We start from the raw sequence: 57,671 nt of genomic DNA, 5'->3' as shown, positions 1-57,671 counted from the left end.
TTTACGCTCAGCGGAGATTATATTTGCTGAAAAAGGCTTTAGTGGAGCCTCTATGGAGCGTATCGCTGAACGGGCAAATATATCCAAGCAGAATTTGATTTATTACTTTGCAAACAAAGACTTACTCTATAAGCGGGTATTGCAAGAAACCCTTGGTGCTTGGATCGATAAACTGCAACTTCTGGAGCTTTCAGAGGCGGACCCCGAGACATCGATTCGCCATTATGTGAAGGCGAAAATGCAACTTTCCAGAGATTACCCCTACGGCTCTAAAGTCTTTGCCCATGAGATTATTGGTGGCGCACCGGTGCTCAGACCTTATTTGGTTTCCGATTTAAAACCGCAATTTGAACGTGATATAAAAGTTGTTAACTCTTGGATTAATAAGGGTTTTATTAACAAAATAGACCCTGCATATTTTTTCTTTATGATTTGGGCGACTACTCAGTCATATGCTGATTTTTCCACTCAAATGGAGATTTTAATGGGGCAGTCGCAACTGCAAGAGGAAAGTTACTCTCGGGCGGAGCGAGCAGTAACTGAGTTGATTTTGCACGCTCTTGGTGCTAGTAAAAAATAATTTTTTCTTTTTACCGTTTGTAAAAACAATTCTTTTTCTAACGACTGTCAAATATGATAAAAAAAGAAAGCACTTAACATTATGTTTTTAAAGAGTTTTTTATAGATAGTTAATAATTTAGTTAACCTAGATTAAATATGCTAGAGCCAAAGTAGTGCGCCATCTGCACTAAAAAAAACGTGTTTACCGACCAAATTTCTTTGTGATATTTATGTTTTATACCAAATGGTAAAACATTTAAATTCACGGAAATTTGGTGGTTCATCATGATCCATATTGCTGACGCTAATCGATACAAAAACGCTACAGGCCCAGACCTATATGCACTGTGCGAGCAGGCATCAGCTGTTCGTGATGCGCAGTGGGGTAAACAGGTTACTTATTCGCCTAAAGTGTTCCTGCCTTTAACTAATATGTGCCGTGATACCTGCGGCTATTGCACCTTTGTTCAAAACCCTGATAGCCCAACCGCCAACTATATGACACCAGAACAGGTGTTAGCAGTGGCTAAACAAGGTGAAGCTGCAGGCTGTACTGAAGCCCTGTTTAGCCTGGGTGAAAAGCCCGAGCAACGCCACCTTAAAGCCCGGGAGTGGCTTGAGCATCTCGGTTACGCCAGCACTTTGGACTATCTGCAAAGCCAGTGCGACCAGGTGCTGGAGCACACACAACTTCTGCCTCATATTAATGCTGGGGCGCTGACAAAAAGCGAACTGGCCAGCTTAAAGCCCTATGCCGCCAGCATGGGCATGATGCTGGAAAACAGCTCAATCAACTTAATGAAGTCGGGACAGGCTCATTATGGTTGCCCCGATAAAACCCCAAAGCGTCGAACCGCAACTCTGGAAGCCGCTGGTGAATTGGGTATCGCCTTTACCACCGGTCTTTTGATCGGTATCGGTGAAAGCTGGGAGGATCGGGTCGAAAGCCTGGTGCTGATTCGTGATATCCATCAAACCTATGGTCATATTCAGGAAGTGATTATTCAGAACTTCCGTGCTAAGCCGGGTACCGCAATGGCCGGATGTGCAGAACCCGATCTTGATGAGATGAAGCGCACCCTGGCGATAGCACGCTTAATACTCCCGCCAGAGATTAGCCTGCAGGCACCACCGAATCTTGAACAAGAGTACGGGGCTTATCTTTCTGCGGGTATTAATGACTGGGGCGGTATCTCTCCTGTCACCCGGGACTTTATTAACCCGGAACGTGCCTGGCCGCAAATTCAAAGTTTAGATGCCGCCTGTCGTGGCCGTGGTTATCAGCTCTCTGAACGTCTGACGATTTATCCTGAATTTCAATCCACAGAGCAACACTTTCTAGTGCCAGCCCTGCAGCAACGTGTGCATGGGCTAAATCAAACGAATCTTCTATCAAGAGGGCTTGTCGCATGAACGCACCTGTCACCGTATTTGTACCATCACCATCACCATCACCATCACCATCACCATCACCATCACCATCACCGGCCATACGCAAGGGCTATCAGGCGGTATTACAGAAGGCTCAGGCGGGAGAAGAGTTATCTGTAGATGACGCTATTTTACTTTTTGATGGACAAGGGGCAGAAACCGATGCTCTGTGCCATACCGCTAATCTTGTCCGTCAGAAAAGAAAAGGGCTGCAGGCCAGCTTCGTCATTACCCGAAATATCAACTTTACCAATGTCTGCTATATGGGGTGTCGTTTTTGTAACTTTGCCAAGCACAAAGGTGATGAAGGGTCGGAGTTCTTAAGTCTGGAGCAGGTTGCAGACAGAGCCGAAGAGGCGTGGCAGCGAGGGGCAACGGAGGTGTGTATTCAGGGCGGCCTACATCCTGATCTGGATGCGGACTACTACCGCGGCATTATTACCCATGTGAAAGCCCGTGTGCCGGAGATACATATTCATGCATTTTCACCTTTTGAAATCTGGTACGGCAGTAAAAAAGCCCGTATGACACCTAAAGCTTTTTTGGCAGAGCTAAAAGAACTGGGTCTGGGTTCCATGCCGGGTACCGCTGCTGAAATTCTGGATGTAGAGGTACGCAAGCAACTCACCAAAAATAAGCTGACCACGGAAGAGTGGGTCAACATCATTAAAGCGGCCCACGGCGTGGGTTTGCCCACAACCGCTACGATTATGTACGGCCATGTGGATACTCCAAAGCACTGGGCTGAGCATATGGCTCTGTTACGGACCATTCAGAAAGAAACCGGCGGTTTTACCGAATTTGTACCTCTTGGTTTTATCCACTACGAAACCGCACTGTATAACGATAACCCGGATCAGGTTCGTACCGGCCCGACAGATGATGAGCATCTGAAAATGCACGCGGTGGCACGGCTTATGCTGCAGGGGCAGATCGATAATATCCAGTCTTCATGGGTGAAAATGGGGCCGGAGCTGGCGGCCTCATTATTGAAATCCGGTGTTAATGATCTGGGCGGTACACTAATGAATGAAAGTATCTCCCGAGCCGCCGGTGGTAGTCACGGTCAGGAGGTATTGCCCAGCGATATGGTTGCCAATATTCAGGCGAATGGCTTAACACCTGTGCAGCGCGGGACTCTCTATCAAACCTTAAAAACCTTTCCATCACCGATTCTGACAGCGGTTGATATGTCTCCGGCATTGGCTTCCTCTGATGCTTTACCGGTATCCGCAGGAGGTCAGGGATGACAGCGCCTGTGGTCACTCTGCTGGCTGGAGGTGTCGGTGGTGCAAAGGCGGCAGAAGGACTGCAAGCCTCCCGATATGCCGATCACGCCGCCGTGATTGGCAATATTGGCGATGATGATATTTTTCACGGTTTAACGGTTTGCCCTGATATAGACACGCTGATCTATTCCTTGTCCGGGCAGATTGATCGGGAGAAAGGCTGGGGGTTACGGGATGAAAGCTATCAGACCCTTGAGGGATTAAAAGCCTTTGGCCATGAGACCTGGATGACACTCGGGGATAAAGATTTTGCCACCCATATCTATCGAACCTGTGCCCTTAATTCCGGTGCGACCCTGACCGAGGTGACCCAGGGTATCGCCCAACGCTTTGGTCTGAAACTGCCGATTATGCCGCCCAGCAATGACAGGGTGCCGACGCAGATTCACTTTGATGGTCAGTGGCACAGTTTCCAGCGCTACTTTGTCCAGCACCAATGCCAGCCTGAGATTGACGGGATTCGTTATCAGGGGGCAGAGCAGGCTACTGCTACCCCTGAGGTGCTTAAGCAGCTCAGGGGTAGCGATATTATTTTGCTGGCGCCCAGTAATCCTTTGGTCAGTATCGGTGCGATTTTAGCCATCCCCCAGATCAGGCAAGCCATTCAAAACAGCAACGCCTTTGTGCTGGCGATCTCTCCCTTTATTGGTGGACAAACCGTGAAAGGCCCTGCGGATCGTATGATGCGCGCTCTGGGTAAGGCCGCTAACAATATCGCTTTAGCGGAGCATTATTCCGGTTTGATTCAGGGCCTGGTGATTGATCATCAGGATAAAGAGGACCAGGCGGCGATAGAAGCTCTAGGCATCAAGACCTATTGCCTGCCCACCTTAATGCAAAGCCTTGAGGATAAAGCGCAAGTGGTTAGCGCCAGTCTTGAGTGGGCGATTAAGCAATCAACGACAAGTTCCGTAATGGAAGAGGCGCTCCTATGAACCCCCATGATTCTTTAGCCGATAGATCCATCAGAACGTCCAGAGCGAACAGGTCTTCTGAAGCCCTTGATAAAACAGCATCCCTTTGCATTGTGGTGCCGGTTAAATCACCGGAACTTGCCAAGCAACGTCTGTCACCGGCGTTAAACCATCAGCAGCGGGAGGTTCTGGCGAAACATCTGTATCAGTACACCCTTGGCTATCTTCAGCAGCACTTCTCTGATTATGACCTGTTGGTGGTGAGCGAAGATAGCAAGGTGCTGACCAAAGCGGAACGTCTGGGCTGTCTCACGCTGAGGCAAACGGAAGGACGGGGACTTAATGCCGCCATGGAGCAGGCGGCCTCAGAGGTTTGCCGTTTGGGTTACAAAAGCCTGTTAATGCTGCCGATTGATCTGGCTTTTCTGACCGAACAAGAGCTATCCCAGGTGATCCGGCGCGGCCAGGATCAGGATGTGGTGGTTGCCATCGCCAATGATGGCGGCACCAATGCTTTACTGGTTCAGCCTCCGAATGCCATTCGCTTTCGTTTTGGCTTGGATTCCGCCCGGGCCCATCAGCGTGAAGCGATGAAAGCCAATCTGAAATTTAGCGCTCTGGCCCTGCCTTTAATGGCGTTGGATATTGATCAGGAGATGGATCTTTATAGCGCCACCGCCGCCAACAGTCATGCTTTGGTTGGGCTGACAGAAACGGATATGACGGGTATAGGAGGCAAGCGCTATGCCTAATGCTGCATCTTTATTGACATCTGCATCTGCATCTGCACCTAAACCTAAACCTGCATCTGCACCAACATCAAATCAGAAAACACCTACTGGTCTTAATGTATTCCGACTGGAAGGTTTACCGCATTTTAAAACGGGGGATAGCCTGGCAGACCTGCTTATCGCCCATCTGGATCACAACGAGGTTGCTCTGGTCAACGGTGACATCCTCGTGATCGCCCATAAAGTGGTGTCTAAATGTGAAGGTGCTTTACGCCGTCTGTCTGAGGTGACACCGACGCAGTCCGCCCTTGATCTGGCGGAAAGCGTGCGCAAAGACCCCCGAAAAGTACAGATTATTATCGATCAGTCAAAACGGATTCTGCGAGCGGTACGCCGACCTGAGCAGCAGGAAGGTGTGCTTATCGCTGAGCATAAGCGGGGCTATATTTGTGCCAATGCCGCGGTGGATGAATCCAACTCGGATGACCCCGATATCCTGATCACATTGCCAGATGACCCGGACGCCAGTGCCAAGGCGATTGCGGGTCAACTGGAGGCGCATTTTGGCATCACCCTAGGGGTGATTATCAGCGATACCTTTGGCCGACCTTGGCGTTTAGGTCAAACCAATGTCGCCATTGGTGTGGCGAATGTTCCTGCTTTAAACCTGATGGCCGGTGAAACCGATGCCTACGGTCGCCCCCTGACCGTTACTGCTCCGGCATTGGCGGATGAGCTGGCGGCAGCTTCTGGTCTGCTGATGGATAAAAGCGCACAAACCCCCGTAATTGTCTTTCGTGGTCTTGATTGGCAAGCAACCGACAGCTCGGGTCAGGATCTGATTCGAGCGCAACAAGAGGATTTATTCCGATGAAAGTAGCCATTATTGGTGGTACAGGCCCGCAGGGCAAAGGGCTTGCCAAGCGTTTAGCGCTGGCCGGTGTTGATGTGGTGATTGGTTCACGGGATGGCGATAAAGCCGCCGCGTTGGCTGATGAACTCAATAGCATGTTCGATGGGCAGCATTTAAGCGGCTGTGATATTGCCAGCGCCGTACAGGCCAGTGACGAGATTGTGGTGCTATCAGTACCGTTCAGCGGCCATAACGCCACGTTAGAGCAGATTAAGCCCTTACTCAACGGAAAAATACTGGTGGATATCGTGGTGCCTCTTGCCGAGGGCAACCCTAAAGCGGTCAGTATGCCACCAGAGGGTTCCGCCACCGAGGCCGCTCAAGCGGTGCTTGGGGATGAGATTCCTGTGGTGGGTGCCCTGCATAACGTTTCAGCGGTAACGCTAAACAATCTGGATGCCCCTATTAACTGCGATCTGCTGGTTTGTGGTAACGACCTTGCCGCGAAGAAAAAAGTGATGGCGCTCTGTGAACGGTTGGGCACCACCGCTTATAACGCAGGGCTAGCAGAAAGTGCCCGCTGCATCGAAGCGATTACCCCTATTTTGATTCGGCTGAATATCTCAAAAGAAGTGCCTTTTTCCCATGCGGGGATTCGTATCTGTCCCCCAGAGCATTAATTCAAGCCTGGAGCTTAATGTTTAAGCCTTAGCGAAGCAGTGGCAAAAAGAAATAACAGAAAAAAAGAAACAATAGAAAGAAACCAATAAATAACAGTCAAACAATAATACCCGAGGTAACTCTTATGGAATTTGGTATCACCTTTAAAGGCTTTGTCAGCCCAGATCGCGCCCGTCACCTTGTACGTCAGGCGGAAGCTGCTGGTTTTGATTACTGCTGGTTTTATGATTCTCATATTCTATGGCGCGAATCCTTCGTGGCAATGGCGATGTGTATGGAACACACCACCAAGCTGCGCTTTGGCCCCTGTGTCACCAACCCTAATATTCGTGATTGGTCACTGGCCGCCAGTCTGTATGCCAGTTTGGCCCACCAGAGTAATGGCCGTTTTGATATCGGTCTGGGGCGTGGAGATTCATCCATGCGGGTTATGGGGAAAAAACCAGCGCCTTTAGCCCGTGTAGCAGAATTTACCCAAAAAGTTAAAGCGATGGTACGCGGTGAAGAGGTGGAATACGGCGAGTGCGAAGAGCCGGTGAAACTGCCTTGGGCAACCGGTTATGAACTACCGGTTTGGATTGGTGCCTACGGCCCTAAAGCGCTTAAAACGGCGGGTGAAGTCGGCGATGGCGTTATTCTGCAAATTGGCGACCCCAGCCTGGTTAAATGGTTTGCTGATCAGGCTAAAAGCGCAGGCGAAGCCGCAGGCCGTGATATGAGCAACTTTAAAGTACAGGCCGCAGCCCCTGCGTATTTTGGTGATATGGATTACTGCGTAGAGCACACAAAATGGTATCCCGCCATGGTAGGTAATCATGTTGCGGATATTGTGGAAAAATACGGTAGTGATTCAGGTTTGGTGCCACGAAGCCTGACCGACTATATCGAGAAACGTCGCGGTTATGATTACTCCAAACATGGCCAGAGCGATAACCCGTACCTGGATTTTATTACGGAAGATATTGTAAAAAGCTTCTGCGTACTGGGCCGTGTTGAGGATCATATTGCTAAGATTCGTGATCTGGAAGATGCGGGAACCACTCAGTTTAATATCTATCTGGATAATGGCGATGAAGAGAATATTATCGCCCAATATGGCAAACATATTATTCCTCAGTTTAAAGCGGACGCGTCCCAATAAAATCCGTTGAAGTCATCGATAGTCCGTTATTAGCGAACGGCCGGTTGTGGGCCGTCGCTAGTTTCTTCTCCCTTCTTAATTAAGCAAGAGCCGCCTGGCGGTTCTTTGCTGTGCTTTCAAATAATGAGTTGCCGTATTTTAATAATGAATCGCCGAATAGCTTGATCCCTAACAGGACAAACCGCACACTAGCGCTTTTTCTTTTATGCTAAGTGATCTAACACTATGTCTACGTCGCCATCTAACTCATCATCTAAAAACACACCGTCATCATCTAAAAATACACCGCAAACGGTAAGCTGCCCCGCTCTTTTCTTAGCGGCCCCAGCGTCTGGGTCAGGTAAAACGACCATAACGGCGGCTATCGCCCGTGCCTATCGTTTACAGGGCAAGGTGGTGCGAGTGTTTAAAACAGGGCCGGATTACCTTGATCCACAAATCTTAGCGCAGGCTTCTGGTCAGTCGGTCGAGCAGTTGGATATGTGGATGGCCGGTGATGCCTATTGCCAGCAGATGCTCTATACCGCAGCCCAAGAAGCGGATCTTATTTTGATCGAAGGAGTTATGGGGCTGTTTGATGGTACGCCATCTAGTGCTGATCTAGCGGAGCGTTTTGGTATTCCTTTGGCGCTGGTGATGGATGTTAAAGGTATGGCGCAAACGGCAGGCGTTGTAGCCTTAGGTTTGTCTCAATATCGCCCCAGTCTTAAATTTGCGGGCTTGATTGCGAATGGCTGCGCTAGCGCCCGCCATCGGGAGCTGATTGAAGACGTGCTTCCGGCTGACTTTCCAATCTTAGCCATGTTGGCAAAAGATCCTGAAATGGCATTACCTGAGCGGCACTTGGGCTTAGTTCAGGCCGATGAGGTGACGGAGGAACTTGAGGCACGCTTTAATAAAGGCGCTGAATTGCTCTTAGGGCAGACTATCCTTAAGTTGCCGGAGGTCGTTGAGTTTAGTGCCTCAGGGCCGCTAGAGATTGACCCAGCCTTAGAGAGCCAACCTCTTGCGGGTAAAACGATTGCGATCGCTAAAGATGCGGCCTTTAGTTTTATCTATGATTCAAACCTTCGGTTGTTGCAGCAGCTTGGGGCGCAGTATTGCTTTTTCTCTCCGCTAACCGATAGTGAACTTCCCGCAGCCGATGGGCTTTGGTTAGCCGGTGGCTATCCTGAATTACACGCTAAGGCGCTATCGGCTAATACTGCGATGGTGCGGTCGATACAGGCATTTTATCAGGCTGAAAAGCCGATCTTAGCTGAGTGTGGCGGGTTTCTTTATTGTCTCGATACTCTGACCGATTTAGAGGAAAACACCTATCCCATGTTGGGATTGCTGAAAGGTGAGGGGGCTATGCGCGGTAAGCGAGGATGCCAAGGGATGCAAACGGCACCTCTGCCAGAGGGAGATATTCGTGGTCATGCTCATCATCGTTCCCTGAGCGCCAATACGCCGGAGCCTATCGCCTATGGCCGTCGCCAGCGCCATTCTGCTCCAGGTGAGTCGATCTTTCGAAGTAAAGGCTTAACGGCCAGCTACCTGCACCTGTTTTTTGGTTCTAACCCTAGCGCCGTTGCGGCTTTGTTTAATGTGGCATGGTTTAATTTGGAATAATTTAAGTCGCAAGGAATTCTTTAGCACGGGCTCTTTAATACGGAACTTTTTAACACGGAACTTTTTAACACGGAGCTCTTTAATATGGGACTATTATGGTATGGCATTTCCTATAGAAGATAAGCTAGTCATTGCGGTGTCATCCAGCGCTCTGTTTGATTTAACCGAGTCGGATACGGTGTTTCGACAGGAAGGCCCATTAGCCTATAAAGCCTTTCAGGAGAAAAATCTGGATAAGGTTCTAGCGCATGGTGTGGCCTTTCCCTTTATTCGGCGTTTTCTGAGTTTTAATCAACGTTTTCCTGATGAGCAACCGATAGAAGTGGTGCTGTTGTCGAGAAACTCACCGGCAACGGGCAGACGGGTCTTTCGTTCGATAGAGCATTATGGTTTGGGTATTACACGGGCGGCTTTTGTCAGTGGAGCCTCACCTTTTTCTTATATTCCAGCGTTTAATGCGTCGCTGTTTTTATCAGGCAATGAAGGGGATGTTCGTTCTGCGGTACACGCAGAGTATCCCGCAGGTTTGGTTTTACCTTCCCAAGTGAAAGATAACGAAGCTGATTCTGGCCTACGTATCGCCTTCGATTTTGATGGGGTACTGGCTGATGATGAATCAGAGACGGTTTTTAAAGAGAATGGTTTAGAGCAGTTTCAGGAGTACGAGCAGCAGAATCAAAATCGAGTACACAATCCGGGGCCGTTGGCGGGGTTGTTCCAAAAGCTATCTAAGCTACAGGCCCTTGAAGATGCTCGGTTACAGCAAGACAGTGATTATGAACGTATTCTACGGACAGCTATTATTACGGCTCGTGGCGCACCCAGCCATGAGCGCGTTATTACTACGCTTGAAAGCTGGGGGGTATCGGCTAATGAAACCTTCTTTCTCGGCGGTATGGATAAAGGACGTATCCTCGACATTTTTCAGCCTCACCTGTTCTTTGATGACCAAACGAGTCATCTAAATGCGGAAAATCTAGCCATGGTTCATGTTCCCTTTGGTGCCGCGAATGCATTGAAAACGGTTTAATGATACTTGTGAGCGATTCATCTTGAATATCTCTGTGATTTGGTTAGGGTTGCAAGCAAATTACAGCTGAGAAATACCTTATCTGTAGAAAAAGCATCTGTAACCAAGGAGCAGATATGTATAATCAGGCCGAAAAAGGCTTGTTCAAGGGTATGAATCCTTTGATGACACAAGTTTCCATTATTATGGTTCTAACGACTCTAGTAATGGGTAGCCTGTTTACTGAAGCCAGCGCACAAGGCGTTGCTATGGTTCGTAGTTGGCTTGACCCCTTTCTTGAATGGTATTACGTGCTACTGGTGGCATTTCTGCTATTTTTTATGCTTTGGTTAGGCACAGGGCGCTACAAAAAGGTGCGGTTAGGGCGTGATTGGGAACGGCCCGAATTCACTTTTTTTGCCTGGATCAGTATGTTATTTGCCGCCGGTACTGGGGTAGGTATTTTGTTCTGGTCGGTGGCGCAGCCGGTGATGCAGCTGCATGACAACCCCTTCTTAACGCCGGGGATTTCAGACGGTGATGCTGCGGTTATTGCTATGCGGCTCTCATTTTTTCACTGGGGGGTTAATGGCTGGGCGATTTTCTCCTTTGTCGCACTGACCATGGCCTATTTTGCTTACCGGCATGATCTGCCGTTAACGGTGCGCTCTGTGTTGTACCCTATTTTGGGTGAAAAAGTGCGTGGGCCATTAGGTGATTTAGTCGATTTGCTGGCGGTGTTTGGTACGGTATTTGGTATCGCAACAACCTTGGGATTGGGTGTTCAGCAGATGAATGCGGGTCTGCATCAGGTCTTTGGCTTAGAGAATTCAACCGGCTTACAGCTAACGGTCATCGGGGTCATTATGTTTATCGCCACGGCATCGGTGGTGTCTGGTGTTTCCCGTGGTGTGCGCCTGTTGTCGGAGATGAATTTCTGGCTGAGTATCACAGCTGTGCTGTTTATGCTGTTTTTTGGCCCAACCCAGTACCTTATTGGTATGACGATTGAGGCAACGGGTGATTATATTCAGTCTCTTATTCGTATGACTTTTCATACTAATGTAACCCAAGGCGATAACTGGCAGTCTGAATGGACCGTGTTTTTCTGGGGGTGGTGGCTGGCATGGTCACCGTTTGTCGGCATGTTTATTGCTCGTATATCCCGAGGTCGAAGCTTTGGTGAGTTTGTGATGGGCGTGCTTTTAGTGCCCACGGTGATCACGATTGTTTGGATTGGCCTTTTTGGCGGTACGGCTTTGTTCCAAGAGCTAACAGGGACTGGCAATGTGTCGGCAGCAGTACAAAATGATGTCTCAACGGCTTTATTTATTACCGTTGAAGGTATGGATCTAGGTGTTTTGACACCGATGATATCAACACTCTTAATTGTGTTGATTGGCACTTACTTAATTACCTCTGCTAATGCCGGTACTTTGGTGATTAACACTATTTTATCCGGTGGTGATGCTGATCCACCGGCCATTCATCGTATTATTTGGGGTGTTTTTTTAGCCTTATTAACTGCAGTACTTCTGATCGCCGGTGGTCTTGAAACACTACAGTCAGCGGTTATTACTGCGGCAATGCCGTTTTCATTGGTTGTGATTTGCATGGTCATTGGCCTGCTTAAAGCCTTATCAAAAGAACGTTTTGCACCGCGCCATGGTGAGTTAAGTCCATCACCTGCAGAGCCTTGGGCTGTTACCGATGATATTGAGAAAGTAACTAAAGAATCAGAGGCTAAAGCAGAGATTAAGGCAGAGGAGAAAGCCCTTAAAGAAGCCCAGGCCAAGGAAGACGCCCGAATAAAAGAGGAAGAACGCTTGCGCCAAGAGCAGGCTGTAATAGAAGCTTTAGAGCGGCGATAAAAAAATAATTCTATTTTATGTCGTTATTTAAGTTACTGTGCATATACGATCTAGGATCGTGCCTTGCTGTTTGCGTTTAAAGTGAGGCTTGATTCTAGATAGGCAAACTTGAGTCTTCGGATAACACTAAGATTGATAACGATCTTTATTATATTTTTACTAAAGAGTGATTAAAGATCTGAGAGAATACCGTTAATATACAAATCCCTTACACGCAGCGACAGTGACGTTGAGCCGTTATGAAATCAGAAGATACTCCTTTAAATATCTGTAACCAGCAGATTGAACAGTGGCTTAGTGAAGGCAAGTCCGTTACTTCGATAACTGCTGGGCAACTACACCTTGCAACTGGTCAACCATACTCTTTATGTACTGAGGCTTTGCAGCAATTTCTTAATATTAAGCCTAAAGCTGGGGTGAATAAGAGCCCTGCGGTACAGAAAAGTTTTAAGCAAAATTTTCAATCGATGCAGGAACAAGTGTTTCAGCAATTTCTGAAACAGATGGAACGTGAGAAAAGGCAGGCGGTTGAGCAGGCTCAAGCTGAATTTCAGCAGGAAAAACAAAAGCTTGAGCAATTAGCGGATGAACGCTTTGAGGTTATTACCCAGCTAGAAAAGCAAACCGCAGGATTGACCAAACAAGCAACTGCGCTTAAGCAAGAGGCAAAAAATCTCGCATCTCGAAGCGCTCCTGTAAATAGGAATGGTCCGCCAAATCGAAATGCTTCGCCTGTGCGGAATAGTCCGCCTAACCGGAATTCCTCTGCCGAATCTAGTGCTAGACCACCCCAAGGCGCTAATCAAGGAGCTAAAACACCGGCAAAGCAACCATCTAAACCGCCACAGAAGCCAGCGCTAAAGCAAGAATCGTCATCTGAGGTGTCGCCCGATAGCCACGCTTGGGTCGTAGAGCTATCGAATGAACAGGCGAAAGAAATTGCGGACTTGAGCCAGCAGCTTGATATTTCTCAGCGTGAATACCTAAGAGTTAGCGCTTTATATCAAGATATGAAAAAAGAAAATGAGAAACTTCAAAAAAGCTTAAAGAAATACCAAGGCAATCATTAAGCTTTTAGGTTTGCTATAAGGATGGCTTATCCGGTAAGGGGTAATCGTTTGTTTGCTGTGTATCCTGTTCTGGTTCGCCCCAAGACGGGGCTAAAGGCAGAACGCCAGCCCAAACAGGCCAATCCATATCATCTTTATCGTCAATAACGCCTTCTGCTCGAACCTTCATAGAGGCTTCATCGAGCTTAATCCGCAGGATGCCCGTCGCTTGTGTCTCTGTTGCCGTGACCGGCCTTAATTGAGGCCATCGTCCGGGACTGATTTTCTCGACAAAACGCTCGAACTGCTCGTGTTTTTCTTCTGGATCTGTAATGGCCTCAGGCACACCATAGATCATTGCGGATCGGTAATTGACCGAATGATGAAAGGCAGAACGAGCCATAACCAAACCATCTAAACTGGATAGGGTAATGCACACTTTTTGCCCTTCTTTATCTGCTCCAGCAATATTGGCGGCTTTGCTGTGTCCGTGCCAGTAAAGATACTCGCCATCGCGCCAATGGCAGGTTGGAATAACCCGCACCTGTCCCGCTATCTGAAAACCGACATAACAGATTAATGACTGATCGATAAAATCGAGCAAGGCTTGCCGATCATTAATTGATCGGTTACGGCCTCGTTTGACCTGGACTAGAGGGTTGTTGGCGGATGATGTTTGTTTTTTCTCTTGAGCGCTGGAGGACATAACCGTTCCTTTTTATAGGGATAAAACTCGACTGACGTTAAATAAAGCCTGAGATATTCCGTAAGATCTATGTAGACTCTACGCCCATCAGGCAGGCTAAAAAATAGCCACTTTTTAACTTATTAATCAGTCCAGATTCCTAACCATGACCCATAATAGAAACACAATCGGTAGTCTAAGCTTTTCTCTACAGGAGCAAGCAGGGCCTTTTTATCAACAGTTAATCGATCAGATTTTACTCGGTATTAAGCAACAAAGGCTAAAGCCCTTTGATCGGCTTCCTAGCAGCCGAAATCTCGCCCAAAGTCTTGGTACATCAAGAAGCACTGTTGTTAACGCCTACGACCGCCTTATCGCTGAAGGAATCTTAACCAGCCAGCTAAAAAGCGGGGTGTTTGTTGCGGAACAGTCGGCTTATATTCTGCAAAGTATCAAGCTTGCTCCTGTTCAGCTCCTAGACTCTCAACCGATACCGCAACCGGAGCCACCGCGAGAGACTATTTATCCTTTAGAATCAGAAGTATCAGAGATATTGCCAGAGCCATTGAGTTTTAGCTCTGGTATTGATGGGACGGTATTTCCAGAACAGAGTTGGCTAAAAAGTATGCGATCCAGCTGGATAAATCCTGACCCTCTGGTTTTAGAAGATGGTTATCCAACGGGTTTGCCTCAGCTTAAACAGGCGGTTGCAGAGTACCTATATCAACTGAGAGGGCTTGCCTGTAAGCCTCAGCAGATTTTAATCACTGCGGGTAGCCGTGATGCGTTAACGCTGCTTAGGCGTACCTTCATAAAGATCAGCCCTAACAGCCGTTGGTTAGCGGAAAACCCCGCTTATCCACCGATTCACCGGTTGATTGAGAGCTGGCAGCCATTAAGTTCACCATCAAGTTCAGTATCTAAGATCTCGACAACGAGATCTCAACCTTCTATCCCGCCGACCTATCTTTTACCCTTGGATCAAGAAGGCTGTTGCTTACCTTCTGCGTTAGGGACTGAGTCGTCCAGGCCAAAAGCCCCTCCTATTGTGTTGTTAACGCCTAATCGCCAATACCCCACAGGAATAGCCTTAAGCCCGCAGCGTCGCCAGCAATGGCTAAAGCATCTACAGGAAGAACAATGTTGGTTGGTGGAAGATGACTATGACAATGAGTTTTCCTTTAATGGTAAAAGCGGGCTTCCCCTAATGCAGGCCGACCACTCTGGGCGCACCTTTTTTGTGGGTAGTTTTTCAAAAGTTTTATTTAGAGGATTAAGGTTAGGTTTTATTGTGGCCCCTGACGCCTATTATTCGGCCTTAGAAGAAAGCCGAGCGGAGTTAGGTAGCTCGGCGGCACTGCCGATGCAGCCTGTTGTGGCTGAATTTATGAAAAATGGAGAGTTTGCCCGCCATGTTAACCGGATGCGTAGGCATTACCGGCAAAAGAGAGATTTTCTATTACAGCAGATTGAGCGGCATTTAAGTCAGTGGTTTGACTGGCAGGTACCTCAGGGAGGAATGCATCTTTTAATTCGATTTAAGGCAGATGTGATAGAGGCGATAAAAGACAAGATGGGTTTATCTTTAGGTTCAACATTGCTTGACCAACAGATTGCAGAGGACTTGATGGTAAAAGGCATTCGACTATTACCCTTGTCTCAGCATTTTGCCGATGCTGATTACCTGACTTCCGCCCTTGATCAGCAAGGATTTATTCTAGGCTTTACTGCCCCGACAGAGTCTTCGATGGCGACGATGGTGCTGGCGTTAAAGCACGCGCTGATATTTAAATGAGATTGCTTCTTATTTGTCTTTGAAATCTTTATTGGATGTATTATCATTTGCACCAGTTAATCATTTTTCAAAGTTGGATGGCAGTCGCCAAATGGTCAGCCGTATGAACTGTGCGTTATTAATCTCAGACGATGAGGTTTATCAGGAGATTCCTGACCCTGCACTAAACCATTTTATTCAGAATTTGGCTCAACGCTTGCCTGCTATGGCTCCGCTCTTTCGTCAGCCAAAACCGGATGAGTTGGTCTCCTCTAGAGATAACCAGGTGCTTATTGATAGGTTGTACCAACATATTAAGCAAAATACACCGGAGGCGGGCCGTTTTTATTGGGCGGCTCAAACTTGGAATATGCTGTGTTGGCAACCTATTATTTTGATGACCTCCTGTGTGCATCTTTCAGGTTTTCAGTTATCGCTTTCTCAGGTCGGTCAGAAGCTACAGGGGGACTTTGTAGGCGGCCTTTCACTGCCTTCAAATGCTTTTCTTCAGTGTGAACGCCTAGATTCTTCGCTAGAAAACCGTCTTAAACTGGGGGCTTACGAACTTGAAACATTTTTAAACGTAATGCTGGATCAGTTGACGGCGCTTTACCCGATAAACCGTAAGCTTGCGAGCCGACTTTTTGCTGACCGTTTGTTAAGTACTTTGTTACAGCTTCAACAAACGAACCTGTTACCGCTTCAAGGGACTAAAGATAGCAATCAACAGATCATATTGTTTGCCCAGCAATGGTTACAGGCGCTTCGCTTAGATGATGCCAGTGGATTTATGCGGATTCCTTTTGGCGAAGAGGGAAACGGACAGGAAGACCGTGACCAGCCTGAGAGGCTTGCATTGGATAGAAAGGGCTGTTGCCAGCACTTTCGCTGTAACGACAGCAGTGTCTGTGCTAGTTGCCCAAGGCATAAACCAGAGACAAGAATTGAGCTCATCAAGGCGTCGTGGAGTAAGAACTAACTTCGAATAGAGCTAACGCATGTGGCTAAGAAGAAACGTATAAAAGCCAAAAAGGCCGCAGAAAGCGCTAAAAAGACAGTTAAACAGGACAGCTAAACAGGATATTAAGATGTTGCATCTGAACGGTATACAAGTTGAGCGCCAAGGAATAAATATTCTCTCAATTGGTGAACTCAGTTTAAATGAAGGTGAGATTACCGTGATTCTGGGCCACAACGGCTCGGGTAAATCGACATTAATGAAACTGCTGGCTCGTCAGTTCTCTCCGGATCAAGGTATTGTTTCTTATCAGGACCAGCCGTTGGACGAGATGAGCCAAAAAGCCTTTGCGCAGAAAGTTGCCTATCTTCCTCAGCATCTTCCTGTTGCCGATGGTTTAAGTGTCCGAGAACTGGTTCGGCTGGGGCGTTTTCCTTGGCGAGGACTGTTGGGTCGATGGTTGAAGCATGATGATTTTATTATTGATCAAGCCTTGGCGGATACGGATCTTGAAGCCCATGCTCAATCAGCCGTTGATCAGATGTCTGGCGGCGAGCGGCAACGGGCATGGATCGCAATGTTACTGGCACAACAAACCCCGTATATGTTGCTGGATGAACCAACATCGGCTCTCGATCTTTCCCATCAATATGCGTTAATGAATCTTTTGCGACGCTTGAATCGCGCAACCGGCCGAGGGATTGTCATTATCTTGCATGATATCAATTTGGCTGCACGATTCGCCGATCGAATTTTGGCGCTAAAACAAGGGGTTGTTATTTTTGATGATGAGCCTGCGGCTTTAATGAACAATGAAAGCCTGACAGCGCTTTATGATATTCCAATTCAAACACTGGCTCACCCCCATGGGCATGAAGTGGCCGTTGTTGCTTAGAATAGTTGTTTAAAGAAGAGATTTTATGGGTGTTATACCGTTGAAAAACCGTTATCTGATTCATGTTGATAATACGCTGGCTCTTACCGTATCGCCATTGACGACATTTATAGTGTTTTTGATCTATATGCTAATCAGCCCTGCGGCTTTAGCGTTAACTGTAAAGGACAGTTTAGGGTCGCAAGAACTGCCGGCTCCTGCCACAAGAGTGATTGCTCTTAATTGGGGGGCAACCGAAGAAATGCTTGAGCTGGGCGTGACTCCGCTCGGGGTTGCTGAAATTGAAGGTTATAAAACATGGGTTGCTCAGCCGGTTATTCCCGAGACGGTGATGGATGTAGGCACCCGTGCAGAGCCTAATATTGAGCGTATAGCAGGGTTAAAACCTGACTTGATTGTCATTGGCAGTATGCAGAAAAATATGATTGCACGGCTTAAGCCGATTGCCCCCGTGCTTTATTTTGATAATTATCGAGCAGATCATGATAATTTCAGTGCCATTAAGGAATCCTTTCAGCAGTTAGCCGTTGCGTTGGGTAAAGCAGATATCGCCATGGCTCGGCTTGATGCTCAAAATGAGAAACTTAAACAATTAAAGCAACGGCTTAATGTGTATTTCAACGGCCAACTGCCAAAGGTTACCGTTGTTCGCTTCTCTGATGCTCATCATGTGCGAGCCTATGGGCTTAATTCTATGCCCCTTGCGGCTCTAAAGGAACTGGGTATTGAACCGGCCATAGCCATCAAGAATTCAACTTGGGGGCAGGTTCAAAAGCCTATTCGGGATTTGGCGTATATGAAAGGGGTTCTGCTTTATCTTCGGCCTTTACCTAAGGAGGCTGAGTTATTCGAGCAGCCTTTGTTTCGTATGATGCCATTTGTGGCGGAAGGGCGTATTGCTCCGGTACGCTCTACGTGGACCTACGGTGGAGCGCTGTCTATTAGTTATCTGGCAGAACATTTTGTTGAAGCTCTGATGACTTTGCCTGCAACGATTGCATCCAATAATCATGCCTTAAATAGCCATACCAGTGCAGGGATAAAATAATGTCTTCTGCCTTAACCAAAGCTTCTGTGAAGGTAGCCCAATCTAAGTTTTCAATTTTGCCTCGGTTTTCCTTTGCCCTACCTCTACTGGGTTTTGGTTTGCTGGCGCTAGCGGTTGTTTTCCATCTGCAGAGCGAAACATCGCTTAGTTTTCTTCAGCAGTGGCATGTGTGGCTAACATTAGCCCCGCAGGATTTTGCTGAGTTTGAGTATTACTACAGCGCTATGCCAAGAATGTTGATGGCGATATTGGTTGGTGCAACTCTAGGGTTTGTCGGTAGTTTGCTACAGCAACTGCTGCAGAATACTCTTGTTTCGCCGATGACCTTAGGGGCTTCTTCCGGTGCATGGTTAGGCTTGGTTGCGGCATCTGTTTTTTTTCCAACACTTGCGGTTCTTTATCGGGAATGGTGGGCTATGGCAGGTGCAACTGTTGCTGTCGGCCTAAGCCTTTTGGTTGCGCGTCGGTCAGGTTTTAGAGGGTTGCCTATTGTTCTTTCTGGTATGGCTATTAGCTTATTGTTTGGCGCTTTAGCCTCAGCGTTTGTGTTGTTGAATGATCAGTATGTGCGTAATCTTTTTATCTGGGGCGCCGGGGATCTGGCTCAAGGTGATTGGAACGATGTTATTTGGTTACTTCCACGGGTATCGCCACTTTTGCTTTTGGTTATATTGGCTCACCGTCCTTTAATGTTAATGAGGTTAGGGGAGCAAGGTGCCCAAAGTCGTGGGTTGAACCTGATACCGGTGCTAATCACGCTGTTATTAATGGCTCTTTGGTTAACCGCGAGTGCTATCGCAACGGTAGGATTGATCGGTTTTATTGGTTTGTTAACGCCTCAAATCGCTCGGCGTTTTTATGCTCGCTCGGCACGAATTGAGATGGTTGCTAGTGCCGTTATCGGTGCGAGCCTATTATTGATCACTGATTTGATCGCTATAAAAGCCACTCAATCTTTTGGTCAACTTGTGCCTAGTGGTGCTGCCGCTGCTTTAATTGGCGCACCGGCACTTATCTTACTTTCCTTGAAACGAGGCGCGGATAACGAGCGGGTAGCTCCACCTCCTTCAAGTCATGATCAGGTTGGCCATGGTAATGAGCGTCGATGGTTTAAAACCACACCAAAAAAAGGTGCTGTGGTTGTTGCTTTTATCTTTATAATCGTTCTTTGCTTAGCATTATTTGTCTTTCCAAAAACGATCTTAGTCAATAATAGTGTCAATATGCAGGCCAATATTCACTGGGGTTGGTACTGGCCAGAAGGTTATCTTTGGCAACTACGCTGGCCTCGGGTTTTAACTGCCTTGATGGCAGGCCTTGGGTTGGCAGTGGCAGGAACGGTGCTTCAACGGTTAATCAGAAACCCGTTGGCGAGTCCTGATATTTTAGGGCTGTCTGCGGGCGCAACATTGAGTATTGTTATTTTTATCCTCTTTTTTGGGACTAAATGGTTGGTATTTAGCCCTATGATTGCTTTTATGGGGAGTTTTTTAGTACTGGGTTTATTGCTGCTGCTAGGTAAGCGGCAGGCTTTTTCCCCTGGTGTTATGGTACTAATTGGTATCGCGTTAACGGCGTTATTGGACGCTATACTGCAATTCACTTTAGCAAGAGGGACGGACGAAGTCTTTTCTATCTTACTATGGATGTCTGGCTCTACTTATAGCGTTACGGCGATACAGGCTTGCCTTCTAACGGTAGGGGTTTTAGTACTATCGGCTATTACATTGGTATGGCATAGAGCATTAACATTGATTGCTATTAGTGATGATGTGGCTCGCTCAAGAGGCATTAACGTGCTTCGTGCTAGAGGCTGGTTGTTGACATTAATCGCCGGTATCTGCGCCTTAATTACCGCTGTTATCGGCCCTGTGTCCTTTATCGGGCTATTGTCACCTCATCTAGCTTATCTGCTGGGAGCTAAACGGGTATTACCTCAAATATTGTTGGCAAGTGTTGCAGGAGGGTCTCTGTTAGTTTTTTCTGATTGGGTCGGCAGGGTCGCATTGTACCCGGTACAGTTATCTGCAGGTGTTATCGCATCTTTAATTGGTGGTAGCTATTTTGTTTATTTATTAGCACGACGGCGTCTATAGATTAATAATAATCGGGTTTTTATATTTTTATTATGAAACAAGTGCTTTTCTGCTGGGTTTTTGTTTTAGTATTTTAATGTTAAAAAAACTGTGGTTGTATTATTTTTTGTATTACTTATTGCTCTATTGTTTTTTGACGGTGGTTTGTTTTTGTTTTTTTAATTAAAAACACCTTTTTTGTTTGACAAATAAAGCGTATAGTTAAATTTATTATTATCCCTGTATCGAGCCTACTGGCTAACACGCCTCTATCCTCCTTATTTGATGTTCTCATTCGCTTTCTTGCGATTAGAGCATATTCATAGCATCCATTTTTTATTTCTCAGTCTTAATGAGAACCGTCAGATCTTAGTGTCATCCTGTTTTAACAGAGTGATATCGCTTATGGTTTTTGGCGAAAAACTGGCGTGCCCTTTTTTTTACTTATTCCTATTAGTTAGGAGCACCATGATTACAGGTATCGAGAAAGAACCGCAGCCCGCTATTATTTCCTACGTGAGAGATCTTCCTAATGCCTGCTCGTTAGCAGGATTAGCATGCACAATATTAGCGATCTATTTCAGTATTATTGGCGTTTACTACGCGGCAATGATTGGCATGATCTGGGCTGTTGCCTTTGATTGGGCGGACGGTTTAGTTGCACGAAGAATGAAAGGCCGAACTGGCAGTGATCGTATTTTTGGCGGGCAACTTGATCTGGTCATTGATATTGTAAGTTACGGGGTTGCTCCTGCGGTTCTTTTATTGAGCTTTGGGGCGTTTGATCCTCTGTTTCTACCTGTTGCCTTTGTTGTTTTAGCTGCGGCGGCCATACGATTAAGCTACTTTAGTACCTTTGGTCTGTCCGGTGAGTCTCAATATACAGGATTAGCGCTGGATAATAATAATATCATTTTGGTTTTTATCTTTCTTTTAGAAAGCATTATTCCCGATAATATATTTACAATTGTTTTCTATATAAGTGCTCTGGTTCTCGCTACGCTCAATGTCTCTCAAATTAAAACCCCCAAACTTTCTGGCAATCCAAGAAATGTTTTCCTGTTAGCATTTTATACCCTTGGGATAACAGGTATTTATATTTGGAAACTTATTTAGCCATTTTCAATAAATTTTGAGTTTTCTGGTGGCTTTTGTTATTCAATTTCTGAAACAGGATAAAATATGGTTGTATATACTGTAGGAACATTTGATCTATTACATGTAGGGCACTTAGCTTTATTAGAGTACTGCAAATCATTAGGGGGCATTTTGGCTGTAGGTGTCGCATCGGATCGCGTTGTAAACTCCTACAAGCCTAATGTGCCTGTTATTCCTCTTGAACAGCGTATGGAGATGCTAAGAGCCTTACGCTGTGTTGATATTGTGCGCTCCTATGACGAACTTGAGTATGTATCAGGCTGTAAGGCGTTGGATGTTGATATCTTTGTGATTGGGGAGGACTGGGGCAAAGCTTCTCATAATTTGGCGGTAGAATCTTATCTTAAATCTGCGGGTAAGCAGATCAAGCAAGTTCTTTATAATTCTCGAACATCGTCAACGACGATAAAGCAAAATGTTATTGCCCAAACCAATAATATGAGAAGCCTAAATAGAGCGATGGCGTAGACGATACCCGCTGTAGTAGTGAACAGAATCGGCCTATAACGGAATGATCTTAGCGACCATAAGGCCTACAGGCCAGTTGAATCATTTTCCCTAACTTATAGGTTCGACGAACCGTTAAAAGTGATTGCGAAACGCCACCTAGAATACGGTTCATCAGTTCGTCACTGCCTTCACTTAATAACTTTTCCTGCGCTAAGGTTTCAATGCCTGCAACAACCATTACCGTGATCAGTGCTTGTTTAAACAATCTAAGCGCACTAAGACTTGTTGTTTCTAATCCATAAACTCGGGCAATGGCTCGTGTCATCGCGCGGGAGCGCCAGAGCAATACCAGTGTATCTAGCCCTGCATGGGGAATCACCATCACTGCGGTACTGGTTGTTAGGGTGTAGTGTCGAATAATACGCTGGGCTTGCTTATCCAGGACGCGAAGTACCATCAACTGATAAAGCTGCCAATACTCTTGCGCAGTAGAGCGCTCTTGAGCCGCTGCTTTAAATCGACTTAACAACTCTGGTGCTACCTTGGCTTGGCGGTCCAGCCACGGCTTTAGGGCAGACTTAAGGGCGGTTAAATCTTGATGTTGCAGGGCATGTTGTACCGCCTGCTGCCCTTCTTTCAGCTGTTCTATCTCATCGGCGGCTTTACGCTCTTGTCGCCAAATCCGAAGTAAGCCCAGTAAAACAAACCCCATTAGTAGGCTAGCAGCACTACCTATTAACCAATGTACTTGCCATAAAGCCAACAGCTCATTGAGCAGCATGAAAAATAATAATAACCCTGCTGTGGTTAATAAACTGGCGCTAATGCCGCCAAATTTTTCTACAGGCCCGTTTAATAATGATGCCTCTGTCTCATAGGCGGCTTTAAAGGGATCAGCCGTTGATGCATCTGCATCAGAAGGGTCGTTTTCTTGCTTTTTTAGGGTTGGTGCTACGGTTTTCTCGGCATAACCGGGGGCGCGCTGAGCATTTTCTTCCGAATGGCTGTTAGCCTGCTGAGCATTGGGGCTATCCGTTTCAGGAGAAGTATTAGAGGTTTGTATATAGCCAGGTTTTTGAGTCATCAGAGATCATCCTTCAGCAAATCATTTAAAACACGGCCCAACTGATAAGCAGGGAGCAGTTGATTGGCGTTGGCGGTTTGGGCTAAGGGTGCCCAATGTTTGACCTGCAGTTGCTCAGGTAGTGTTGCCCAGTCGATCGGCAGAGTATCGGGCACACGGCCTGAATAATAAGGCTGGCAGCGGCCGTCGGCTTCTTGCCCTAGTAGGTACTCCTGACCTTGGTCATCAATCAAGCTTTGCGTGGTTTCAAGGGCAGCAATCGCCCGATACTGAACCTCCGCTCGGGCGCGGATATCGTTGCCGGGGTCAATCTCATTAAGTAATGCCCCCAGTAGCTTTTCTAGCCGAAGTCGTTCCGATAAAACCAGTTGATCAGCTTTAGTTGCCGCAAACACAACACGGTTAATTTTTCGGGATAACCACTGCATAACGCCACGTTGGTTGCCATATCGGAAAAAGCGCAGGGCCGACTGCATCGCCTGTTGAAGCTCATGTAAAGCCGCCTCTCCTTGCTCCAGTGCTGAGAGCAGATCAACGAGAATAATTTGGCTGTCTAGATGGCGGAAATGCTGCCCTAAGCGTGATTCCACCTCTTTTTTGTAAACATCATAAACTTGGCTTAAGTGCTTTTGTAGCTTTGGCAGCTGGATCGCTTCAGGTACAGGAAAAAAGCTAAGCATGGAGAAGTTTTGCATCTGCCCGGGCATTAAGAGTCGGCTGGGTTGATTCAGAACAAAGCCCTCTGCACGAGCTGCCTGTAGATAATCCTTCCATGCATCGACCAGTTTACGCTGTAAAGCGTCAGGTATTGTGTCTTGGCCTTGTCCTGCTGCTTCTGCCAGTAGTAAGCGGAAGGGTTCGCTGAGTTTCTCGCGATGGGGTTGTAACGCAAGGTCCCATGCGTCTTGAGACCATTGGGCAAAGGTTTGTTCAAATAACGCTAGATCGGCCAGCCATTCACCGGGAAAATCCATAATCTCTAAATGTAACGTTGGAGCAGAAAGCCACTGCTGCCAAGGTTGATTTTTTTCAGAGCGTTTAATTTCTAAATCGAGCCAAGTTAGGTCCTGTGTGGCCTCTGGCCATTGGCCCTGCCCCATTAAACTATCTCTATGGCGGAAGAAATCAAACTGACTTCGACGGGCTAGTCGATCTTCTTTTAGACGGGCAGGTTTGAGCATCCCTGCATCGAATAGATCTAAACCCGATAACGGATGTTTTTTCATCCCCGATGGTAAAGGCTCCTGTACCCGTAACAGGCTATGGGTTAACTGTGTGATTAACACCGTTTTTCCTGCTCGGGAAAAACCAGTGACACCCATACGATGACGTTTACTAAGGTGCAGGTTTTCAACCTCTTGCAATAGCTGATTTCCGGCACGTTTCAGATAGCGGCTGACCAAAAGGCACTCCTTCACTTTAAATACGGTTTAGCTTTCAATATACCTGACCTTGAATATACCTCATTTTAAATATGATTCAGTTTTAATGGGGTTCAGTTTTAAGATTTAAATATAGCAGAGGGGTATATAGGCGCAGTATGGGGTTATTCTATGCTGGAGTCCCCGCCCCTTGGGGCAGGGAGGATGCTAAGTGTTTAATTTAGAAAGGATTAGCATCTAGTCTTCTGAAATAGTACCTTCAGAAAGGACATCTTCATCGAGAGGAAGCTGAGTCAGCAGGTGGATCTCTTTCCAGTAACGCTTAAAATCTGGGCCATCTTCATGGCTGTAGTTAAGGTTACGGAAGAAACCTGCCAGCTTAGTAAAGTGCTCACGGATAGCATCTTTGTTATCCATTTTAGGGTGATCAAACAGGCAGCTCTTTAATAAACGGAAGACGCGCATTTGACGCTTCATGGACGTTGAAGCATCCACGTCATCAAAAGCATCTTGCTGCAGATACACCTGATCGAGACACTGGGAACGGTTAAAGGTTAAGAAGTCATTTAACGTGACGCCCTCTTCACCGGTCACTTGCATCATCTGTTGAATCTCTTCGCCTTGAGTTAACAGCTTTTGCATCAGGCGGACATCATCGACCCATTCAGCATCAAGGTTCTCACCGTACCAGTTGCTCAGCTGATCAAGATAACGAGACCAAGAGATCAGCGGATCAACGGCGGGATAGGCACGTTTGTAAGCTCGATCCGCACTTAAACCTAGGAAGGTTTTCACCGTTCGTAGGGTTGATTGCGTGACGGGCTCCTCAAAGTTACCCCCCGCCGGTGATACCGTACCGATTAGCGTTAAGCTACCTTGTTGGCCTTCGTTATTGCGAATCAGACCGGCGCGTTCATAGAGGCTTTTAACCGAAGAATCAAGGTAGGCGGGGAACGCTTCTTCTCCAGGAATCTCTTCTAAACGACCGGATGTTTCCCGCATCGCCTGGGCCCAACGGGAGGTCGAATCGGCAATCAGTAGTGCGTTGTAGCCCATTTGGCGGTAATACTCGCTGAGTGTAATACCGGTATAGATAGAGGCTTCACGGGCTGCAACGGGCATGGATGATGTATTACAGATAATGATGGTTCGATCCATCAAGGTGCCCCCTTTAGGATCTGGCAGGGCAGGGAATTCTGTAATGGTTTCAACTACTTCACCGGCGCGCTCGCCGCAGGCGACAATAATGACGATATCAACATCAGAAAAGCGTGAGATTAGCCCTTGTAATACCGTCTTACCTGCTCCAAATGGCCCAGGAATACACGCGGTTCCCCCTTTTGCGATAGGGAAAAAGGTATCAATAAGACGAATGGATGTTAAAAGAGGCTGCTCAGGGTATTCACGCTGACTGTAGCGTTTTGCCAATAAAGGCTGGCAAACAGGAATCCGCACGGGCCACTTCTGCTGCATGGTCAGTTCATGTTCTTTGCCTTTATGATCTTTGATGCGGGCTATAGGCGTTGTTGTTGAGAAGGTGCCTTCTTGAATCCAAGTGACCTCAACATCACCCATTTGGTTAAATGGCACCATAATCTTGTGCTTAAAACGACCTTCTTGTACATGACCAAGCGGATCGCCTGCTTTTAGTATTGCACCAACTTTTACCGTAGGCTGAAAAGCCCACTGCTTTTGGCTATCAATACCTTCTACCTGAAGACCGCGAGGCAGAAAGAAACCATGCTGACCGGCAATAATCTCAAGTGGATTTTGCAGGCCATCATACACTTGGCCGAGTAAACCTGGGCCTAGTGTCACCGAAAGCATTTGGCCGGACTGGCGAATAGGATCACCAATCGCAACGCCACGGGTATTTTCAAAAACCTGAACATCGGCTTCACCGTGACGTACCCGAAGTACCTCGGCTTGAAGATATTCTTGGCGGTTATCCTCGGGGGTACGAGACGGGCAGATATAAACCACTTCATTTTTAGTCAGTGGGTAAAACGTGCCTTGTTCATCCTTTTCCAACCGTAGGGTAACGATATCATCTCGCACACCAATAACGCGTGCTGTAATCTGTACATCCTTCATTAGGAGAGTTCCTCAAAGGCTGATTCTATGTGTTCCTTGATGACAGGAGCAGAAATAAGTGCGTCAGCCATAGATTCAAAGGCTTCTAGTGCTTGATCGGCATCATTACGGATCTGTTTTTCCGCGATACCCCAGCGCAAAACAAAGCAGATAACCGTTTCTAATGTAAAGGCGTGACTGCGTTCAACCTGTATCAAGTTTTGCCAAAGCCATGTGTTGATCTGCTTTTCCACTTCACCAGCGGCACCTTTTTGCATCAGTGGCTGTAGCTCATTCAACAAAGGAAGGGCATTTTCTAGGCCAAAAGCTGGCTCATGCCAATGCTGACGAATACGGGCTGTCCAGCGACCTAGGCCAAAGAAATGCTCGGGGCCTTTGTCGCCTTGCTGCCGTTGGCGAAGCGCGGCCAACAGGCTTTGCCACTCTAACCGTAATTCGATACAGCGCCGTATTTCTGGTGAATGAACTTTTTGCAGCTGAGATTGCCACTGATATACCCGCTTCTGATCGGAGAAATTTTTTTGCTGATCCTCGCCAAAGTGATAGAGGCTTTCTGCTAATCGCAGCAGCTTAAGGTCTTCCTCTTCGAGCATGGTCAGCCGACGTTCCAATGCGATTCTGGAGATCGGTAGCTGCTTACATTTTGCCAGAGGTGGAAGATCCGGCAGTGCGGTCACCAGAGTATAGTAGCTCACTAGCGGATTACTCCTTCCAGCAGTGCTCGGAAACGTGGTTGCAGGTGGCGCAGTAATAATTTAGCAACCGCGGTATCCGTTAGATCAACTTCAACTTCTTTACCAACCAAGCGAACCCGAATACCGGAGCCGCTATGGGTATTAAAGTTTACGCCCTCTCGGAGTAGGTCAACGGATAAAGACTGTACAAATTGGCTTAAACGGCCTGTTTTGTACTCGTCAGCATTTTTGCGCAGCTCATCCAAACCGATAACGCTTTCAGGCAGTAATACATCAAGTTTTTCTGCTTGGTCTAAGCCCGCATCTTTGCTGGTTCGACCGACAAGCTCTAACACCATGCGGCGCACAAACTCTTCATTATCCATCTGTTGTTCAATCAGGCGTTCAACCTGATCGGTAAAGCTTCGGGCAAGGCTCTCTTTAACATCAAGCAGAAGATCACGGGCGGACATTTTTAATGCGTCCTCACCGGCCTGCTGCTTCTGTGCAACCTCACGCTTTGCCTTACTGACCATGGCATTAGCTTCTTCTTTCGCTTGGCGCAGAAGCAATTCTGCTTCTTTTTCTGCATCACGCAGAATTTGGTCAGCCTCGGTACGCCCTTTATCAACACCTTCTTGACGCAGTTTTTCGATAAGCGCTTCGATACCGGAGGAGGCGTGATTTTTCTCAATATCTGTCATAACGTACTTCTCCCTATGTCAGTCAATGATCAGGCCGGTACACCAGCGCTGATGACTAGAGCGAAGATAAAGGCAAATACTGCGAAACCCTCAACAATAGCCGCTGGAGCTAGGGACATACCAAAAATCTCAGGTCGGATTTTAGAAACGTTAATGGCTGATGCACAGCTACGACCTTGATAAATAGCACTAAACATTAATGCCAAGCCACACAGTAGACCAATAGCGGCTAAGCCCGGTGCATTGCCTAGTGTTAATTCACGGTTTAGGGCAAACATCACCACGATTCCGTAAATAGACTGGGATGAAGGCATTGCCGAGATACCAATGTAACGACCATGGCCTGTTTCAGTTTCCAATAATGCTCCTGCAGCGGCCTGACCCGCTAAAGAGCAGCCAATCATGCTGCCTATTGCACCCAGTGCCATAGGACCATATAAGCCTGCCCATCCTAGGGCCAAGATCAGGTTATCCAAGGTGTTACCTCCTGTTTTGAAAACGGCTGGAAGGGGTAGCCTTCGTCAGCCAAACTCCAGTTATAGAACTCAATAAGATTTAGACGTAAGCCATGAATCACACCGCTGACAACGGTTAAAACGAAGTTCAGCAAGTGTCCTGCTAACAAAATTAAAATGTGTAGCAGTAAACCAATACCTGGTAGCGCATTACCGACATCCGCTGCAAGTTGGTTAAAGGTAATCGCAAGCGAGGCGCTAGCAAGGCCTAGGGCGAAAAGACGTAGATAACTTAAAATGTCACCGAAAATCTTGGTGATATTGGTCAGCGCTAACAAGCCTGAAATAAGTCGAGCAATGCCAAATCCTTTTACGGGGGTCGAAAAGAGCAACACCAACCCAAGGCTTAAGCCAAATATTACCCAGTGAGCTAATGTAAAATCAGTTAACCAACCGGCTAATGCAGAGGCAACTGCCATTGCCCAGCCGACCGATGACAGTGCTTGATTTGAGCGCCTTCGTACCCAAGCCATCACTAGGTTGCCCAGAATTAAATGTAAGGCACCAATGCTGATGGATAGAGCCATCATGGTGTCAAAGTCGTTTAAATCGAGCAGTTTTAAATGTCCAAGGGCCGATATGGGGGCCGATGCCCCAAAATAGCTGCCCACTAAAATACCCCAAAGTACACCTGCACCGGTTAAAGCAACGCCCATCGCTCTTAAGCGTCGCCCGCTTATCGTGCGTTCCATGGACTTCCAATACCAGGCTAGAACTGCACCAAATAAGAGCGAGTAACCAACATCGGACATAATGATGGCGAAGAAGCTGACAAAGGAGAAGAATACAACACGAGATGGATCCCAGCTACGATAGCTCGGTGTTTGGAAGAAGCTAACCACTTCCTGTCCACCGCCGACAGCCATAGAGTTTTCAAGCAAGGTTGGTGGGCTTTCAGAGTCGATAGGGTCTTCCAGCAGTAAGACTAAGCCGTTTTGCTCCGCAAATGTTTCAAGCTGCGGCGTATCACGTACGGCAATCCAACCTTGTAGCGCAAATAACTCATTAAAGCTTTGAGTTTGGCCGGAAACTTCTTCGAGCACTGCTTGGTTTTCCGTACTGGCAACATTTTGTTGTAGTAGGAAGATCCAACGGGTTAGTGCTTCTCGCTCCGCCTCAACGGCTTCTAACTGAATTTCAGCTTCTTCAAGCTGTTCTTTCAGCTGGCTTAGCGGAATATAGCCGGTATGCGTGCGTGGCACGGGCATAATGTTAGCGTCAGGCTCATGATCGGCGATAACAACAATATAGGTATGGCGGTTATCACGATATACGACCATCCACGGCAGATGGGAGTCTTCCACATCCTGCATTTTGTAGTTAGGAACAAGGTAGAACCACAATTTTTCATGGTTCAGATCGGCAAGATCCGGTAGGGTAAATTCACCCCAAGGCTCTAAATCTTTGATCCGCTTATCAAGAAAATCACGTTTCTCACTTAAACGAATCCTATTCTGACGATTAAGGTCGATGTCATGCAAAACCTTATCAAGGTCAAGCTGATGACTTCGAGTGACTTGTCGGCGCTTCTGCGGACTATTGAGCAGATATTGTAACGAGCGCTTGAGCAGTTCAGGGTTGGTATCTTCAGTATCAATCACGCGGTTTGAACTGGCATCAGCCAGAGGAATGATATGAAGTAAACCAAGACTTTGAACCGCATCCAAGGTGTTAGCTTTATCGTGACTCAGTCCGATTAATGACGCTTTTTTAAGCTGGAGGATACTCATGCCATACCTGCCTTCAGCCGTTTATTTTTGGCAATTTTAGAGGTGACAACGCCAGCCCGCTCACTATCAGAAAGAGCGATACGGATTTTACGAATGTTTTTCTCGGCCTGAGGGATCAGAACCTTGTCAAACAAGTTAAGGCGTTGCGTTGTTTTGCGTAAACCCACGTCGAGCAGCTCTAAGCGTTTATTTAAAATATGCTGCTTCAGCTGTAGCTCAACGCTTTGTTTGAGTAGCACCACCAAAGGGTCAAGCCAATGCTCTGTGGCTAATGTTGAATAAGGGTGTACTTTGAGGGATAAATGACTCAATTCAGGCAATTTAAGCCCCACAAGATTGATCTGCTTAAGGCTGAAGTCTTCAATTTCAACTAGCTGATCAACAGAGCCTTTAAAGTTAGACAGCATTGGCAACTGTTCTTTAACGCGAAGGCGTACATCATCAAGTGTTTCATTAAGACCAGAAAGCACTCGCCTTGAGGTTGCCCGTTCAGCCAGAAGTTGCTTACGCTTTAGGTCAAGTGCCGGTACAAATTTCTTGTAGGCTTTAACCTTATGCCCTTCCTTGTTCAGGGTGCTTTTATTCAGTGCCAGCTTACCCACGCTTATAACTCCTGTTAGGCGTTTTCTGGTGAATCGTCTTTTGAAGCTTGCTCATCTTTTGGGAAGTATTTATCGATGAGATTTTGCTTCATCAGCAGCTCTTCCTCGCGGAAGCACTCCGCCAAAATAGCCCAGCCAGTATCTAGCGCTTCTTCAAGCGGCATGCTAATACTGATATCCATAAAATTTTCATGGAATAGACGGCCAAATTTAAGCACACGCTCATCAAATTCACTTAGCTCAAAGGACATCGCTTGTTTCTGTTCCGCATCTTGTGCCGCTGCATAAAAGCGGATTAAGGTGTTCATGATTTGACTGTGATCCTCACGGGTCACTTTGCCAATAACATGCTGTTTTAAGCGCGAAAGAGAACCAAATGGATCGATAACACCATTATGTAAATAGAACTGACCTTCGGTGATATAACCGGTGTTATCTGGTACTGGATGAGTCACATCATCCCCTGGCATAGTCGTTACGGATAAAATAGTAACGGACCCTGCGCCCTTATAATCACAGGCTTTTTCATAGCGACGGGCTAGCTGAGAATACAAATCACCAATATAACCACGGTTAGAAGGTACGTGCTCCATGGAGATACCGACTTCTTTTAAGGCATCGGCATAGGATGTCATATCAGTTAACAGCACCAATACGCGCTTACCTTCGTTTACCGCATAACGCTCCGCCACTGCCAGAGCCATATCCGGCACAAGGAGTGCTTCAACGGTTGGATCGGAACCTTGGTGAACAAACATCACCGTACGAGCAGAAGCACCCGCTTCCTCGAAGGTACGGCGGAAGAAGTGGTAATCATCAAAAATCAAACCAATACCACCGAAAACAATAATATCGGCATCAGCTTGTGCGCCAATCTGGGCTAGTAACTGGTTATAGGGTTCACCAGCTACTGAGAAAATTGGGATTTTTTGGCTTTCAACCAAACAGTTAAAAACATCAATCATGGGCACATCGGTACGGATCATCCGAGATGCTAAAATACGACGTGCTGGGTTTACCGTGGGGCCATCAATCTCAATTTTAGGCTCATCGGTTAATGCAGGACCGCCATCAATGGGCTGGCCTGTACCAGAAAAGGTACGTCCTAAGATATTTGGTGAAAAAGTAACCTCCATCGGACGGCCTAAAAAGCGCACAACCGAATGTGTGGAAAGCCCTTTTGTCCCTGAAAATACCTGAAGAGAAACTTCTTCACCGCTCAATAAAATAACCTGAGCGGTTCTTGGCAGAATATCTTGGCTATCGTCTTGGCTTTCAATAAGCGCCAAATCACCGAAGCTGATTTGCGAAGCCCCAGCATCAGAGGTAGGAACATGAACTTTGACGATATCGCCAATAATTTCAAGAATTCGGGAGTAACGAATCAATAGCTGCGACACAACTACCTCCATGTAATAAAAAAACGACCCGATTGAAGCATTAGCTTAAGCAACGGGAGATCAATGAAGCATACCCTAAATCATAAACATGAACTTAAGATTACCGTTACTTCTTGTCTTAATATTGACTTATGCCAAGAAGAAAACAGTTATAAAACGGGAGGTTAATGCACATACCTTCTAGAAGACAGTTATGCCTTAGTCGTAGATGCCTTTTTTCCGCTCATAGGGATTTTAGGGGCCAACAAACTAAGACCTGCTGCGGTGCATATAGTTCATTTTTATTAAGGTCATATTTTTTAAATAACCTGAAATAAACGTCAAAACATGAGTGTTTACTGCGTTATGACGCTGCGTTTCCCCTCTATTCTACTACGCCAGCCCAAGGGATAATGGCATTTGATCTGTCTAACTTCAAAGGTGAGCTTTCAGTAGGGTCGGCGAGAGACTTATATTCTACGGGATTACCTTCAGCAACAAGCAAAGGCAAATGTGCTTGTAAATCGTGCCATTTTCCACTCAGGTCTTTCACTCGGTATCGAGTATGTGGTCGAGTCGCACGAAGAATTTTAAAAGAATGGTTCTCTGGGTATTGATGGATTAGATCGACGTCTTGCTGAATAAACTGGTGCGTTTGTCCTGCCGTTGCTCTTCCTGCTTTAACGTTGGCCAAGATCTCTAATAACCGATGTTTGCTAATCAAGCTAGTTGAGGTACCTGACATAACCCAGCTAGCAGAAACAACAGAAGCTGATCCAGAAAATATAGGAATATGGCGATAAACCTGTTTGAGTATAAGTCCCGCGTGATATTGATTTTTAACCTTATCTCGCTGCCTGCGAGGCAAGGCGATCATTTCAGCTTTAATCTCATCTTTGAGACTGTTAATAGCGACCGCTAGCTTAAGAATCTCGTTTGTTGTTGGAGTCATGCCGCAAGCTCGAAAAACCGAAAGAGGTTCTTGATCCGCTGAACGAAAAATTTGATAGAAACTATTTGCTGTAGCAAAAAGAGCCTGAGTGCCCGTTAGGTGATCGGTAATAGATGGAGGGATAAACTCATTGTTATCGTGCGCAGCATAACTGAGTTGCTGATAGTGGCATTTGTCAGCCATAAGCGGATTAATCAGTAGTAATCGCTTTAGTGTTTGTAGCTGTAATTCTAACTCGTTGAGTAATTCAGCAACGCGGGACATTGTCCTCTTCCCTTTTTTGGTTAATCTTGTACATAAAAATGAATCTACGCAAAATGAACGTCCTGAGCAAATCCTCTTTTTCATTGCCTCAGAAAGATGATTGCTTAATCAATTTAGTAAGATTATAGGCTCTGTTGTATTCATGCAGAGCACTAAAATGGATGGACGAGTTTATGCCGCTTTCATCAGATAAAAAACCATAACCTTCCCATTCCCCATTGAAACGGCTATCGGTACAATCACTGGTTATCAGATCAACCTCAAATTCATTATAATTAGGGTTAATCAGTTCAATATCCCCTATTGTTGCACATCCAGTTAATGGATCTGTGGCCACCGATAAAATGCCATTACTTATTGAGTAATTTAAGCCATCAGAATCTTGCCAACTACCATTAAATGAGGATAAAGAAATAGGGCGATTGTACAGTACAGAATCTTGAACCAAAGAAAAATTACCTGTATCGCTAAAACCGAAGTACTGCCCAGACAATGTGGCATTATTGTAGGTTAGGTTAGCGACAATTCTTGTACCCCAATCAGAGCCCGCGCCCTCTGAATAATAACGACCACTCATGTTAAGCGCAGAGCCTGCCTCTACCACATCACCAATTGCTATTTCAGAATCATCAGATATTAAAAGAAAATCTGCGTCACTGGTAACCAGTATGAGTGTTTCACCCGTTTCATTACCAATAAGATAAGTCCCAGTGTAGATCCCAGCTTTATTAAGGCTAATATCATCAGAGCTGTTAGAGCTGTTAGAGCTGTTAGAGCTGTTAGAGCTGTTAGAGCTGTTAGAGCTGTTAGAGCTGTTAGAGCTGTTAGAGCTGTTAGAGCTGTTAGAGCTGTTAGAGCTATTAGACTCAGAATCCATTGTTTCTCCTAAGCATCCGGCCAGAACCACTGAAGCTGCAAGCAAGAATAATCCTTTTTTCATCGATAACACCTATGCTATGAGTTTGTTCTCAGAGGTGGCAGTATGCTTTAAACAGCCATAGCTAACATTAAGAATGGATTAAGTTAAGCGATTTTATTCCGGCTTTTTAGGCCGTATCCGTTATAATATGAGGTGATTTTTCTATATATTATAAGATTATCGCCTGACGACAGCCCTGTTATGTTGTAACATTAATCTGTATGGCGTTTTCTGTTTCTGCCCGTCTGAATTATCGGAGCTCCTGTATGCAAAAGCTATTGATTGTAAACGCTAAAATTGTTAACGAAGGCCGTATTGAAGAGAAAGATGTTCGTATTGCAGAAGGTCGTATTGCAGAGATATGTGTGGGATTACAGGCCACTAATGGTGAAGAGGTTATTGATGCCGCAGGTAAATATCTTATGCCCGGTATGATTGATGATCAAGTTCACTTTCGCGAGCCAGGCCTAACCCATAAAGGTGATATCAATTCTGAATCCAGCGCTGCGGTAGCTGGTGGTATTACCTCTTTTATGGAAATGCCTAACGTTAATCCTTTGACGATCAATCATCAGGCTCTAGAAGACAAATATATCCGTGCCGCTCAAGTCTCTCGGGCCAACTTTGCCTTCTATTTAGGGGCAAGTAACGACAACCTTGATCAAATTAAATCTCTTGATCCTAAAACAGCCTGCGGTATCAAAGTCTTTATGGGGGCTTCAACAGGTAATATGCTGGTTGATGATCCTAAAGTGTTGGACGGTATTTTTTCTGAGGCTCCGACCCTCGTCGTGACCCATTGTGAAGATACGCCGATGATTGCTAAAAATGAGCAGGTCTATAAAGAAAAGTATGGTGAAGATCTGCCTTTTAAATACCATCCGCTGATCCGCTCCGCTGAAGCTTGCTATAAATCATCATCTATGGCGATTGATCTGGCTAAGAAACACGGTACCAATCTGCATGTTCTGCACTTAACCACTGAAAAAGAGATGGAACTGTTTATTGCCGGTGATATGAAAGACAAAAAAATCACAGCGGAAGTGTGTATTCACCATCTATTTTTTAATGATCAAGACTATGACCGCCTTGGTTCTCAGATTAAATGTAACCCAGCGATTAAACGCCCAGAAGATCAGCAAGCCCTTATTCAAGCGGTTTTAGATGATCGTATTGATGTTATCGCCACAGATCACGCACCCCATACCTGGGAAGAAAAACAGCGTAGCTATTTTGGCGCACCGGCGGGCTTGCCGTTGGTTCAGTACGCATTGTTGTCTGTTCTGGAGTTTTACCACAGAGGCACTTTCCCACTGGAATTGATTGTCCGTAAAACTAGTCATGCGGTAGCGGATCGTTTCCAAGTAAAAGACCGTGGTTATATTCGCGAAGGTTACTGGGCTGATTTGGTGCTCGTCGATTTACAAGATCATACGACCGTAACCCGTGATCAGATTTTATCAAAATGCGGCTGGTCGCCTTTCGAAGGCTATATGTTTAAGTCTCGTATCGACACAACCATTGTTAACGGCCAGATCGCTTATCGTCAAGGTAAGCTGGAGCCGGTTATTGGCAAGCGTATGGAGTTTAATCGTTAAATGAAAGAGTGTGCAATGACTGCTTTTCAACATAAAAAAAGCCTTGTGATGCAAGTTGTGAAGGCCGCGTGTGCGGCTTTCCTTCTCGCTAATACAACACTGGCTCAGGCTGAGGAAGAGCCTGTGATCTATGTAAGTGTCGCTCCACAAAAATATCTTCTTGAGCAAATTGCCGGTGATCTTGTTCAAATTGAAGTGTTGGTGCAGCCTGGTCACAACCCGCACAGTTACGATCCTTCTGCTCGCCAAATGGCTCGCTTAGCAAAAGCCGATATGTTGATGAGCACGGGCGTTCCGTTTGAGCAGGTATGGCTACCGCGTATTCGACGTTTAAACACTCACTTAATTATGGTGGATACGCTAAAAGGCTTAGAATCTGGCCATGATAATGATGGGCATGATGAAGAACCTGCGGCAGATCCGCATCATGCCGACCACGACCACGACCACGACCACGACCACGACCACGACCACGACCACGACCATAGCGGCCAAGATCCTCATGTTTGGATGGATCCTATCCAAGCTTTAGCTCAAGCAGAGATTATGACTCAAGCTTTAGTTAAAGCGTATCCTGCTTTGGCGGATCAATTTCAGCAAGGTTATCGTAAACTTCATCAAGATTTGATAACCCTTGATCACGAAATCCATGAACAGCTCGAACCCTACGATGGCCGTACCTTTATGGTATTTCATCCTGCCTGGGGGCACTTTGCGACCCGCTACCATTTAGAACAAATCGCAATTGAGTATGAAGGTAAGTCACCTTCTGCTCGGCAGTTGGTTGCATTATCAGAGAAAGCTAAAGCAGAAAATATTAAAGTAATTCTAGTTCAAGAACAGTTTAATCAGAAACCTGCTGAGCGTATTGCAGACAATATTGATGCTCGTGTTGTTCGTGCCAATCCTTTGCCAGAACATTTGCCGGATGCTCTACGAGCACTCACAAAGCAGCTCTTGGAGTCTTGGCAATAATGAGTCGCTTTGCAGAAAACATTATCGAAGTAGACGGAGTGAGTTTCCGCTACCAATCCGCGCCGGTGCTTAATAACGTCACCCTTGCCATGCGCAAGGGGGAGTTTTTAGGCTTAGTTGGTCCAAATGGTGGTGGAAAAAGTACGCTTTTAAAGTTGATAATGGGATTGATAAAGCAAGATAAAGGTACTGTACGCGTTTTTGGCCTTACCCCTCAAAAAGCCCGCCATCGCCTAAGTTACGTACCTCAGTTTGCAAAATTCCCGAGCGACTTTCCTATTACCGTTGAAGAGACGGTTTTAATGGGACGCTTACAGCACGGTCGAATTTGGCAGCGCTATTCAAAAGAAGATCGCCGGATTGCCCATAAAGTAATGTCGGAAACCGGTGTTGAAGAATTCTCCCAGCGGCCAATCGATCAACTTTCTGGTGGGCAGCTGCAGCGAGTACTGATTGCTCGGGCTCTCGCCACAGAACCAGAGCTCTTACTCTTGGACGAACCTACTGCTAGTGTAGATTCCCAGCAGGAAAAAGGGGTTTTCGACCTGTTTAAAGAGCTAAACAAACGTATGTCGATTGTTGTGATATCCCATGATATTGGATTTATAACGGATTATGTAGATCGTGTGGCCTGCCTCAATAAAGAACTTCTATGCCATGAAACCCATGCCATAACCTCCGATGTTATTGAGCAGATGTACGGCGATCATGTTCATGTTATCCATCATCATTCCCACGCTATTTGATTTTACTGGACGCTTTTCCTATGGAATTTTTCTCGGTGCTAGCTGAGCAAACCTTTCTACAAAATGCACTATTGGCCGGTTTATTGGCCAGTATTGCCTGTGGTTTGATCGGTAGTTACGTTGTGGTTATGCGCATCAGTTATCTGGCAGGTGGTATTGCGCACTCGGTAATGGGGGGGATGGGTCTCGCCTATTACTTGGGAGCATCTCCTTTTATTGGTGCATTAATCGCAGCCGTTGTTTCTGCACTGATTATCGGCTGGGTAAAACTTTATTGGCAGGAGCGGGAAGATACGTTAATTGGCGCACTTTGGGCATCCGGCATGGCCATTGGCGTGCTTTTTATCAGCCAGACCCCTGGTTATCAAGTTGATCTTATGAGTTACCTTTTTGGTAATATTCTTTTGGTTGCAGAGGGCGACCTTTGGTTAATGGCTGCTATGGATGCGATTATTATTGCAGCGATTGCACTCTTCTATCGCCCTTTTCAAGCGATCGCCTTTGATGCTCAGTTCGCTCGCTTGCGAGGTTTACCGGTTAATGCACTTTATTTACTTTTACTCTGCATTGTCGCGTTAACGGTTGTTTTGATGATTCAGGTTGTTGGTTTAATTCTTGTGATTGCCCTACTAACATTACCTGCGGCAATTGCAGGTCATTATGTTAAAACACTCGCCAACATGATGGGGTTAGCCACTCTACTGGGGTTAGCCTTTACTTCTGGTGGATTAGCACTTTCTTATCAGCCTGATTTACCCGCCGGCGCTTGTATCATCCTACTGGCTGCTGCAACTTTTATGGTTTCTGCTATAGTGGCCGCCCGAAAGAAGCCTTTAGAAGAGCCATCCGATACTTAATATCTAAGGGGAGCCGTCGGTATTTTTCCGGCATTAATGGCTTTATATCAGTTTTTTCTATCAATAATAGGCTAGGTATTCGTATGACAAGCGCAGAATTTAACTGGAAACAGGTCGAGCAGGCAGAGCTTAATCAAACTTTTGATCTAGAAACAGCGCTTAGCCATATCAAGTTTAATGAAGACGGGTTAGTGCCCGCTATTGCTCAGCAATATGACTCCGGTGAAGTGGTTATGATGGCTTGGATGAATCTCGCTGCCATTAAAGAAACGCTTAAAAATCAACGTGTTTGCTATTGGTCCCGCTCCCGTCAAGCCTATTGGCGTAAAGGCGAATCGTCAGGGCAGGTTCAACATTTAAAAGAACTGCGTATTGACTGTGATGGTGATGCTTTGTTGGTTTTTGTTGACCAGGTCGGCCCCGCATGTCACACGGGTCGTCGAAGCTGTTTTTATGCGGTAGCGGAGCCTGAAGGATTAAGGGTTGATTCGGAACCTTTGATTGATCCCGCTGAATTATATGCGAAATAGTTAGATTTTTTGGTCAGCAGGGGTATGGAAGAATAAGAGATGAAATATCTGCTCAAACTGGTTGTCTACTTTTACCGCTATCTCATTAGCCCATTACTACCGAATCGTTGCATCTATTATCCAACCTGCTCAACCTATGCCCTTGAGGCACTAGAAACCCACGGTGCGCTTAAGGGTAGCCTACTTGCGATAAAACGCATTTTTCGCTGTAACCCTTTGGCAAAAGGTGGCTATGATCCGGTACCAGAAAAAGGCTGTTGGCATAATGGAGTGCACCAATGTGAGTCTGTAGAAACGCAGGCAGCAGAGGAGAGCGATTCTATAAAAAAAGATCAGCCTGAAAAAAACAGTCAGCCCAGAGAAAAGAACTCTAGTGAAGCTTCTGTTATAGAAAAACACTTATGACCAAAGAGACACTGCGTTAATTATGGCTCGAATAGAATCACCCTGTGTAGGTATATGTAGTACAACCCTTGGCGATACTATTTGCCGGGGCTGCAAGCGGCATTCCGATGAGATACTTAACTGGGGTGGCGCGGAAGCTGACTTCCGTGAAACAGTGATTCAGCGTATTGAAGATATCACCGTACACGTTGTGGGTCAGTATTTTAAATTGCTTGATAAAGATCAACTAGAACAGCAACTTAACAAGCGGCGTATCCGTTATACTAAGCGCTTTAATGCGTTATGTTGGATTGTTGATTTATTACGAGCCGGTGCAAGTCGTATTAAAAACCTTGATGCCTATGGTCTTGAACTGACCACGGAAGCATTTTATCAAGAGAAAAATATAATACAGGATGATCCTGTTAATAGTACGGTTGCCACCGCATATACCTCTGATCTTTTGGAACAGCTTTACCAAAAGATTAATCGAACCATTTTAGAAGAAACAGACAGGCTTATTTGTGAAAAACCTTGATCTGCTAGACGAGATGTATCAATTCCTACCCTGCCCAACCCCTGCACTTTGGGTGGAGCAGGCGATTGAAAATCTGGATCTCCTGCTTATTGATCACGCTCAATGCGAGAAAAAAGCAGCCTCTAATGCGATGAACCTTATGTATCGCTATGTTGATCGTCCAGACCTGTTAAAAAAGATGTCCCAATTGGCTCGGGAAGAGTTACTGCATTTTGAACAAGTCGTGGGGATTTTGCAGGATCGAGGGATCAAATACGAACATATTTCGGCATCACGCTATGCCTTAGGTTTGCGCCAGCATATGCGCAAAGGAGATGATGCATTAATTGATGTTTTAATCATTGGTGCTTTTATTGAAGCCCGTTCTTGCGAACGCTTTATGGCATTGATCCCACATCTTGACGAAGCCTTAGCTAAATATTATCGCTCTTTAGTTCGCTCGGAAGGTCGTCACTATCGTGATTATCTGGATTTAGCCCTTCAATATGCTAAGAGCCCTATTGATGATCGTATTGCTTTTTTTGCCGGTATTGAAAAAGAGTTGATCGAGTCTAATGATGATACCTTCCGTTTCCATAGCGGGCCTGTTGTTGAATAGTATTGAATAGAAAACTTGTTTTGTCCTGTAGTAAAAAAGCGTTACCGAAATACGATAACGCTTTTTTTCTTGGCTCTAACTTATAGCCTTTAAGCGTAACGGGTTGCTAGCTCGCCAATGCGCTGCAACATAGCATGTAACCCATTACTACGGGTTGGACTTAAATGCTTATCTAACCCTAATTTGGCTAGAAACTCTGGTTGAGTGGCTAAAATATCCTTTGGTTCTCGGTTATTATAGATTCGCAGCAATAAAGCAATTAAGCCAGAAACAATAGCTGCATCACTAATCGCATGTAGTTTCAGTTTGCCATCAATAAATTCATGATGGATCCAAACCTGAGACTGGCAGCCATTGATTTTATTTAGGTCAGTTTTCCAATCCTCTGGAAATGCTGGTAATTTTTTACCCATATCAATGATGTACTGGTACTTGTCCATCCAATCATCAAAAAATTCAAATTCATCAACTAAATCTAATTGTGCCTGATTGATTTCGGACATTTTTTGGCCTTATTTTGTATCGGTTAACGCTTGAAATAGCAACAATATTAAGTATATCAGCCCTTACACTTACCTTGATAGCCTACGAAAACCTGAAGTCCAATGTTAGGAATCACTTTTATTACTCAGGTTTACCGCATCATGCCAGGCTTCATCTTCTGCATGGAAGTAGATCGCAGTAGTTTCTAATTGGCTATGTCGGGCTGTTTTACTAACCAAGCGCAGGTCAACACCTTGATCAGCCCAATGGGTAATGGCTGTATGGCGGAACCAGTGAGTTGATGCCTGTCGCATACGAGCCGCTGACTCAGGGAAATTAGCTTCAATAGATTCTGCTGTATCGGCCAATAATTTTTTACTTAGCCGATAAACCATATTCGGACTGATGCCATTTGTTCCTTTCGCAGACCGAATAAAAAACTGGCGATCGTCTGGTGTGGGGTCTGCTTGAAGTCCCAAAAAATGACGATATTGACGAATCTGCTGCATCAGAATATCTGGGACAGGCACCTCTGCATATTTTTGGCCTTTACCCAGTACTCGCCACCACCAGCGTCCCCGACGTTGAAAAAAATCATTCATTTTGCAGTTAGCTGTTTCGCTCGCCCTTGGGGCTAGGTAATAAAGAAAATAGAGTAAGGTGCGTTCTCTCATCCATCCTCTATATCCTTTTTCATCAAGCTGTTCTCGTTCTTGATGTTGGTAGCGCTCAAAAAGATGCTGAACATCCTCTTGTTCCAAAAAACGTTCGACCTTTTTATTACGTAGATCTTGAGCGTGCTTTTGGCCAGCGGTTTGTCGAATTAAAGCAAAGGGATTGCCTCTCAAGTATTCCGCATCTCTCAAATAGCCAAACAATCCCTTAAGAATCGTTACGGTTTGGCGTTGACTGCTCAGGCTCAATCCTCCTCTAAACGGTTTCCAGTACGGTGACGACCGAGGAAAAGGCTCGCCACACCAGAGACTCTCCGGCTCTGGATTGGTAATAAAACGCTGATAATCTGCAACATCTTGCCGGTTTAAGTCTGATAAAGCCTTCCCCTGATGGTGCCAACACCAAAGGATTAAACGTTCAGCTTCCCGTCGATAACTGCGAAAGGTTTCTGATGATTCTTGATATTCCAACAGCCAGCTTTGAACCGCTTCTAAATCATTTTTAGCGGCAATTTGCGGTGTATTATCAGCACGATTGATACCAAATTGGCCACTTAAGCCTTGAGGCAGTTTATCAACCCATTTTAGCATTTGCTCGATAGGTGCAACGGGAAGTTGCGATGGAGTGATCGAATTATCCTTATGTATCACGGTATTAAGCCTTTATTTATCGCGTTTTAAAGTCATTTTATTCGGTATTTTCATAGGTCGCTTTATCTAGGGTGATTTTAACAGTGTAATGGATAAAATTCACGGTTATTAAAGTTACCGTGAATTAAAAGAACCATTGATAATTTATTTAACGTAATACATAATACGTAATATGGCAGATAAAACAATACACTGCATTATCATCTTGGGGAAGATACAAAAATGGCGAGAAATGGCATTAGTTATAACGAGGTCAAACAAGCGGTCGACGAAATGCAGGCCGAAGGACTCAATCCCACTATTGCAGGTATTAGGGAAAGGTTAGGTACAGGAAGTTTTACAACAATCTCAGAACACTTAAAGCTCTGGCGGGCGGAGCGACAACAGCAACCAATGGTGGCTGGCGGCTCTCCTGCACCAGATTCACTGAATGGTATGGTGCAAGCGGTTTGGCAGCAGGCTAGGGAAGATGCCACAAAGGCACTGGAAAGCTATAAAGAAGAGATACAAAAAACACTGGAACACGCTGAAGCAGAAAAGCAGCAAGCCGTAGAAGAAACCTTAACGATTAAAGAACGTTGTCAATGGTTAGATGAGCGAAACCAGATTCTTTTAGTAGAAATGAGGCAGCTAGAGAAAAAGCTCGGTGCAGCCGAAATAACGATAAACGCTCTTGAAAAACAACAGGAAGAGCTTAAGCAAAAAAACGAACAACAGAATGAACATCATGCTGAGGAGCGGGAGGAGTTGGAAGCGAAAACTATTCTTCAACAACAAGAATACAAACAGGCACTATCTGAACAACAGGAACATTATAGACATGAGCTTCAACAACGACACACAGAACAAAGTCGTATGCTTACTCTATTTGAGCAGCAGCTAGCAGAGGAGAAAAAAAGAGGGGAAGCGTTAGAGCAGCACTGGATCATGCAAGTTGATGATTTACGCCTTCAATTGAAAGAGCGTGAGCAGCATATTGAAAACTCAGAAAAAGAATATTTAGCCCGATTAAAGCAGCAGCAAGCATTAGACAAAGATATATTGGTCAGCCTAAAGACACTTCAAAGCCAGCAGGGCGAGCAACAAAAAGAGCATAAAGAATCGACTGAGCGAACAACAAAACAACTGTCCAGTTTAGATGCCAGAGTGACTGATATTACAGATAAAGTCTTGCTGAAAAGTGAGCTTGAAGAGATCAAAGCGATACAGATAAGAGAAAATGACAGCCTGCGTAATATGCTCGACGGCTTTTTAAAACAAACCGAAGCGTTGGCCCAGAAGAAGATGAAATAGCAGGTATTCAAATAAAAAGAGAGCCAGTGTTAACGGCTCTCTTTTTGGGTCTCTTCTATTCTATCAAACGACGCTATCAAAAATGCGCTGTCAAAAAACTTATTAAAAAGACATGTTGTAGGCTAAAGAAAGAACATCTGCACTGGTTTCATAGTCTGCATCGAGAGAACCACGAGAGGCATCTTCTTCAAGTTGACCGGTACGGGTTACGCTTACATCGTCAATACTGACATGGGTATAAGCTACCGTAATCTCTCCAGCACTTGCTAATTTATAGCTCGCACCTAAAGAAAACCATTTGCGATCGCCATCAGGGGTACGAGCGGAACGATAGGCTTCTTTCGCCGGTGAATTATCTATCGCAAAACCTGTACGCAACGTTAGCTGTTCTGACGCAAGATAGGTAATACCCGTTGAATAATACCACTCATCACTAAAATCAAATGTCAAAACAGAATCAGGTTGCTTGATGCCATCAGGCCCCGGAGCAAATGCGATTCTCATTTCATCTAAGACACCCCAACCTGTCTTCATTGCGGTGGCGCCAATCGTTACTCGATTACCGATATCTTGTTCCGCACTGATCGTGAGTACGGATGGGAACGTAATTTCGTCAAAGAGGTAAGCTTCATCAACCCCTAGGCCCGCAAGTATTGGACTAACGTTACTGTAGTCGGAATCACCCTCAAAGGTATATTCTACCTCGCTACGATAACCGATACCAAAGCGCGTCCCTTTTATAGGCTCTAGTGCGGCACCAACGGAAAAAGCATAGCTGATATCATCGGCTTCTAATTCACCATAGCCATCACCTGCAGCGCTATTACCTCCAGCAAAGTCACTCAAGTTCGCAGCGAGCAAAACGCTACCACTGTGTACTTGAACACTAGCACCGACCGAGGCCATTTCATTAATTTTCTGAGCAATAGAAAGCGAGATGGATAGATCCTGAACCGCCGTCTCTGCAGAGTGGTAGCGCCCAGCCCACTCTTTACCGTACTTACCTGACAGGCCAAAAGGTGCATTGAATGCTGCACCGATCGTTGTTTTTTCACTCACAGGATAAGCAAAATAAACCGAAGGAATAAAGGATGTATTAACCACATCACTTGGGGCATTTCCGGTTAACGTGTTTCCTGCCGCATCAGATGCCGAGTTTACAGTAACATCCATTTTAGGGACCAAAATAGCGCCTGAAACATAAAGCTCCATCTTCTTAGCATTGCTTAGCAACGCAGGGTTCCAAAAACTAAAAGAAATATCACTTTTACTGGCTGCCGCACCAGCTAAAGCATTACCGGAGGCTGTTGCACTGTGGTCATTTAGAGCAAACCCCGCCGCCATAGCTTGTTGAGCACTAACTCCAGATATAAGGGTAAATAGGGCCGCTTTAACACCGCGGGATAACATATTGTATTGTTTAGACATAATATTAAGACTCCATTGTTATTGTTAGCATGTCGTATTTGTCACTCAATGGTTACTCAACGACATTGGAGTTTATGATCTGGACAGCTTGGCCGCCAGATTTAAGAAAAGAGATCACCTGAGTCTGCATTTCAGTGGTTGCGGCCAAGGCAGAGGCTGCATCTTGAGTAATACCTTCTTGTGCAGATGGGTCCAGTAAAGAGGTGTGCTTACCCACCATAAAGTTGGTGTAAACCTTCAAGCTTGCTCCATAGGTTGTTGTCGATGCTTTGCTCAAGCCAAGAATCGAGGTCCAGGGCGTTGTTCCTGCCAGAGGAAATCCTGATGTTGCTAGGTTATTCGGTACGGTTTGGTCGGATAAGTTAACACCATTACCAATAATCTGTGTCACCAGTACCGGTGTATCCGATTTGACTTTAGAAGCCCAAGCCAGCGCATCGCTAGAATCGATAACCTGTTGAGCCCCTGCTACAAAGGAGCTGACAAAAGCAGGATAAGCCACATTGGCTAAGCTGCTATAGGTTTCAGGTTCATTGGTACGAAGCGCAATAAAGTCCTGCGCGCTGTAACCAAGATTACCGGCAACACCTGCTGCAAAAGCATCGCTATTTTTAAGCGCGGCTTTAACCACAGGGCCGAAAGTATTTGAATAACCCATAATCGCTGCCGCCTGACTACCACCGACGGTTAAAGCAGCCGCCTGGAAATCAAAAGGATTGCTAGCATCGTCATCTGGCGTACCATCACGGTTGCTATCATAGCTATCTGAAGCACCTAAAACACCAGTACTAATAATAGAACCCAGAGAAACCCCTAACAGGCTCACATTATCTGCATTTAGGTTTAACGTATTGCCTTCAAGGGATCGACGCAAGGTTAATATATCGCTAATCGATTGCTTAAGATTATCTCTTACCGTTTGAAGTGCGCCCAAGTTAGCAAACGCTAACGGGCTGCCGTTGACATAAGCGGCACCACTGGATGAGTCAGTGGCTGTAATTTCATAGACACCATCGGCATTAAAATCAATACTGCGTGCACCATGCAAAGGCAGATCAATAGCCACTAAGGCAATACCCTGGGCTGCCAAATTACTGGCAATAGCCGCAGCCGTTTCTTTATAAGAGGTTATCCCATGCACATAGATCGCAACGGGCCAACCGCCAGCTGGTGCTGCTCCATTAGGGGTTGAAACAAATACTTTAACGGCTGTATCACTGACCTTATTGGGTGCATAGCCTGATACTGGGCCAAGGTTAGAGCCGTCAGCCGCTTTAAAGTGGCTGATTAACCCGTCACAGGTCTTGGTCGCCGCGAGTGTTGCTGGAGCGCAGTTGCTTGCTGGGTTTGGTGTCTCAAGGTAGTAAGGTAGCGTTAAGTTCCCATAGGATATTGTTGGATTATGGGCGACTGTCGCAGCACTAGCTTCTGCTTCTGTTTTACCTGCTGCGAGTAAGAAGTTTTTCAAATCTGCAACGGCACTTACATTAGTAATGCTTGGCGTGGCGCTATTAATATCAGACATGAGCTCTTGCATCACTTTACCCACACTTTGCGTGGTAAAGCTTCCAGAATAAACAATATCATGATCACCCGCTAATGGTGTTAAACCTGCATCAATACCCGAAATAGCGCTTTGTATCGCAGCCAACTTGGCTTGTGCTGTTGGATCTGTTGTTAGCTGGGTAACATCTGTGCTGGCATTAGATAATAAGCTGTAATACTGAGAAGCCTCAATTTTCCGTCCTAAGGTATCTTGAACCTTATCGGTAACGGCAAATAAGTATCTTTGGCTAGGTTTTAAAGGTTTTAGCGGTATAACAACTAAACCAGAGCTTGATGTCTTAACGATATAGTCAATACCATAGGTCAATGGTGTTGACTGTCCTTGCTCCATCAAAACAACAGCTTCTGCTGATTCTGCTGACGTTGGATCTAGCTTTATACTGCCGTATTGACGATCAGGAAACACCATTCCAATACTAATGGGTGAGCCTAACCCCCAACCATCAAGAGAGCTAAGTGATTCATAAATATCACCTGCTTTAGGTATGCTTACAAGCCCTGTTGTCGGGTTCATCAGCAAATCTGTTGGCGTTGATAATTCCCCTGCAATAGGGTTGAACATCACGGTAGTTTCGGGGATGTCACTAACGTTGGGTGCAGCACCTTGGTTAATACTATCCGAATCACAACCTGATAAGAAAAGTGCGCTTGCCACTGCGGTGGCTACAAGAGTTTTCTTCATTGCCGTACCTTTACTGTTTTTATTATGCATCAGCAAAGTTGTCTGCTGATCTGCCTAATTTTGTGAGCTGTTATTGTTATTCTCAGCACATAATCAAACATACGTTTGACTAGATTTGCATTAGCTAACGTTTTTGTCAAACCTTAAAAGTATGAAAAAAAAGTAAATGGGATGGTTATTTATTCTAGACAAAAACTCAAACAGAAGGGATATGAAAATCCTTTAAAAAGCAATATGTTAAGGCTTTTTTGCAAACGCAGCATTTTTAATCTATTAAGAAAAGAAGAACACATAACACTGTAAAGAAATGTAATATTGGTTGTCGAAAGCAAGAAATAGAAGTGCGAGAAATTTTAAAAAACGGCAGAGATAAAGCAGATATTAAGAAGAGTAATTATGGCTTGCAGAGTGAGGTTTTTAACACGGGTCACCACAAGCAGGACTCAGCCTAGAGCTGGTAAGGAAAGAAACAACTCAAGGGTGCGATTGAGTAGAGAAGGGAAGCCAATTCCCTGCCTGCGGTGTCAGATAGCACAGCCCGAAGACTGTGCTTTTATAACTTAGAAGAAGGCTTGCTTAGAAAGCAAATTTACCTTGTACGTTGAAATTGGTCTGATCTGTACCTTTACCTGCACCCACATCTGTTACATTTTGAACTTCAGCACCAAACTCTAAACCACTTGGCATTTTGTAAAAGGCATTAACAAATACCATAGTCTGATCTTCTGAACCAGATGCACCAAAAGACTTAACCTCAGCCATGGCATTGGCACTTAGACCACCGCCTAAACCAGCGCCAACACCCGCAGATACAGCAGTCCATTCAGCCGTAGCAGTATCATCATCGCCTGTATGCGTCACAGAACCAACTAACTTCATGCTATCAGTCAAAGCAACCTTGGCAGAAGCGGTTACGTGAGCATAAGTCGTGTTTTCACCTTTTGAGTCATTAGTATTAACTAAAGCTGCACCAGCAAAAAGGCTTGTGCCACCCATATTAGCGCTTAAACCTGCTGCTAAGTCAGGAATGTTAGGGCCGTCAGTGCCAGCAGAGCCTTTACCCCAATCTTCAACACCAACGCGTAGTTTAGCACCGCCTAGATTAAAACTCTTCGCAATCATAGGGTGACGATTAGCATAGACAGATGTGCCTGTTAGGCCTACAAAATCAACGGTAGGAAGGATACCGTTTAAGTTAGCTGTTGATGACCATGTTTGACCTACGGTCCAGCCGTCAACCATCACAACGGCATGACGTAGACGGAAGTCATTCGTTGAGCCGGTAGCATTGCCACCATAAAAATCACCTTCAAATAAAACGGTCGCATTTGAAGAGCCAATATTCGTATGTTTTAAGTTGAAACGACTTTTAACCGCTGAGCCCGTTGTGTCATTGGTATCAGCGGCAGCTGATGTGGTGTCCATAGAAAATTCTGCTGCAACATAACCACCAACAGAAAGTTCTGCGTGGGCTGTTGTTGCCATAGTAGCCGCAGCTAGTGGAAGTAGGATAGTTCCGGCAATTTTATGCTGAAGTTTCATGTTATTCCTTACCTTTTAGATTGTTGTTATTAGTGAGGCAAATAGACGGAAATTGTCTTTACGTTTGCCTCACTCAATATAAATTTATTTTTGTTATCGAGAGTGGGGCTTGGCTTCTCGTCGAGACTGAGATTCAGAGAATTAGTGCTCTATGTCAATACGCTTTTTTTTAGTGCAACCCTCTGTGGCTTTGCACTTTTATAGCGCTGATAGGGTAATAGTTAACATGTTATTCAAATTTATCCTTTTAAAACAAAGACTCCCTAGCTACCTTACAGACGTTTTAAATAGACGACTGATAAGTCACAAATAATTAATTTTTAACGCTTATTCAACTAATAAAAATGAACTTTATTCGAAATGGGGTTTTAGGTATTTCTAACAACCAAGGGCAGACCTAGACCTTAGTCGATTTTTTAAAGCGGTCATTTAACGAAGATATTGGTCGTTAGAGCCGAGGTATTGGCCGCTTATGCAGAAATATCAGCTAAAAAGAGCTGGTAAAAAACAGCGTTATAATAGAAGAGTGGTTAAGGTGCTGGACAGTAACATTCAATAGTAAAGTTCAATCGAAAAAAAACCAGCCTATGCTGGTTTTCTACGATCATTTTGAGTCTTGAGAAACCTACTTGAAATAAGCATTCTCAGTAACGGTATGGTCGGTTACATCACGAATCGCTTTTAATTGAGGAACTTTTTCAAGCAGCGTTTTCTCAACACCATCTTTAAGCGTCAAATCAACCGCTGAACAACCTTGGCAGCCGCCACCAAATTGTAAAACAGCAACGTTATCATCCGTCAGCTCAATTAACTTGATCTCGCCACCGTGGGCTGAAAGCCCAGGGTTAATATCCGAATAGAGCACGTAATTGATCTGTTCTGCCAGGGGGCTATCCGCATTAACCTTTGGCATTTTAGCATTGGGCGCTTTAATCGTTAGCTGCCCTCCCATCCGATCAGGGTTGTAATCAACAACTGCTTCTTCTAAATAAGCCGAACTGGTCTTGTCCAGATAGATAGGAAAGATAGCGCCTTCTTGTACAATATCTTCAGCTTCTTCTTCCCCTGGGCGGCAATATGCAAGACAGGTTTCTGCATACGGAGTGCCCGGCTGAGTAACAAAAACCCGAACACCAATGCCATCAGCATCTTGTTTGCTTAATAGTTCGCCAAGGTATGTTTGAGCGCTTTCAGTAATATCAATAATGGCAGACATAGATTGTCACCTGAATCCTAATATGAATGATTGCCGCTATTTTAGGGCAAAATAGATCAGTTTAAAATACCCTACTGTTTTAATAGGTCTTTTGCGGACGGTAAAATGGATTAGTTTACGAGTACTATTAATATTTTGCACGTTGGTGCAAAAAAATTCAGGGTCAGTCGTAGTAAGCTTTGGTATGGTCTGCCTTCTAAAGTCAATAGAAAGCATTCTGTTGAATGTGTATATAAGTAACTGATCTAGCAGGGATCTCTTAAAAACACATTTTATTTGTTAGAATGCAATAATCTTACGCGATTGATCTCATTTCAGCGACAGATAACAGAATTTTCAGCCAAAGTCGTTCAACTAGCCATCGCACGATCCTACTTAAGACCGTTCGGAGTATATTTAAAGATGAGCCTTGAAACACGTATTCAAACCCTAAAATCGGCCTTAGCACAACGCATCTTGATTTTGGATGGTGGTATGGGAACCATGATTCAGGGTGAGAAGCTCTCCGAGGCTGATTTCCGTGGCGATCGTTTTAATGACTGGCCTTCTGATATTCAAGGTAATAATGATCTTCTGGTATTAACCCAGAAAGATTTAATTAAGCGGCTTCATCTGGAATATTTATCCGCCGGTGCTGATATTCTAGAAACTAACACCTTTAACTCCACTCGTCTTTCCCAGTCTGATTATGGCATGGAATCATTAGTCTATGAGTTAAACGTTGAAGCTGCTCGTATCGCACGGGCTGCCGCTGATGAAAAAACAGCGGAAGAGCCGGAAAAACCTCGTTTTGTTGCGGGAGTATTAGGCCCAACAAGCCGCACTGCATCCCTCTCTCCTGATGTGAATGATCCTGGCTATCGCAATGTTGACTTCGACACTCTTGTTGAGAATTATCAAGAGGCAACAAAGGCTCTGATCGAAGGGGGTGTCGATCTTATTCTTATCGAGACTATTTTTGACACCCTGAATGCAAAAGCAGCTATTTTTGCAGTACAAGATGTCTTCGAAAAACTTGGTACCGAGTTGCCTATTATGATCTCGGGTACCATTACCGATGCCTCAGGTCGCACTTTGTCAGGCCAAACCACAGAGGCATTCTGGAACTCAATTCGCCACGCTAAGCCTATATCCGTTGGCCTAAACTGTGCATTAGGTGCAACGGAACTACGGCCTTACTTAGAAGAACTTTCTAATAAAGCTGAAACCCATGTTTCTGCCCACCCTAATGCAGGTCTACCCAATGAGTTTGGTGAGTATGACCAATCTGGCAAAGAGATGGCTGTTATTATTGAAGAGTTTGCAGCCAGCGGTTTTCTGAATATTATTGGTGGCTGCTGCGGTACAACGCCGGAGCATATCTCTGCCATAGCCAATGCTGTCGCCCAATATCCGCCACGCCCTATCCCAGAGCTGCCTAAAGCCTGTCGTCTCAGCGGCCTTGAGCCTTTTAATATCAATGCTGATAGTCTATTTGTTAACGTTGGTGAGCGTACAAACGTTACTGGATCGGCACGTTTTAAGCGCCTAATCGTTGAAGAAGATTACGACACAGCATTAGAAGTAGCCCAAGAGCAAGTTGAAAGTGGTGCCCAGGTCATCGATATCAATATGGATGAAGGCATGCTGGATTCACAGGGAGCTATGGTAACTTTTCTCAATCTAGTTGCCTCTGAACCTGAGATATCGAAAGTTCCTATCATGATCGATTCATCTAAGTGGGAAATTATCGAAGCTGGGTTAAAATGTGTTCAGGGCAAACCCATTGTAAACTCTATCTCACTAAAAGAGGGCGAGGAGGCGTTCCGCCATCACGCTAAACTCTGTATGCGTTACGGTGCTGCAGTTATTGTGATGGCCTTTGATGAAGACGGTCAGGCGGATACTTATGAGCGCAAAACGGAAATTTGTAAACGCTCCTACGATGTCTTGGTTAATGATATAGGTTTTCCAGCTGAAGATATTATCTTCGATCCAAATATCTTTGCCGTCGCCACCGGTATCGAAGAGCATAATAATTACGCCGTGGACTTTATTGAAGCCACTCGCTGGATTAAGGATAACCTACCTCACGCCATGATCTCCGGTGGTGTCTCTAACGTATCGTTTTCTTTCCGAGGCAATAATCCGGTACGTGAAGCGATTCACTCCGCCTTTCTTTATTATGCGATTAAAGAGGGCATGACGATGGGCATCGTGAATGCCGGACAGCTTGCGGTTTATGATGACCTGCCGGCAGAGCTGCGGGATCTCGTTGAAGATGTCGTACTTAATCGTCGGGATGACAGCACTGACCGTCTATTGGATGTGGCTGAGAAGTACCGTGGCGATGGTGTTGAAGCGAAAAAAGAAGATCTTGAATGGCGTTCATGGCCAGTTATTAAAAGAATCGAACATGCGCTCGTGAAAGGTATTACCAACTTTATTATTGAAGATACCGAATCCGCTCGACTTGAAGCTGATCGCCCTATCCAGGTTATTGAAGGTCCTTTAATGGACGGTATGAATGTTGTTGGGGATCTCTTTAGTGCGGGCAAAATGTTTCTACCGCAAGTTGTGAAATCAGCCCGGGTAATGAAGCAAGCCGTTGCGCACTTGATTCCCTTCATTGAAGCAGAGAAATCTGGTGCGGTAGAAGCCAAAGGTAAAATTGTGATGGCTACCGTTAAAGGTGACGTTCACGATATCGGAAAAAATATTGTCGGTGTTGTTCTGCAGTGTAATAACTACGAGGTCGTTGACCTAGGCGTTATGGTACCGGCAGAGAAAATCCTGAGAACGGCAAAAGAAGTTAATGCAGATATTATCGGTTTATCAGGCCTAATTACACCATCCCTTGATGAGATGGTGCATATTGCTAAAGAGATGGAGCGACAAGGCTTTGATCTGCCTCTGATGATTGGTGGCGCAACAACATCTAAAGCACATACGGCGGTTAAAATTGAGCCGCAATATAAACGTGGCCCTGTTATTTATGTGACCGATGCTTCGCGAGCGGTTGGCGTTGCCAGTAATCTGCTTAGCGATGAGCTACGGGATGATTTTGTTGCGGGTCGCCGTAAAGAGTATGAAGAAACCCGTATTCGTAATGCTAATCGTCGAGCTAAGGCTGATCGCATTAGCTATGCAAAAGCCTGCGACAACCGTTTAGCCTTAGATTGGGATAATTTCACCCCAACGCAGCCTACGTTTACTGGGGTGAAGGCTTTTGATGATTATGATTTGGCGACTATTGCCACATTCATTGATTGGACTCCGTTCTTTATGTCGTGGGATTTGGCAGGTAAATATCCTCAAATTCTGACGGATGAAGTCGTTGGTGAAGCGGCCACAAACCTATTTGCTGACGCCCAAGAGATGCTGAAGAAAATTATAGATGAGAAACTCATCCAAGCCCGTGGTGTGATTGGCTTTTGGCCAGCCAATACCACTCAAGCGGATCAAATTGAAGTCTATGCTGATGAGTCTCGTGCAGACGTTAAAGCTCTGTTGCAACACATCCGCCAACAGACACCAAAACCAGAAGGTAAGCCAAACCTGAGTCTTGCGGATTATATCGCACCAAAAGAGACTGGCTTAAGTGACTATATTGGTGGTTTTGCGGTTAATGCGGGTATTGGTGCCGATGAGCTTGCGAAAGAGTATGAAGCCAATGGTGATGACTACAATTCCATTATGGTGAAGGCGTTAGCGGATCGTTTAGCAGAAGCTTTTGCCGAGCATCTACATGAGCGCGTTCGTAAAGAGTTTTGGGGTTACGCGGCTGATGAAAACTTGGATAATGCAGCCTTGATCAAAGAGCAATATCAAGGCATTCGCCCAGCACCGGGTTATCCAGCGTGCCCTGACCATACGGAAAAGGAAACATTGTTTCGTTTACTAGAGGCAACGGAGCATAGTGGTCTGGAACTAACTGAAAGCTTTGCGATGACACCTGCTGCGGCGGTCAGCGGTTGGTATTTTGGGCATCCAGAAGCCAAATATTTTGGTACGGGCAAGATCGATGTCGATCAGGTCGAGCAATTGGCTGAACGTAAAGGTGTCACGACAGCAGAGATGGAGCGTTGGTTAATGCCTGTTCTTTCTTATGACCCATCTTAATTTTTAAGTCAGTCGTTTGCGTCTTCCGATACATTTTCCTTCCTTTCAGCGGCAGCGAGAAATATTACAGCTCGCTTTACCACTGATTGGCGGGATGCTCTCCCAAAGTTTAATCAACCTTGTCGACTCCGCCATGGTTGGTGCTTTGGGTAGCACGGCTCTAGCGGCTATTGGCATCGCTGGCTATACGGCTTTTGTCATTACAGCGCTTATTCTTGGCCTGTCTTCTGCCGTCCAATCAACCACTGCTTTTTACTATGGCGCACAATGTAACAGCTCCCAACGTAACACCCTAAATGCAGGGCTTATTCTAGCAATGGTGCTTTGTACGCCATTAATATTACTTATCTATCCTTTTTCTCATGACCTTCTGGGCTGCATTAATCAAAACGGTGCCGTCATTGAACTGGCCGAACCTTATCTTGATTGGCGTATCATCGGTCTGTTGGCTGTAGGTTTTAATCTTGTTTTTCGTGGCTATTGGAATGGGGTGCATCATTCTAAAATCTATCTCAAAATTATCGTACTGATTCACCTTAGCAATATTGGTATTAGCTATATTTTGATTTACGGTTTACTGGGGCTACCGGCCCTTGGTGTTGAAGGTGCTGGGCTTGGCACTTTTTTATCCCTGTGTTTGGGGACTTTAGTCTGGCTTATTTATAGCTTAAAGCAGCTAGGAGCCGAGGCGTTTATCTGGCTGAGACCCCGTAGCGATATATTGAAAATACTGATTAGTCGAACACTACCTCATTCACTCCAGCAAACCTTGTTCGCTTCTGGCTATTTGGTTCTTTTTTGGATGATAGGCCAAATTGATGCGCTTTCTGTTGCTGTTGGCCATATTTTGGTTAATTTATCTCTTTTGATGATTCTCCCAGCCGTCGGGCTTGGTATGGCCGCCACCAGTTTAGTGGGTCGCTCTTTGGGTGAAAAAGACAATCAAGCCGCTCAAGATTGGGGACGGGATGTCGCTAAAGTTGCCGTCATTTTATTATTGCTTATCGCACTGCCTTTAGCTTTTTTGGCTGAACCTGTGCTAGGGCTATTCATTATTGAGCCCAAAGGGATTGAACTTGGCATTGTTCCTTTGCAACTCACTGCGTTTATGATGGTTATCGACGCCTCTGCTATAGTTCTAACGCAGGCTCTACTCGGTGCAGGTGCGAGTAAAATGGTCATGCAGGTTTCAGTCACGCTTCAATGGGGACTCTTTCTTCCCCTCGCTTTTGTCTTTGGTGTCTACTTAGGCTTTGGTCTTATCGCTATCTGGAGTGTGCAGCTTATCTATAGATGCTTAAATGCTAGCGTCTTTATCTGGCTGTGGCATGTAAAAGCGTGGCTTGTACACGCTGACAATAGCCCAAAAACCTAAAAGTTGGCCAATAAAGAGCCGACAAATTCAGATTCTCTTTATTCTATTATGAAATAAATATATAGATATAAATTCATTTTAAGAATAAGAGAACACTGCTATTGTTCAGCAAATGATATAATCAAAAACCGGCTACTCTATAATTTAAGCCCGTTTTACCGTGATGTTTCACCACAACTACAAAAACGCTAACCAGTCGTAGGAAATGAAATGTATAAGTACGACGATTACGATCAGAAATTAGTTGATGAGCGTGTAATCCAGTTCAGGGATCAAACCCAGCGCTATCTTGATGGCAAACTTGAAGAAGCAGAATATCTGCCTTTGCGTTTGCAAAATGGCATCTATATCCAACGCCTTGCTCCCATGTTACGGGTTGCCATTCCTTACGGTATGCTCAATGCAGAGCAACTACGTAAGCTGGCCCATGTCGCTCGTACCTATGATAAAGGTTATGCACATTTTACAACGCGACAAAATGTTCAGTTTAATTGGCCGACACTTGAAAGCTGCCCAGATATTTTAGAAGAACTGGCGAAAGTTGAGATGCACGCCATTCAAACCAGTGGTAACTGCATCCGTAATACAACGACGGATCAATTTGCGGGTATTGCCTTGGATGAAATCTCAGACCCTCGTCCGTGGTGTGAAATTGTGCGCCAGTGGTCAACATTTCACCCTGAATTTGCCTTCTTACCTCGTAAATTCAAGATTGCTATTAGTGGCTCAGAAGAAGATCGTGCGGCGATTAAGGTGCACGATGTTGGCTTGCAACTGGTAAAAACCGATGATGGCTCTATCGCATTCAATGTCTTTGTGGGTGGCGGCTTAGGTCGTACGCCAATGATTGGTGACTTGGTTCGTGAAAACCTACCCGCTAAGCACTTATTGACTTACTTAGAAGCGATTTTGCGTGTTTATAATCAGTTTGGCCGTCGTGACAATAAATATAAAGCGCGTATTAAAATCTTAGTGAAAGCGTTAGGTGTAGAAGAATTCGCGCGACGGGTTGAATCCGAATGGAATCACGTTGCTGATGGCCCTTCGACCATTAACGACAATGTTATTGCCAAGGCAGCCAGTTTCTTTATTGATCCCGACTATGAGAGTGCGCCATCTGAAGGTGAATTCGAACGACAACGTGAGCAAAATAAAGCATTTTCACGCTTTGTGACCAATAACACTCAAGCACACCAAAAAGAAGGCTATATTGCGGTCACGCTTTCTTTGAAGAAAACCGGTGTCGCTCCTGGAGATGTTTCCGATAGCCAAATGGATTTGATCGCTGATCTGGCGGACAAATACAGCTTTGGTGAACTTCGCGTGAGTCATCACCAAAATTTGATTCTGTCCGATGTTAAAAAATCAGCGCTATTTGAGCTATGGCAGATTTTAGAAGACAACAGCTTAGCGACACCTAATGTCGGTAAACTGACGGATATGATCTGCTGCCCCGGTGGCGACTTCTGCGCCCTAGCTAACGCAAAATCGATCCCTGTTGCTGAAGCGATCCAACGCCGTTTCGACGATTTAGATCACCTCTATGACCTTGGCGATATCGACTTTAACTTCTCTGGCTGCATGAATGCCTGCGGACATCACCATATTGGCAATATTGGCCTTTTGGGTGTTGATCGTAAGGGCGAAGAGTTCTATCAGATATCCCTTGGTGGCCGCTCCGGTAGCACCGCAGGTATCGGGAAAATATTAGGCCCCGCCGTTAAGCAAGACCGGGTACCAGATGTTATCGAAAGCATTATGTCTGTTTATGTTGAAAACCGGATAGAAGGTGAGTCGTTTGTTGAGGCTTACCATCGTCTTGGTCAAGCTACATTTAAGGAACGCGTCTATGCCTAAGATTATTCTTAACCAAGATATTGTCGAGGATACTTGGCTAAAGGTTGAGCTTGAAGCAGAGCTGCCAACATCAGGTAAAGTACTTCTGCCT

Annotated in this window: 50 protein-coding genes (2 of these 50 cut by a window edge); 32 read left to right on the top strand and 18 right to left on the bottom strand. The window is 45.5% G+C overall.

Features of this window, described 5'->3' with window-relative positions:
- The 12 genes from G517_RS0105275 to G517_RS0105220 all read left to right on the top strand — a co-directional run.
- A protein-coding gene (locus G517_RS0105275; protein WP_028303547.1) for a TetR/AcrR family transcriptional regulator crosses the window boundary here: on the top strand, window positions 1-580 show its 3' portion. 65 nt of this gene lie to the left of the window's left edge; the window shows 580 of its 645 coding nt (coding positions 66-645); the start codon falls outside the window, past its left edge; it ends in the stop codon at window positions 578-580.
- Window positions 581-846: 266 nt separating this feature from the next.
- A complete protein-coding gene (gene cofG / locus G517_RS0105270; protein ID WP_036590460.1) occupies window positions 847-1,974 on the top strand; it encodes a 7,8-didemethyl-8-hydroxy-5-deazariboflavin synthase CofG in 1,128 nt (375 codons plus the stop codon).
- Window positions 1,971-3,242, top strand: a complete 1,272-nt coding sequence (gene cofH / locus G517_RS17875; RefSeq protein WP_084632076.1) for a 5-amino-6-(D-ribitylamino)uracil--L-tyrosine 4-hydroxyphenyl transferase CofH — start codon at window positions 1,971-1,973, stop codon at window positions 3,240-3,242. The genes cofG and cofH overlap by 4 nt, the downstream gene beginning before the upstream one ends.
- On the top strand, window positions 3,239-4,216 hold the full coding sequence (cofD, locus tag G517_RS17870) for a 2-phospho-L-lactate transferase (protein WP_036590458.1): 978 nt from the start codon (window positions 3,239-3,241) through the stop codon (window positions 4,214-4,216). Before cofH ends, cofD begins: the two co-directional genes overlap by 4 nt.
- Window positions 4,213-4,947 carry a 2-phospho-L-lactate guanylyltransferase gene (gene cofC, locus G517_RS0105255; RefSeq protein WP_028303545.1) on the top strand — a complete coding sequence of 245 codons (735 nt, stop codon included), beginning with the start codon at window positions 4,213-4,215 and terminating at the stop codon, window positions 4,945-4,947. Before cofD ends, cofC begins: the two co-directional genes overlap by 4 nt.
- Entirely contained in the window at window positions 4,940-5,800 is an 861-nt protein-coding gene (cofE, locus tag G517_RS0105250; RefSeq protein WP_084632075.1) for a coenzyme F420-0:L-glutamate ligase, read from the top strand. The genes cofC and cofE overlap by 8 nt, the downstream gene beginning before the upstream one ends.
- On the top strand, window positions 5,797-6,459 hold the full coding sequence (gene npdG / locus G517_RS0105245) for an NADPH-dependent F420 reductase (protein WP_028303543.1): 663 nt from the start codon (window positions 5,797-5,799) through the stop codon (window positions 6,457-6,459). Before cofE ends, npdG begins: the two co-directional genes overlap by 4 nt.
- A gap of 125 nt (window positions 6,460-6,584) precedes the next feature.
- Complete coding sequence (locus G517_RS0105240; RefSeq protein WP_028303542.1) at window positions 6,585-7,601, top strand: TIGR03842 family LLM class F420-dependent oxidoreductase; 1,017 nt, start codon at window positions 6,585-6,587, stop codon at window positions 7,599-7,601.
- Window positions 7,602-7,826: 225 nt separating this feature from the next.
- On the top strand, window positions 7,827-9,215 hold the full coding sequence (locus G517_RS17865; protein ID WP_036590456.1) for a cobyrinic acid a,c-diamide synthase CobB: 1,389 nt from the start codon (window positions 7,827-7,829) through the stop codon (window positions 9,213-9,215).
- 100 nt (window positions 9,216-9,315) lie between these two features.
- Window positions 9,316-10,245, top strand: a complete 930-nt coding sequence (locus G517_RS17860) for a 5'-nucleotidase (protein ID WP_036590453.1) — start codon at window positions 9,316-9,318, stop codon at window positions 10,243-10,245.
- A gap of 116 nt (window positions 10,246-10,361) precedes the next feature.
- Complete coding sequence (locus G517_RS17855; protein ID WP_084632074.1) at window positions 10,362-12,095, top strand: BCCT family transporter; 1,734 nt, start codon at window positions 10,362-10,364, stop codon at window positions 12,093-12,095.
- 239 nt (window positions 12,096-12,334) lie between these two features.
- Window positions 12,335-13,165: a hypothetical protein gene (locus tag G517_RS0105220; protein ID WP_028303541.1), complete on the top strand. Its 831-nt coding sequence runs from the start codon at window positions 12,335-12,337 to the stop codon at window positions 13,163-13,165.
- Between the two features lie 13 nt (window positions 13,166-13,178).
- On the opposite strand, the gene G517_RS0105215 is transcribed toward G517_RS0105220, so the two are convergent.
- Complete coding sequence (locus tag G517_RS0105215) at window positions 13,179-13,850, bottom strand: pyridoxamine 5'-phosphate oxidase family protein (RefSeq protein ID WP_028303540.1); 672 nt, start codon at window positions 13,848-13,850, stop codon at window positions 13,179-13,181.
- Between the two features lie 145 nt (window positions 13,851-13,995).
- On the opposite strand from G517_RS0105215, the gene G517_RS0105210 reads away from it, so the two are divergent.
- The 7 genes from G517_RS0105210 to G517_RS0105180 all read left to right on the top strand — a co-directional run bounded on the left by G517_RS0105210 (window position 13,996) and on the right by G517_RS0105180 (window position 22,205).
- Window positions 13,996-15,624, top strand: coding sequence for an aminotransferase-like domain-containing protein (locus G517_RS0105210; protein ID WP_028303539.1), 1,629 nt, complete (start codon window positions 13,996-13,998; stop codon window positions 15,622-15,624).
- A 13-nt stretch (window positions 15,625-15,637) separates the two neighbouring features.
- Entirely contained in the window at window positions 15,638-16,582 is a 945-nt protein-coding gene (locus G517_RS0105205) for a siderophore ferric iron reductase (RefSeq protein WP_157833153.1), read from the top strand.
- A 109-nt stretch (window positions 16,583-16,691) separates the two neighbouring features.
- The gene (locus G517_RS0105200; protein WP_028303537.1) at window positions 16,692-17,456 is read left to right on the top strand and encodes an ABC transporter ATP-binding protein; all 765 of its coding nucleotides are present in this window, start codon (window positions 16,692-16,694) and stop codon (window positions 17,454-17,456) included.
- Between the two features lie 25 nt (window positions 17,457-17,481).
- Window positions 17,482-18,504 (top strand): ABC transporter substrate-binding protein, encoded by a 1,023-nt coding sequence (locus G517_RS17850; RefSeq protein ID WP_051206090.1) that lies wholly within the window; start codon window positions 17,482-17,484, stop codon window positions 18,502-18,504.
- Entirely contained in the window at window positions 18,504-20,600 is a 2,097-nt protein-coding gene (gene fhuB / locus G517_RS0105190; protein WP_084632073.1) for a Fe(3+)-hydroxamate ABC transporter permease FhuB, read from the top strand. Before G517_RS17850 ends, fhuB begins: the two co-directional genes overlap by 1 nt.
- Before the next feature lie 447 nt (window positions 20,601-21,047).
- Window positions 21,048-21,695 carry a CDP-alcohol phosphatidyltransferase family protein gene (locus G517_RS0105185; RefSeq protein ID WP_028303535.1) on the top strand — a complete coding sequence of 216 codons (648 nt, stop codon included), beginning with the start codon at window positions 21,048-21,050 and terminating at the stop codon, window positions 21,693-21,695.
- 66 nt (window positions 21,696-21,761) lie between these two features.
- On the top strand, window positions 21,762-22,205 hold the full coding sequence (locus G517_RS0105180; protein WP_028303534.1) for an FAD synthase family protein: 444 nt from the start codon (window positions 21,762-21,764) through the stop codon (window positions 22,203-22,205).
- Between the two features lie 49 nt (window positions 22,206-22,254).
- On the opposite strand, the gene G517_RS0105175 is transcribed toward G517_RS0105180, so the two are convergent.
- From G517_RS0105175 to G517_RS20715, 11 genes are all read right to left on the bottom strand, one after another.
- Window positions 22,255-23,271: a YcjF family protein gene (locus G517_RS0105175; RefSeq protein ID WP_028303533.1), complete on the bottom strand. Its 1,017-nt coding sequence runs from the start codon at window positions 23,269-23,271 to the stop codon at window positions 22,255-22,257.
- Complete coding sequence (locus G517_RS0105170; protein ID WP_028303532.1) at window positions 23,271-24,674, bottom strand: YcjX family protein; 1,404 nt, start codon at window positions 24,672-24,674, stop codon at window positions 23,271-23,273. The genes G517_RS0105175 and G517_RS0105170 overlap by 1 nt, the downstream gene beginning before the upstream one ends.
- Window positions 24,675-24,890: 216 nt before the next feature.
- Window positions 24,891-26,747, bottom strand: coding sequence for a V-type ATP synthase subunit A (locus tag G517_RS17845; RefSeq protein ID WP_051206088.1), 1,857 nt, complete (start codon window positions 26,745-26,747; stop codon window positions 24,891-24,893).
- Window positions 26,747-27,442: a DUF2764 family protein gene (locus G517_RS0105160; RefSeq protein WP_028303531.1), complete on the bottom strand. Its 696-nt coding sequence runs from the start codon at window positions 27,440-27,442 to the stop codon at window positions 26,747-26,749. The genes G517_RS17845 and G517_RS0105160 overlap by 1 nt, the downstream gene beginning before the upstream one ends.
- The gene (locus G517_RS0105155) at window positions 27,442-28,125 is read right to left on the bottom strand and encodes an ATPase (protein ID WP_028303530.1); all 684 of its coding nucleotides are present in this window, start codon (window positions 28,123-28,125) and stop codon (window positions 27,442-27,444) included. Before G517_RS0105155 ends, G517_RS0105160 begins: the two co-directional genes overlap by 1 nt.
- Window positions 28,126-28,154: 29 nt before the next feature.
- Window positions 28,155-28,601, bottom strand: a complete 447-nt coding sequence (locus tag G517_RS0105150; RefSeq protein ID WP_028303529.1) for an ATP synthase subunit C — start codon at window positions 28,599-28,601, stop codon at window positions 28,155-28,157.
- Window positions 28,589-30,370, bottom strand: a complete 1,782-nt coding sequence (locus G517_RS0105145; RefSeq protein ID WP_028303528.1) for a V-type ATP synthase subunit I — start codon at window positions 30,368-30,370, stop codon at window positions 28,589-28,591. Before G517_RS0105145 ends, G517_RS0105150 begins: the two co-directional genes overlap by 13 nt.
- Window positions 30,367-30,972 carry a V-type ATP synthase subunit D gene (locus tag G517_RS0105140; RefSeq protein WP_028303527.1) on the bottom strand — a complete coding sequence of 202 codons (606 nt, stop codon included), beginning with the start codon at window positions 30,970-30,972 and terminating at the stop codon, window positions 30,367-30,369. Before G517_RS0105140 ends, G517_RS0105145 begins: the two co-directional genes overlap by 4 nt.
- Window positions 30,973-30,986: 14 nt before the next feature.
- On the bottom strand, window positions 30,987-32,372 hold the full coding sequence (locus tag G517_RS0105135) for a V-type ATP synthase subunit B (RefSeq protein ID WP_028303526.1): 1,386 nt from the start codon (window positions 32,370-32,372) through the stop codon (window positions 30,987-30,989).
- Between the two features lie 364 nt (window positions 32,373-32,736).
- The gene (locus G517_RS0105130; RefSeq protein WP_028303525.1) at window positions 32,737-33,567 is read right to left on the bottom strand and encodes a DNA replication terminus site-binding protein; all 831 of its coding nucleotides are present in this window, start codon (window positions 33,565-33,567) and stop codon (window positions 32,737-32,739) included.
- An 88-nt stretch (window positions 33,568-33,655) separates the two neighbouring features.
- Window positions 33,656-34,507 carry a hypothetical protein gene (locus tag G517_RS20715; protein WP_028303524.1) on the bottom strand — a complete coding sequence of 284 codons (852 nt, stop codon included), beginning with the start codon at window positions 34,505-34,507 and terminating at the stop codon, window positions 33,656-33,658.
- A gap of 245 nt (window positions 34,508-34,752) precedes the next feature.
- Here G517_RS20715 and G517_RS0105120 point away from each other — a divergent pair, with 245 nt between their 5' ends.
- From G517_RS0105120 to G517_RS0105085, 8 genes are all read left to right on the top strand, one after another.
- Window positions 34,753-36,084: a dihydroorotase gene (locus G517_RS0105120; protein WP_028303523.1), complete on the top strand. Its 1,332-nt coding sequence runs from the start codon at window positions 34,753-34,755 to the stop codon at window positions 36,082-36,084.
- Between the two features lie 15 nt (window positions 36,085-36,099).
- Window positions 36,100-37,059, top strand: a complete 960-nt coding sequence (locus G517_RS17840; protein WP_157833152.1) for a metal ABC transporter solute-binding protein, Zn/Mn family — start codon at window positions 36,100-36,102, stop codon at window positions 37,057-37,059.
- A complete protein-coding gene (locus tag G517_RS0105110) occupies window positions 37,059-37,805 on the top strand; it encodes a metal ABC transporter ATP-binding protein (RefSeq protein WP_084632071.1) in 747 nt (248 codons plus the stop codon). Before G517_RS17840 ends, G517_RS0105110 begins: the two co-directional genes overlap by 1 nt.
- A gap of 20 nt (window positions 37,806-37,825) precedes the next feature.
- Window positions 37,826-38,662: a metal ABC transporter permease gene (locus tag G517_RS0105105; RefSeq protein ID WP_036590450.1), complete on the top strand. Its 837-nt coding sequence runs from the start codon at window positions 37,826-37,828 to the stop codon at window positions 38,660-38,662.
- A gap of 83 nt (window positions 38,663-38,745) precedes the next feature.
- Window positions 38,746-39,192 (top strand): phosphoribosyl-AMP cyclohydrolase, encoded by a 447-nt coding sequence (hisI, locus tag G517_RS0105100; RefSeq protein ID WP_028303520.1) that lies wholly within the window; start codon window positions 38,746-38,748, stop codon window positions 39,190-39,192.
- 39 nt (window positions 39,193-39,231) lie between these two features.
- Window positions 39,232-39,597: a membrane protein insertion efficiency factor YidD gene (gene yidD, locus G517_RS20435; RefSeq protein WP_084632070.1), complete on the top strand. Its 366-nt coding sequence runs from the start codon at window positions 39,232-39,234 to the stop codon at window positions 39,595-39,597.
- Window positions 39,598-39,619: 22 nt separating this feature from the next.
- Entirely contained in the window at window positions 39,620-40,114 is a 495-nt protein-coding gene (locus G517_RS17830) for a DUF1289 domain-containing protein (protein WP_051206084.1), read from the top strand.
- A gap of 13 nt (window positions 40,115-40,127) precedes the next feature.
- On the top strand, window positions 40,128-40,712 hold the full coding sequence (locus G517_RS0105085) for a MiaE family protein (RefSeq protein ID WP_051206119.1): 585 nt from the start codon (window positions 40,128-40,130) through the stop codon (window positions 40,710-40,712).
- Between the two features lie 89 nt (window positions 40,713-40,801).
- On the opposite strand, the gene G517_RS0105080 is transcribed toward G517_RS0105085, so the two are convergent.
- Together G517_RS0105080 and G517_RS0105075 are read right to left on the bottom strand one after the other, a co-directional pair.
- The gene (locus G517_RS0105080; RefSeq protein ID WP_028303518.1) at window positions 40,802-41,215 is read right to left on the bottom strand and encodes a SufE family protein; all 414 of its coding nucleotides are present in this window, start codon (window positions 41,213-41,215) and stop codon (window positions 40,802-40,804) included.
- A gap of 105 nt (window positions 41,216-41,320) precedes the next feature.
- Window positions 41,321-42,520 (bottom strand): tyrosine-type recombinase/integrase, encoded by a 1,200-nt coding sequence (locus tag G517_RS0105075; RefSeq protein WP_051206082.1) that lies wholly within the window; start codon window positions 42,518-42,520, stop codon window positions 41,321-41,323.
- Between the two features lie 222 nt (window positions 42,521-42,742).
- Here G517_RS0105075 and G517_RS0105070 point away from each other — a divergent pair, with 222 nt between their 5' ends.
- Window positions 42,743-43,813, top strand: coding sequence for a DNA-binding protein (locus tag G517_RS0105070; RefSeq protein WP_028303516.1), 1,071 nt, complete (start codon window positions 42,743-42,745; stop codon window positions 43,811-43,813).
- Between the two features lie 102 nt (window positions 43,814-43,915).
- Here G517_RS0105070 and G517_RS0105065 read toward each other — a convergent pair whose 3' ends face one another.
- The 4 genes from G517_RS0105065 to nfuA all read right to left on the bottom strand — a co-directional run bounded on the left by G517_RS0105065 (window position 43,916) and on the right by nfuA (window position 50,247).
- Window positions 43,916-45,241, bottom strand: a complete 1,326-nt coding sequence (locus G517_RS0105065) for an OmpP1/FadL family transporter (RefSeq protein ID WP_028303515.1) — start codon at window positions 45,239-45,241, stop codon at window positions 43,916-43,918.
- Between the two features lie 52 nt (window positions 45,242-45,293).
- A complete protein-coding gene (locus G517_RS0105060; RefSeq protein ID WP_036590447.1) occupies window positions 45,294-47,489 on the bottom strand; it encodes a hypothetical protein in 2,196 nt (731 codons plus the stop codon).
- 576 nt (window positions 47,490-48,065) lie between these two features.
- Window positions 48,066-49,031 (bottom strand): porin, encoded by a 966-nt coding sequence (locus tag G517_RS0105055; RefSeq protein ID WP_028303513.1) that lies wholly within the window; start codon window positions 49,029-49,031, stop codon window positions 48,066-48,068.
- A gap of 625 nt (window positions 49,032-49,656) precedes the next feature.
- Entirely contained in the window at window positions 49,657-50,247 is a 591-nt protein-coding gene (gene nfuA, locus G517_RS0105050) for a Fe-S biogenesis protein NfuA (protein ID WP_028303512.1), read from the bottom strand.
- Between the two features lie 402 nt (window positions 50,248-50,649).
- On the opposite strand from nfuA, the gene metH reads away from it, so the two are divergent.
- From metH to G517_RS0105030, 4 genes are all read left to right on the top strand, one after another.
- Entirely contained in the window at window positions 50,650-54,348 is a 3,699-nt protein-coding gene (gene metH, locus G517_RS0105045; RefSeq protein ID WP_028303511.1) for a methionine synthase, read from the top strand.
- 16 nt (window positions 54,349-54,364) lie between these two features.
- Window positions 54,365-55,723, top strand: coding sequence for an MATE family efflux transporter (locus tag G517_RS0105040; RefSeq protein WP_281167500.1), 1,359 nt, complete (start codon window positions 54,365-54,367; stop codon window positions 55,721-55,723).
- Window positions 55,724-55,933: 210 nt separating this feature from the next.
- Window positions 55,934-57,580 carry a nitrite/sulfite reductase gene (locus G517_RS0105035; RefSeq protein ID WP_028303509.1) on the top strand — a complete coding sequence of 549 codons (1,647 nt, stop codon included), beginning with the start codon at window positions 55,934-55,936 and terminating at the stop codon, window positions 57,578-57,580.
- Window positions 57,573-57,671: the 5' end (the start) of a DUF934 domain-containing protein gene (locus G517_RS0105030; protein ID WP_028303508.1), read on the top strand. Its footprint extends 390 nt past the window's final position; the window shows 99 of its 489 coding nt (coding positions 1-99); its start codon is at window positions 57,573-57,575; its stop codon lies beyond the right edge, outside the window. The genes G517_RS0105035 and G517_RS0105030 overlap by 8 nt, the downstream gene beginning before the upstream one ends.

It is taken from the genome of Oceanospirillum maris DSM 6286, from assembly GCF_000422865.1.
GTDB classification, from domain to species: domain Bacteria; phylum Pseudomonadota; class Gammaproteobacteria; order Pseudomonadales; family Halomonadaceae; genus Oceanospirillum; species Oceanospirillum maris.
Note: the sequence above shows the minus strand (reverse complement) of the source record. Positions and strands in the feature narration are given on the sequence as shown.

What these genes read in the sequence shown, in the direction of transcription:
- G517_RS0105175 (WP_028303533.1), bottom strand. Translation starts at nt 23,271, where the DNA reads ATGACTCAAAAACCTGGCTATATACAAACCTCTAATACTTCTCCTGAA.
- G517_RS0105055 (WP_028303513.1), bottom strand. Translation starts at nt 49,031, where the DNA reads ATGAAACTTCAGCATAAAATTGCCGGAACTATCCTACTTCCACTAGCT.
- G517_RS0105080 (WP_028303518.1), bottom strand. Translation starts at nt 41,215, where the DNA reads ATGTCCGAAATCAATCAGGCACAATTAGATTTAGTTGATGAATTTGAA.
- G517_RS0105155 (WP_028303530.1), bottom strand. Translation starts at nt 28,125, where the DNA reads ATGACAGATATTGAGAAAAATCACGCCTCCTCCGGTATCGAAGCGCTT.
- G517_RS0105120 (WP_028303523.1), top strand. Translation starts at nt 34,753, where the DNA reads ATGCAAAAGCTATTGATTGTAAACGCTAAAATTGTTAACGAAGGCCGT.
- G517_RS17850 (WP_051206090.1), top strand. Translation starts at nt 17,482, where the DNA reads ATGGGTGTTATACCGTTGAAAAACCGTTATCTGATTCATGTTGATAAT.
- G517_RS0105065 (WP_028303515.1), bottom strand. Translation starts at nt 45,241, where the DNA reads ATGTCTAAACAATACAATATGTTATCCCGCGGTGTTAAAGCGGCCCTA.
- G517_RS17830 (WP_051206084.1), top strand. Translation starts at nt 39,620, where the DNA reads ATGGCTCGAATAGAATCACCCTGTGTAGGTATATGTAGTACAACCCTT.
- G517_RS0105035 (WP_028303509.1), top strand. Translation starts at nt 55,934, where the DNA reads ATGTATAAGTACGACGATTACGATCAGAAATTAGTTGATGAGCGTGTA.
- hisI (WP_028303520.1), top strand. Translation starts at nt 38,746, where the DNA reads ATGACAAGCGCAGAATTTAACTGGAAACAGGTCGAGCAGGCAGAGCTT.
- cofE (WP_084632075.1), top strand. Translation starts at nt 4,940, where the DNA reads ATGCCTAATGCTGCATCTTTATTGACATCTGCATCTGCATCTGCACCT.
- cofH (WP_084632076.1), top strand. Translation starts at nt 1,971, where the DNA reads ATGAACGCACCTGTCACCGTATTTGTACCATCACCATCACCATCACCA.
- G517_RS0105060 (WP_036590447.1), bottom strand. Translation starts at nt 47,489, where the DNA reads ATGAAGAAAACTCTTGTAGCCACCGCAGTGGCAAGCGCACTTTTCTTA.
- G517_RS17845 (WP_051206088.1), bottom strand. Translation starts at nt 26,747, where the DNA reads ATGAAGGATGTACAGATTACAGCACGCGTTATTGGTGTGCGAGATGAT.
- G517_RS0105130 (WP_028303525.1), bottom strand. Translation starts at nt 33,567, where the DNA reads ATGTCCCGCGTTGCTGAATTACTCAACGAGTTAGAATTACAGCTACAA.
- fhuB (WP_084632073.1), top strand. Translation starts at nt 18,504, where the DNA reads ATGTCTTCTGCCTTAACCAAAGCTTCTGTGAAGGTAGCCCAATCTAAG.
- G517_RS0105220 (WP_028303541.1), top strand. Translation starts at nt 12,335, where the DNA reads ATGAAATCAGAAGATACTCCTTTAAATATCTGTAACCAGCAGATTGAA.
- G517_RS0105110 (WP_084632071.1), top strand. Translation starts at nt 37,059, where the DNA reads ATGAGTCGCTTTGCAGAAAACATTATCGAAGTAGACGGAGTGAGTTTC.
- G517_RS0105210 (WP_028303539.1), top strand. Translation starts at nt 13,996, where the DNA reads ATGACCCATAATAGAAACACAATCGGTAGTCTAAGCTTTTCTCTACAG.
- cofC (WP_028303545.1), top strand. Translation starts at nt 4,213, where the DNA reads ATGAACCCCCATGATTCTTTAGCCGATAGATCCATCAGAACGTCCAGA.
- G517_RS0105240 (WP_028303542.1), top strand. Translation starts at nt 6,585, where the DNA reads ATGGAATTTGGTATCACCTTTAAAGGCTTTGTCAGCCCAGATCGCGCC.
- metH (WP_028303511.1), top strand. Translation starts at nt 50,650, where the DNA reads ATGAGCCTTGAAACACGTATTCAAACCCTAAAATCGGCCTTAGCACAA.
- G517_RS17860 (WP_036590453.1), top strand. Translation starts at nt 9,316, where the DNA reads ATGGCATTTCCTATAGAAGATAAGCTAGTCATTGCGGTGTCATCCAGC.
- G517_RS0105215 (WP_028303540.1), bottom strand. Translation starts at nt 13,850, where the DNA reads ATGTCCTCCAGCGCTCAAGAGAAAAAACAAACATCATCCGCCAACAAC.
- G517_RS0105105 (WP_036590450.1), top strand. Translation starts at nt 37,826, where the DNA reads ATGGAATTTTTCTCGGTGCTAGCTGAGCAAACCTTTCTACAAAATGCA.
- G517_RS0105180 (WP_028303534.1), top strand. Translation starts at nt 21,762, where the DNA reads ATGGTTGTATATACTGTAGGAACATTTGATCTATTACATGTAGGGCAC.
- G517_RS0105070 (WP_028303516.1), top strand. Translation starts at nt 42,743, where the DNA reads ATGGCGAGAAATGGCATTAGTTATAACGAGGTCAAACAAGCGGTCGAC.
- cofG (WP_036590460.1), top strand. Translation starts at nt 847, where the DNA reads ATGATCCATATTGCTGACGCTAATCGATACAAAAACGCTACAGGCCCA.
- nfuA (WP_028303512.1), bottom strand. Translation starts at nt 50,247, where the DNA reads ATGTCTGCCATTATTGATATTACTGAAAGCGCTCAAACATACCTTGGC.
- G517_RS20715 (WP_028303524.1), bottom strand. Translation starts at nt 34,507, where the DNA reads ATGAAAAAAGGATTATTCTTGCTTGCAGCTTCAGTGGTTCTGGCCGGA.
- G517_RS17840 (WP_157833152.1), top strand. Translation starts at nt 36,100, where the DNA reads ATGACTGCTTTTCAACATAAAAAAAGCCTTGTGATGCAAGTTGTGAAG.
- G517_RS0105200 (WP_028303537.1), top strand. Translation starts at nt 16,692, where the DNA reads ATGTTGCATCTGAACGGTATACAAGTTGAGCGCCAAGGAATAAATATT.
- G517_RS0105085 (WP_051206119.1), top strand. Translation starts at nt 40,128, where the DNA reads ATGTATCAATTCCTACCCTGCCCAACCCCTGCACTTTGGGTGGAGCAG.
- G517_RS17865 (WP_036590456.1), top strand. Translation starts at nt 7,827, where the DNA reads ATGTCTACGTCGCCATCTAACTCATCATCTAAAAACACACCGTCATCA.
- cofD (WP_036590458.1), top strand. Translation starts at nt 3,239, where the DNA reads ATGACAGCGCCTGTGGTCACTCTGCTGGCTGGAGGTGTCGGTGGTGCA.
- yidD (WP_084632070.1), top strand. Translation starts at nt 39,232, where the DNA reads ATGAAATATCTGCTCAAACTGGTTGTCTACTTTTACCGCTATCTCATT.
- G517_RS17855 (WP_084632074.1), top strand. Translation starts at nt 10,362, where the DNA reads ATGTATAATCAGGCCGAAAAAGGCTTGTTCAAGGGTATGAATCCTTTG.
- G517_RS0105185 (WP_028303535.1), top strand. Translation starts at nt 21,048, where the DNA reads ATGATTACAGGTATCGAGAAAGAACCGCAGCCCGCTATTATTTCCTAC.
- G517_RS0105145 (WP_028303528.1), bottom strand. Translation starts at nt 30,370, where the DNA reads ATGAGTATCCTCCAGCTTAAAAAAGCGTCATTAATCGGACTGAGTCAC.
- npdG (WP_028303543.1), top strand. Translation starts at nt 5,797, where the DNA reads ATGAAAGTAGCCATTATTGGTGGTACAGGCCCGCAGGGCAAAGGGCTT.